Raw genomic sequence first — 56,745 nt, forward strand, 5'->3', positions numbered from 1 at the left:
TTCTCCAGCTCGGGCCGTCCGGCGCGCACCGCGGCCTCGCCACTGACCGGGTCGAGCTCCCAGAAGACACAGGATCGGCAACGCTTGGGGATGTCCGGAAGATTGTCCAGCGTGAGCGGTACGAGCCGACGCCCCATTGCAGCCAGTTCCTTACTCTCTCACCAGCCGCGCTGTCGGTGGCTGATGCGCCATACCTGATCGCATGGTAGCCCCGCGGACATTGCGCCGATACCGCCATAGAGCAAAGAGAGCGGGTCATGGCCGGTACCGCACCGGCCATGACCCGCTCAAGACAATCGCAGCGGCTACCCGGCGGCGACGTCGCCGCTGGCTCCGTCAGCCGTGTCCTCCGACTCCTCGGACAGCTGCTCATCCAGGACACGCCCCTCACCGGGGGCCAGAGTGCCGAGGATGCGCTCAAGATCCTCTATCGAGGCGAACTCGACGACGATCTTTCCCTTCTTCTGCCCCAGGTCGACCTTCACCCGGGTCTCGAAACGGTCCGAGAGCCGGGAGGCCAGATGGGTGAGGGCGGGAGACACCCGGGTCCCGGCCCGAGGCCCCCTGGCCTTCGGGGAGCTGCTCGGCCGCGAGCCCATCAGGGTCACGATCTCTTCCACCGCACGGACCGAAAGCCCTTCGGCGACAATCCGATGAGCCAGCCGGTCCTGCTCCTCGGCATCGTCGACCGAGAGCAGCGCCCGGGCGTGGCCCGCCGAGAGCACTCCGGCCGCCACCCGGCGCTGCACCGAAGGGGAGAGCTTCAGCAGCCGCAGGGTGTTGGACACCTGGGGGCGCGAGCGGCCGATGCGGTCGGCGAGCTCGTCATGGGTGCAGTTGAAGTCCTTCAGCAGCTGGTCATAGGCGGCTGCCTCTTCCAGCGGGTTCAGCTGGGCCCGGTGCAGGTTCTCCAGCAGCGCGTCGAGCAGGAGCTTCTCGTCGTCCGTGGCTCGGATGATCGCGGGGATCTTCTCCAGGCCGGCCTCGCGGCAGGCTCGCCACCGGCGCTCACCCATGATGAGCTCGAAGCGCTCCGGCGCCAACTGCCGCACGACGACGGGCTGGAGAAGGCCGACCTCCTGGATCGAGGTGACCAGCTCGGCCAGTGCGTCCTCGTCGAAGACCTCACGCGGCTGTCGCGGGTTGGGGGTGATGGAGTCCAGCGGCAGCTCCGCGAAGTGCGCACCGGCAGCCACTTCCGCGACCGGTGTGGCGGCAGGCGTCTCCACCTCACTCGGCGCGGGCTCCGTTTCACGTGAAACATCGGCGCTGGGGCGTGGTGCCAGCTTGGTCGCCACCGTCCCGCGGTCCGGAGTGAGCAGCGGCACCGCCGTCGGCGAGACCGTCGCCGAGCCGATGGTGGGCGGGGGGCTGTCCCCGGCCTTGGGAGCCGGCGGGATCAGCGCACCGAGCCCACGGCCCAGCCCTCTGCGTCGCTCGCTCACTGGATCCCCTCCTGCATGCTGTGCTGATTGTTCTGCGGCAGCACATGGGCGTGCCGACCGTCGTACTGCACCCCGACCCCCCGCAGTGCGATCTCACGGGCCGCCTCCAGGTAGGAGAGCGAACCACTGGAGCCCGGGTCATAGGTGAGGACCGTCTGACCGTAGCTGGGCGCCTCGGAGATCCGGACCGACCTGGGGATGCTGGTCCGCAGCACCTCGTTGCCGAAGTGACTGCGCACCTCCTCCGCCACCTGCGAGGCAAGCCGGGTCCGCCCGTCGTACATCGTCAGCAGGATGGTGGAGACATGGAGCTTGGGATTGAGGTGGCCCCGCACCAGGTCGACATTGCGCAGCAGCTGGCCGAGGCCCTCCAGGGCGTAGTACTCGCACTGGATGGGGATGAGCACCTCGGCACCGGCGACAAGGGCGTTCACCGTCAGCAGGCCGAGCGAGGGCGGGCAGTCGATCAGGATGTAGTCCAGCGGCTGCTCGTACGCCTGGATGGCGCGCTGCAGCCGGCTCTCCCGGGCCACCAGCGAGACCAGCTCGATCTCGGCACCGGCGAGGTCGATGGTGGCCGGGGCGCAGAACAGTCCCTCCACGTCCTGGACCGGCTGCACGACGTCGGAGAGTGGCTTGCTGTCGACCAGCACGTCATAGATCGAGGGGACCTCCGCGTGGTGGTCGATGCCCAACGCGGTGGAGGCGTTCCCCTGCGGGTCGAGGTCGATGACCAGCACTCGGCCACCGTGCAAGGCCAGTGAGGCGGCCAGGTTGACCGTGGTGGTGGTCTTGCCGACGCCGCCCTTCTGGTTGGCGACGACCATCACCCGGGTCTGCTCGGGCCGGGGCAGTCCCGCGCCCGCACGGCCCATCGCCTCGACAGCGAGCTGGGCGGCTCTCCCGATGGGAGTGTCATCCGCCGGGGGCGGAGTCTCCGCGCCTCCCTGACCATAGGAAGGCAGGGCGGCGACGCCCTCCTGCGTGTAGGAGGGCGACCCACCCTCCCCCGGCGATTCGGTGCGGGGGCCGGGGACCGGATCGGTCATCGGCCCCGCGATATTGGCGTCGGACCGCAAGGATTCACTCTCCTCGACATCAGGCTCGCGATGGACAGAGCCTGCCATGCTTTGGGGGTCGTGAACCAGCGAGGCCCGTTCTCCTGTGGATGAATCCACGTCCGGACGGGGCTTGGGATCGCGCGGAGCTGCGGCCGCACGACCGCGACTGATGATTCCATGCAGCAGCGAACGGCGTTTCACGTGAAACACGATGCACGCGGGGAACCTTCAACCCGTTGCGACACTCCGAAATGCGTAGTTTTGGCAGCTTGTATGGAGCACCACGACAGAGGCTCCGCCCGGTGAGCGGGAGCCCACCGGGCGGAGCCTGCCACGAGAACAGCGAGGTCAGCGGCGGCGCCGCGTGCCCTTGCGCGCCGCCTTGGCCCGCTTGGCCGCGAATCGCACACCGCCGGGGCTCTCTCCGACCTCCACCCGGACCACGGTCGAAAGCGGATCCACGATCCCCTCGCCCACATGGAGGACGGAGGTATCCACAACACCGAGCTTGCTCAGCGCGGCCCGCGCCTGCTTGAGCTCTTCCTCCGCCGTGTCGCCCTTGAGCGCGAGCATCTCGCCGTACGGGCGCAACAGCGGGACGCCCCAGCCCGCCAGCCGGTCCAGCGGGGCCACCGCGCGGGCGGTCACCACGTGCACCGGCGGCAGCTTGTCCAGCACCTCCTCGGCCCGTCCGCGCACCACCGTCACATGGTCGAGCCCCAGCAGCTCCACCATCTCCTGGAGGAAATTGGTGCGCCGGAGCAGCGGCTCCAGCAGGGTGATCCGCAGATCCGGGCGGCTCAGCGCCAGCGGGATGCCGGGAAGCCCCGCACCGGAGCCCACGTCGCACACCGTGACGCCCTCCGGAACCACCTCGGAGAGCACCGCGCAGTTCAGCAGATGCCGCTCCCACAGCCGCGGCACCTCGCGCGGCCCGATGAGGCCGCGGGTGACGCCCACATCGGCGAGCAGCTCGGCGTACCGAACGGCTTCCGGGAAGCGCTCACCAAATACATCCCGCGCCACCTCCGGCGCCGGGGGGAGCTCCGCTGCTTCCGTCACGGGAACCGTCCTTCCGTACAAGCACTCTGTAGACCGCTGATGTCAGGCTGACAAGATACGGCCCCGTCTGCGAGCAGACGGGGCCGTCGGTGAATCGAAGCCGAGCCGTTTCAGGCCGGGCGGGGCCGGGGGTCAGGCCGGGAGCACGACCACACAGCGCTGCGGCTCCTCGCCCTCGGACTCGCTGCTCAGTCCGGCGGCCGCGACCGCGTCATGGACGACCTTGCGCTCGAAGGGCGACATCGGCTTGAGCTTCACGGGCTGACCGCTGCTCTTGGCCTCGTCCGCGGCCTTGGCGCCCAGCTCGGTCAGCTCCTCGCGCTTCCGGGCACGGAAGCCGGCGATGTCCAGCATCAGCCGGCTGCGGTCGCCGGTCTCCCGGTGCACCGCGAGCCGGGTCAGCTCCTGGAGAGCCTCCAGCACCTCACCATCGCGACCCACGAGCTTCTGCAGGTCACGGCTGGTCGAGTCGCTGATGATCGACACTGCGGCTCGGTCGGCCTCGACATCCATGTCGATGTCGCCGTCGAGGTCCGCGATGTCCAGCAGCCCCTCCAGGTAGTCGGCCGCGATCTCCCCCTCCTGCTCAAGGCGGGTGAGGGTGTCGCTCCCCTCGGCAGCTGACGTGGTGCCTTCCGTCACGGCTGGACTCCTTCTTACTTCTTGGACGGGTGCTTGGGCCGCTGCTGGCCCTTGCGCTGCCCGGACTTGGCGTTACGGGAGCCGGAAGCGGAGCCGCCGGCCGGCTTGCCGCCCTGGGCGCCCTTCTTCTTCGAGGTCTTCTCCAGCGACGGCGCGTCACCGGTCTTCTCGACACTGGTGGAGCCGGACTGTGCCCGGGCCCGGGTGCCCTCCGGCTGGGCGCCACCGGACTCGGCCCGCGCCCGGGTCCCCGGCTGCTGGGTGCCGCCGGACTGCCGCTGGGACTTGCTCTGACGCTTGGGCTGCTGCCGCGCGGCACGGGCCGCGTCGGCGGCCTTCTTCGCCTCGACCTCGGCCGGCTCTTCCTTCAGCTTGCCCTGGGCGCGCAGCCGCTCCTGGCGGTTCTGGTAGGCGAGGCTGCCCGGGGTGGGGTTCCGGCGGATGACGAACATCTGCTGGCCCATGGTCCACACGTTGGTGGTCAGCCAGTAGACGAGGACACCGACGGGGAAGTTGATGCCGAAGATGGCGAACATGACCGGGAAGATGTACATCAGCATCTTCTGCTGGGTCATGAACGGGGTCTTCGCCGACAGGTCGACGTTCTTCGTCATCAGCTGGCGCTGGGTGAAGAACTGCGAGGCCGACATCATCACGATCATGACGACCGTGACGACCCGCACATCGGTGAGCGTCGCGTCGAGACTCGCGAGCTTCTCCGCGCTGGAGGTGAACTTGGCCGCCAGCGGGGCACCGAAGATGTGCGCGTTCTGGGCGCTCTCCAGCAGCTCCTTGTTGTCGATGAAGCCGACCTGGTGGCCGTTCGCGATCTTGTTGAGGACCTGGTAGAGCGCGAGGAAGAACGGCGCCTGGGCAAGAATCGGGAGACAGCTCGAGAGCGGGTTGGTACCCGTCTCCTTGTAGAGCTTCATCATCTCTTCTTGCTGGCGCTGCCTGTCGCTCTTGTAGCGCTCCTGGATCGCCTTCATCTTCGGCTGGAGCGCCTGCATGTTCCGCGTCGCCTTGATCTGCTTCACGAAGAGCGGGATCAGGCAGATACGGATCAGGACCACCAGCGAGACGATGGACAGACCCCACGCCCAGCCACTGTCCTCGGGGAACATGAGGCTGTAGAACGAGTGGAACTGGACGATGATCCAGGAAACTGCGTCATAAAGGGGACCGAGGACCGTGTCCACGAATCAGGCTCCTTGGGCATTGGGCTGAGTCTCGGGCTGTGCGGCAGGCGGGACAGCGGCATGCCCGCCGAAGCGGCTCCTCAGCCGCTGGTGCCAGACCGGACGCTTCCGGGGAGGGACATGGTCGACGCCACCTTGTGACCAGGGGTTGCAGCGCAGAATGCGCCAGGCGGTCAGCGCCGTCCCTTTCACCGCGCCGTGCACGTCGATGGCGGTGTAGCCATAGCGCGAGCACGACGGGTAGTACTTGCAGACCGGGCCCAGCAGGGGGCTGATGGTCCACTGGTACAGCTTGATCAGCCAGAGCAGTGGGTACTTCATCGCGGCACCCTCCCCTTGCCTTCGCCAGGGGCACTCAGCAGACGCTGCAGCGCGGTGTCCAGATCACGGGCCAGCTGGTCGTGGTCCGCCTCACCGGCACCAGGCAGCGCCCTTACGACCACCAGGCTACCCGCGGGCAGGCCATCGAGGCGGTCGCGCATCAGGTGGCGGAGCCTGCGCTTCACCCGGTTACGGATGACAGCGCCGCCTACCGCCTTGCTGACGACGAAACCCGCACGCACTGGGGAAGCACTTCCCCCAGGTACGTGCGGGTCCGTTGCACCGCTACGAAGATGGACGACGAGGAGCGGGCGCCCGGCCCTGCGTCCTCGGCGTACCGCGGTCGCAAAGTCCTCGCGCCGCCTCAGCCGATGCTCGGTAGGCAGCACGTCATGACCTGATGCGATCAGGCGGACAGGCGCGCGCGACCCTTGCCACGGCGGGCCGCGAGAATCGCGCGGCCGGCACGGGTGCGCATCCGCAGCCGGAAGCCGTGGGTCTTAGCGCGGCGGCGGTTGTTCGGCTGGAAGGTGCGCTTGCTCACTCGGGGGCTCCAGAAATGAATCGTTGGTGGCGGGACATCGCCTGGCTGTCACCGTGCGCCCACGAGTAGCTCGCAATACGCCCGAGTGCACCGCTTCATGACCACACAAGGTGGTCGTTGCCCATCGGAGGCAGGCGGCAGCAGCCATCGACAACTCGACCTGGTTACGGTACGCGCGGCTACGCCATCCGGTCAAACCGGCATCGCTGCGCGCCCTACCCGGCCATGCGTCACCGGGCCAGTCGAACACCCGGCGACATCGCATGGCACATTTGTACACACCCTGTGGACAACGACTTGAACCGCATAGCTCGGCCTGACTACCGTGGCTGGGCTCCGATTCCTTCCCGCCCGTCCCGAGAACCACACATTCGTGGGACCTGTCGGCGTCCCCCACCCCGTGAGTGAGAGAGCGTGCCCTGTGGCTGACGTACCTGCCGATCTTGCCGCAGTGTGGCCGCGCGTGCTCGAGCAGCTGCTCGGCGAGGGGAGAGGCCACGGCGTCGAGGCGAAGGACGAGCACTGGATCAAGCGGTGCCAGCCGCTCGCCCTGGTCGCCGACACGGCCCTGCTCGCGGTGCCCAACGAATTCGCCAAGGGCGTACTGGAGGGCCGGCTCGCTCCGCTGATCAGCGAGACGCTGAGCCGGGAGTGCGGCCGTCCGATCCGGATCGCGATCACCGTCGACGACTCCGCCGGCGAACCGCCCGCCCCGCCGCAGCACCGCCAGCCGCAGCAGCCCCAGTCCCGGTACGAGGAGCCGCAGCGCGACGCCTACGACGGGCGCGAGGCGCGCGAGGGATACGAGCGGGACGGCTTCGAGGGCTATGGGCGGCAGTCCGACGACCTGCCCACGGCGCGCCCCGCGTACCCCGACTACTCCGCGTCCCGGCCCGAGCCCGGCGCCTGGCCCCGGCCGCAGGAGGACTACGGCTGGCAGCAGCAGCGCCTGGGCGGTTTCCCGGAGGGCGACCCCTACGCTTCCCAGCACGGCCGGCACCCGTACGAGCAGCAGCGACGTGAGCTGCCCGAGCCGCTGGACCGGCCGCGCGGCGGCTCCGGTGGTCCCGGTGGAGGCCGCACCGCGGGACCCGCGGGAGGCCCGGGCGCGCACACCGGCCACACCGGCCCCGGCGGTCCGGGCAGCCACGGCGGACCCGGTGCTTCCGGCGCGTCCGGGGGGCCGAGCGCGCCCACCGGGGCGCCCGGCCCGCTCGCCGCGCAGCCCGCCCCCGCTTCGGGCCCGGGCGAGCCCACCGCCCGGCTCAACCCCAAGTACCTCTTCGACACCTTTGTGATCGGGGCGTCCAACCGGTTCGCGCACGCCGCCGCGGTCGCGGTCGCCGAGGCGCCGGCGAAGGCGTACAACCCCCTGTTCATCTACGGGGAGTCCGGGCTGGGGAAGACCCACCTGCTGCACGCCATCGGGCATTACGCGCGCAGCCTCTACCCCGGCACCCGGGTGCGCTACGTGAGCTCGGAGGAGTTCACCAACGAGTTCATCAACTCCATCCGCGACGGCAAGGCGGACGCGTTCCGCAAGCGCTACCGCGACATGGACATCCTGCTGGTCGACGACATCCAGTTCCTGGCGAGCAAGGAGTCCACGCAGGAGGAGTTCTTCCACACCTTCAACACCCTGCACAACGCCAACAAGCAGATCGTGCTCTCCTCGGACCGGCCGCCCAAGCAGCTGGTGACCCTGGAGGACCGGCTCCGCAACCGCTTCGAGTGGGGCCTGATCACCGACGTCCAGCCGCCGGAGCTGGAGACCCGGATCGCGATCCTGCGGAAGAAGGCGGTTCAGGAGCAGCTGAACGCCCCGCCGGAGGTGCTGGAGTTCATCGCGTCCCGGATCTCGCGCAACATCCGCGAGCTGGAGGGGGCGCTGATCCGGGTCACGGCTTTCGCCAGCCTCAACCGGCAGCCGGTGGACCTGGGCCTGACCGAGATCGTCCTGAAGGACCTGATCCCGGGCGGGGAGGACACCGCTCCGGAGATCACCGCCACCGCGATCATGGCCGCGACGGCGGACTACTTCGGGCACACGGTGGACGACCTGTGCGGCGCCTCGCGCAGCCGGGTGCTGGTGACCGCGCGGCAGATCGCCATGTACCTCTGCCGTGAGCTCACCGACCTGTCGCTGCCGAAGATCGGGGCCCAGTTCGGCGGCCGCGACCACACGACCGTGATGCACGCGGACCGCAAGATCCGTGCGCTGATGGCCGAGCGGCGCTCCATCTACAACCAGGTGACGGAGCTGACGAACCGCATCAAGAACGGCTGACCGGCCGACGGCCCGCACCCGTCCGCACGCCGTCCACACCGCGTCCAGGGGCGCTCCGGAGGACCTCTCCGGAGCGCCCTTCGGCGTCTCCGGACGGTCCAGAGAGCCCTCGACAGAAGCCTCCACGGAGCCCCTGCGCACCCGCGATGAGCCCTCTCAGGGCCGCCCCGGGGGCTTCTCGAACCGCTCGCGGCCACCGAACAGATCGACGGGCCTGTTCGATTACGTCTCGGGGCGGCCAGTTCTCCACAGATTCGCGGGTTTTCCACCGTCCACACCCTGGGGAAGGCAGGGTTGTCCCGATCTTGTCCACAAGCTCGCCGGGTGGAATATCGTCCTGCGAGGTCAGAGGGTTGTGGAATTGTGGCTAACCGCCTTCCACAGGCTGTGGACAGATCATCTGTCCACAGCGGGCCATCCGGGTTGTCCACGGCCCACCCACAGCATGAGGCCGGTTGCCCACAGCTTTTCCCCACCCTTGTCCACTGTTCGGCAACAGAACACCCGCCATCGCTGGCGAGAGTGAAAGGCGTCACACCAACAAGCCGGGTTGGGCTGTGGGGAACCTGGGTAAAGCTGGGGACGGCGCTGGGGAGAACCGGGGCCTCCCTGTGCATGGGCTGTGTGTAACTTCGCGCCATCCACAGAACCCCTCGGTTATCCACTGCGGCCACCCACAGGGGCAGTGGACAAAAAAGCTGCTCTGACCTGCGCAAACGGAGTTTTCCACGGTTTCCACAGGCCCTACTACTACGACCACGTAGAGAGAGCGAGGAAATCGTTTGAAAGCGGGGCCTGTGCACAACTCGCCTCCGAGCCGCTTCCCGGCTCTCCCCACGACTTGACCCCGAGCCGCTCCGTCTGTCCGTGGCGTACGTCAGACTGGTCTCCGGCACTCAGCCGACGACGAAGGCCAGCAGGGCGAGCCAGCAACAGCAGGAGGCGGTTCCGGTGAAGATCCGGGTGGAGCGCGATGTACTCGCGGAGGCAGTGGCCTGGGCGGCCCGCAGCCTTCCGGCCCGTCCGCCGGTGCCGGTCCTCGCAGGCTTGCTGCTGAAGGCCGAGGAAGGCGCGCTCAGCCTCTCCGGCTTCGACTACGAGGTCTCGGCCCGCGTCTCGGTCGAGGCGGACATCGACGAGGAGGGCACCGTCCTCGTCTCCGGCCGGCTGCTCGCCGACATCTGCCGCGCTCTCCCCAACCGCCCGGTGGAGATCTCCACAGACGGTGTACGAGTGACCGTCCTCTGTGGCTCCTCGCGATTCACACTCCACACCCTGCCTGTGGAGGAATACCCGGCCCTGCCCCAGATGCCGACCGCCACCGGCACCGTGCCCGGCGAGGTCTTCGCCGCCGCTGCCGCCCAGGTCGCCATCGCCGCCGGCCGGGACGACACCCTCCCGGTGCTCACCGGTGTGCGGATCGAGATCGAGGGCGACACGGTCACGCTGGCCTCCACCGACCGGTACCGCTTCGCGGTCCGCGAGTTCCTGTGGAAGCCGGAGACCCCGGACATCTCCGCCGTCGCGCTGGTGCCCGCCAAGACGCTCCTGGACACAGCCAAGTCGCTGACCAGCGGTGACACCGTCGCCCTGGCGCTGTCCGGCTCGGGCGCGGGCGAGGGCCTGATCGGCTTCGAGGGCGCCGGGCGCCGCACCACCACCCGGCTGCTCGAGGGTGACCTGCCGAAGTACCGGACGCTCTTCCCGACCGAGTTCAACTCCATCGCGGTGATCGAGACCGCGCCCTTCGTCGAGGCGGTCAAGCGTGTGGCGCTGGTCGCCGAGCGCAACACCCCGGTGCGGCTGAGCTTCGAGCAGGGCGTGCTCATCCTGGAAGCCGGTTCGAGCGACGACGCACAGGCTGTGGAGCGGGTGGACGCCCAGCTCGACGGCGACGACATCTCGATCGCCTTCAACCCCACCTTCCTGCTGGACGGCCTGAGCGCGATCGACTCCCCGGTGGCGCAGCTGTCGTTCACCACGTCCACCAAGCCGGCGCTGCTCAGCGGCAAGCCCGCGATGGACGCCGAGGCGGACGACGCCTACAAGTACCTGATCATGCCGGTGCGGCTCTCGGGCTGAACCAGGCTCCGGCTGGGCCCGCGCGAGGCGTTGCCGGCCTCGGCTGAGCGGCCGAGCCCACGGATGTGCGCGGGCACCCGGGCGTAGGCTCGGACCGGAGTACGAAGCGCACGCCAGCGCAACCACCACGGCACAAAGGATCACTGATGGAGCTCGGTCTCGTCGGCCTCGGCAAGATGGGCGGCAACATGCGCGAGCGCATCCGCCGCGCAGGCCACACCGTCATCGGATACGACCGCAACCCGGACCTGGCCGATGTGGACAGCCTTCAGGAGCTGGTCGGCCGGCTGGAGGCCCCGCGGGTGGTGTGGGTCATGGTCCCCGCCGGCGCGGCCACCCAGTCCACCATCGACGAGCTCGGCGAGCTGCTGTCCCCCGGTGACATCGTGGTGGACGGCGGCAACTCCCGCTGGACCGATGACGAGAAGCACGCCGAGCAGCTGGCCGCCAAGGGCATCGGCTTCGTCGACTGCGGCGTCTCCGGTGGCGTGTGGGGCCTGGAGAACGGCTACGCCCTGATGTACGGCGGTGACGCCGACCATGTCGCGAAGGTGCAGCCGGTCTTCGACGCCCTCAAGCCCGAGGGCGAGTTCGGCGCTGTGCACGCCGGCAAGGTCGGCGCGGGCCACTTCGCCAAGATGGTCCACAACGGCATCGAGTACGCGATGATGCAGGCGTTCGCCGAGGGCTGGGAGCTGCTGGAGGCGGTGGACTCGGTCACCGACGTCCGCGAGGTCTTCCGCTCCTGGCAGGAGGGCACCGTCATCCGCTCCTGGCTGCTCGACCTGGCGGTGCGCGCCCTCGACGACGACGAGCACCTGGAGAAGCTGCGGGGCTACGCCGCCGACTCCGGCGAGGGACGGTGGACGGTGGAGGCCGCGATCGACAACGCGGTGCCGCTGCCCGCGATCACCGCCTCGCTCTTCGCGCGCTTCGCGTCCCGCCAGGACGACTCCCCGCAGATGAAGATGATCGCCGCGCTGCGCAACCAGTTCGGCGGCCACGCGGTCGAGAGCAAGTAGCCGGCGACCGGCAACCCAGTAACACCAGCACCACAGCAGCCAGGGGAGGTCGGCGGACGTGCACATCACCCATCTGTCGCTCGCCGACTTCCGCTCCTACGCCCGGGCCGAGGTCTCGCTCGACCCGGGCGTCACTGCCTTCGTAGGGCCCAACGGCCAGGGCAAGACCAACCTCGTCGAGGCGGTCGGCTATCTCGCCACCCTGGGCAGCCACCGGGTCTCCTCGGACGCCCCGCTGGTGCGGATGGGCGCGGACCGCGCCGTCATACGGGCCGCGGTGGAGCAGGGTGAGCGCCGGCAGCTGATCGAGCTCGAACTCAACCCGGGCAAGGCGAACCGGGCCCGTATCAACCGGTCGACGCAGGTCAAACCCCGTGACGTGCTGGGCATCGTGCGGACCGTGCTGTTCGCGCCGGAGGATCTGGCACTGGTCAAGGGCGACCCGGGGGAGCGCCGCCGCTTCCTCGACGAGCTGATCACCGCGCGCGCTCCGCGCATGGCGGGCGTGCGCTCCGACTACGAGCGGGTGCTCAAGCAGCGCAACACCCTGCTGAAGTCCGCGGCGATGGCCCGCCGCCACGGCGGGCGCTCCATGGACATGTCCACCCTGGATGTCTGGGACCAGCATCTGGCCCGGGCCGGCGCCGAGCTGCTGGCCCGCCGCCTCGACCTGATCGCCACCCTCCAGCCGCTGGCCGACAAGGCGTACGAGCAGCTGGCCCCGGGCGGCGGTCCGATCAGCCTGGACTACCGGTCCTCGGCCGGGGAGGCGCAGGCGGACGCGAGCACCCGCGAGGAGCTGTACGAGGTCCTGGTCACCGCCCTCGGCCAGGCCCGCAAGCAGGAGATCGAGCGCGGCGTCACGCTGGTCGGCCCGCATCGCGACGATCTGGTGCTGCGCCTGGGGCAGCTGCCCGCCAAGGGGTACGCCAGCCACGGCGAGTCGTGGAGCTACGCGCTGGCGCTGCGGCTGGGCAGCTATGAGCTGCTGTGCGCGGAGAGCCCGACCGGGCCCGACGGGCGCCGGGTGGGCGAGCCGGTGCTGGTCCTGGACGACGTCTTCGCGGAGCTGGACGCGCGGCGCCGGGAGCGGCTGGCGGAGCTGGTGGCGCCCGGCGAGCAGGTGCTCGTGACGGCCGCGGTGGACGAGGACGTTCCCGGCGTGCTCAGCGGCGCCCGGTTCGCGGTCGCGGAAGGCGCGGTGACGCGCGTATGACCGAGCAGTACCCGGACCGGCCGCCACTGCCGCACTCCGCGACGCCCCCGGCCTCGGCCGCCGAGCCCTCCGGGGTGGATCTGGCGCGGGTGGCGCTGCGCGCGGCCAAGGAGCAGGCCCGGGCGCGGGGCGCCGCCGCGCAGGCGAAGAAGCAGGCGCGCCGCGGCGGCCTGCGCTCCGGGGCGCGCGCCGACGGGCGCGATCCGCTGCCGCTGGGCGCGGCGATCAACCGGCTGATCACCGAGCGGGGCTGGGAGACGCCCGCCGCTGTCGGCGGGGTGATGGGCCGGTGGCCGGAGCTGGTCGGGCCGGAGGTGGCGCAGCACTGCGCGCCGCAGCGGTACGACGAGGACGCCCGGGTGCTGACGGTGAGCTGCGACTCCACGGTGTGGGCGACGCAGCTGCGGCTGCTGGCGCCGACCCTGGTGGCCCGGCTCAACCGCGATCTGGGGCAGGGCACGGTCAAGCTGATCAAGGTGCTGGGGCCGGGCGGCCCGGCGCGGCGGTACGGACCGCTGCGCGCCCCGGGCAGCACCGGCCCCGGCGACACCTACGGATGAGCCCCCACCGGGTGGGATACCCGCGGGTAAGCGCTTTCGGGCAGCGGGTGTGCGGTGGCCGGATCGGGTGGTGCCGGGTGGCCCGGTGGGGCCTGGCCCGCGAGGCTTGATTGTCGGTAGCCGGGGGTTGACAGTCCGAAGCGCTGAGTGCCGGTGTGAGCCTCTTGGAGCCCGTACCCAGATATGGGGAGTCGGCGGCTCCCGGTTCAGGGCGGCACATGCGTACTCAGGCGCCCGCAAACCCCCATTCATGTCGTCGCTACCGGTAGACTGGTGGTAATCCCGCCCGTTTGCGGGAACGTCGACCAACAGTGAACGACGCAGCCGCTCCCGCCTGCCCCGGAGCCGGCTCGTGCTGTGCCAGAAAGGGCGCTTCGTGGCCGATTCCGGCAACCCCAACGAGAACATTCCGTCCGACGACGACAGGGGGGCCCAGACGCCACCCCCGTCGTACGACGCCAGCGCGATCACCGTCCTGGAGGGTCTGGACGCGGTCCGTAAGCGCCCTGGCATGTACATCGGCTCGACCGGTGAGCGTGGTCTGCACCACCTCGTCTACGAGGTCGTCGACAACTCCGTCGACGAGGCCCTGGCCGGGCACGCGGACACCATCGACGTCACGATCCTGGCCGACGGTGGCGTCCGGGTCGTCGACAACGGCCGTGGCATCCCGGTGGGCATCGTGCCGTCCGAGGGCAAGCCGGCCGTCGAGGTCGTGCTGACCGTCCTGCACGCGGGCGGCAAGTTCGGCGGCGGCGGCTACGCGGTCTCCGGCGGTCTGCACGGCGTCGGCGTCTCCGTGGTGAACGCCCTGTCGACGAAGGTCGCCGTCGAGGTCAAGACCGACGGCCACCGCTGGACGCAGGACTACAAGCTGGGTGTCCCGACCGCGCCGCTCGCCAAGAACGAGGCGGTCACCGAGACCGGTACCACGGTCACCTTCTGGGCCGACCCGGACATCTTCGAGACCACCGAGTACTCCTTCGAGACGCTGTCGCGGCGCTTCCAGGAGATGGCGTTCCTCAACAAGGGCCTGACCATCTCGCTGACCGACCTGCGCGAGGCGCACGTCGACGAGGAGGGCAAGCCGCTCTCCGTCCGGTACCTCTACGAGGGCGGCATCGTCGACTTCGTGAAGTACCTCAACTCCCGCAAGGGCGAGCTGGTCCACCCCACGGTCATCGGCTTCGAGGCCGAGGACAAGGAGCGGATGCTCTCCCTCGAGCTGGCGATGCAGTGGAACAGCCAGTACAGCGAGGGTGTCTACAGCTTCGCGAACACCATCCACACCCATGAGGGCGGTACCCACGAAGAGGGCTTCCGCGCCGCGCTGACGACGCTGATCAACCAGTACGCGCGCGACAAGAAGCTGCTCCGGGAGAAGGACGACAACCTCACCGGTGAGGACATCCGCGAGGGTCTGACCGCGATCATCTCGGTGAAGCTGGGCGAGCCGCAGTTCGAGGGCCAGACCAAGACCAAGCTGGGCAACACCGAGGCCAAGACCTTCGTCCAGAAGATCGTCCGCGAGCACCTCACCGACTGGCTGGACCGCAACCCCAACGAGGCCGCGGACATCATCCGCAAGTCCATCCAGGCCGCGACGGCCCGGGTGGCGGCCCGCAAGGCCCGTGACCTGACCCGCCGCAAGGGCCTGCTGGAGAGCGCGTCGCTGCCGGGCAAGCTGAGCGACTGCCAGTCCAACGACCCGACCAAGTGCGAGATCTTCATCGTCGAGGGTGACTCGGCCGGTGGTTCGGCCAAGTCCGGCCGGAACCCGCTGTACCAGGCGATCCTTCCGATCCGAGGCAAGATCCTCAACGTCGAGAAGGCCCGGGTCGACAAGATCCTGCAGAACAACGAGGTCCAGGCGCTGATCTCGGCGTTCGGCACCGGTGTGCACGACGACTTCGACATCGCGAAGCTCCGCTATCACAAGATCATTCTCATGGCGGACGCCGACGTCGACGGTCAGCACATCAACACCCTGCTGCTGACCTTCCTCTTCCGCTTCATGCGGCCGCTGGTCGAGGCCGGCCACGTCTTCCTCTCCCGCCCCCCGCTCTACAAGATCAAGTGGGGCCGGGACGACTTCGAGTACGCCTACTCCGACCGCGAGCGGGACGTGCTCATCCAGGCGGGCCGCGAGGCGGGCAAGCGCATCAAGGACGACTCGGTCCAGCGCTTCAAGGGTCTGGGCGAGATGAACGCCGAGGAGCTGCGGGTGACCACGATGGACATCGAGCACCGCGTGCTCGGCCAGGTCACCCTCGACGACGCCGCCCAGGCGGACGACCTGTTCTCGGTGCTGATGGGCGAGGACGTCGAGGCGCGGCGCTCCTTCATCCAGCGCAACGCCAAGGACGTCCGCTTCCTCGACATCTGAGTCGGCCCCTCCAGCCCGGCCGCTTCGAAAGGAATCACTGACCAGCAATGGCCGACGACGAGAACACCCCCACGCACCCCGCTGACGCCCCCACGCCCGCCGAGGCGTCCGCCGCTGCCGCCGCCGACGGAGCCGCGATGCGCATCGAGACGGTCGGACTCGAGACGGAGATGCAGCGCTCCTACCTCGACTACGCGATGAGCGTGATCGTGAGCCGCGCGCTGCCCGACGTGCGGGACGGCCTCAAGCCGGTGCACCGCCGTGTGCTCTACGCGATGTACGACGGCGGGTACCGCCCGGAGAAGGGCTTCTACAAGTGCGCCCGTGTCGTGGGCGACGTCATGGGTACCTACCACCCGCACGGCGACGCCTCGATCTACGACGCGCTGGTGCGGCTCGCGCAGCACTGGTCGATGCGCATGCCGCTGGTCGACTCCAACGGCAACTTCGGCTCCCCGGGCAACGACCCGGCCGCCGCCATGCGGTACACCGAGTGCAAGATGATGCCGCTGGCCATGGAGATGCTCCGGGACATCGACGAGGAGACCGTCGATTTCCAGGACAACTACGACGGCCGCAACCAGGAGCCGACGGTCCTGCCGGCGCGCTTCCCGAACCTGCTGGTCAACGGCTCCGCGGGCATCGCGGTCGGCATGGCGACCAACATCCCGCCGCACAACCTGCGCGAGGTCGCCGAGGGCGCCCAGTGGTTCCTGGCCAACCCCGAGGCGAGCCACGAGGAGCTGCTGGACGCGCTGATCGAGCGCATCAAGGGCCCGGACTTCCCCACCGGCGCGCTGGTGGTGGGCCGCAAGGGCATCGAGGAGGCGTACCGGACCGGCCGTGGCTCGATCACGATGCGCGCGGTCGTCGAGGTCGAGGAGATCCAGGGCCGTCAGTGCCTGGTGGTCACCGAGCTGCCCTACCAGGTCAACCCGGACAACCTCGCCCAGAAGATCGCCGACCTGGTGAAGGACGGCAGGGTCGGCGGCATCGCGGACGTCCGCGACGAGACCTCCTCGCGCACCGGCCAGCGGCTGGTCATCGTGCTCAAGCGGGACGCGGTCGCCAAGGTCGTGCTCAACAACCTCTACAAGCACACCGACCTGCAGACCAACTTCGGCGCCAACATGCTCGCGCTGGTCGACGGGGTGCCGCGCACCCTCTCGCTGGACGCGTTCATCCGCAACTGGGTGACCCACCAGATCGAGGTCATCGTCCGGCGCACCCGCTTCCGGCTGCGCAAGGCCGAGGAGCGGGCGCACATCCTGCGCGGCCTGCTCAAGGCGCTGGACGCGATCGACGAGGTCATCGCGCTGATCCGGCGCAGCGAGACGGTCGAGGTGGCGCGCGAGGGCCTGATGGGCCTGCTGACCATCGACGAGATCCAGGCCAACGCGATCCTGGAGATGCAGCTGCGCCGGCTCGCGGCCCTGGAGCGGCAGAAGATCATCCAGGAGCACGACGAGCTCCAGGCGAAGATCAACGAGTACAACGCGATCCTCGCCTCGCCGGAGCGGCAGCGGCAGATCATCAGCGAGGAGCTGACCACGATCGTCGAGAAGTTCGGCGACGACCGGCGCTCCCAGCTGGTGCCCTTCGACGGCGACATGTCCATCGAGGACCTGATCGCCGAGGAGGACATCGTCGTCACCATCACCCGTGGCGGCTATGTGAAGCGGACGAAGACCGACGACTACCGCTCGCAGAAGCGCGGCGGCAAGGGCGTGCGCGGCACCAAGCTGCGCGAGGACGACATCGTCGACCACTTCTTCGTCTCCACCACCCACCACTGGCTGCTCTTCTTTACCAACAAGGGCCGGGTGTACCGGGCCAAGGCGTACGAGCTGCCGGACGCCGGGCGGGACGCGCGCGGCCAGCACGTGGCGAACCTGCTGGCCTTCCAGCCGGACGAGCAGATCGCCCAGATCCTGGCGATCCGCGACTACGAGGCGGCGCCGTACCTGGTGCTGGCCACCAAGTCGGGTCTGGTGAAGAAGACGCCGCTGAAGGACTACGACTCGCCCCGCTCCGGCGGTGTCATCGCCGTCAACCTCCGGGAGACCGAGGACGGCGGCGAGGACGAGCTGATCGGTGCCGAGCTGGTGTCGGCCGAGGACGACCTGCTGCTGATCAGCAAGAAGGCGCAGTCGATCCGGTTCACCGCGACGGACGACGCGCTGCGCCCGATGGGGCGTGCCACCTCGGGCGTGAAGGGCATGAGCTTCCGGGAAGGCGACGAGCTGCTCTCGATGAATGTCGTCCGGCCCGGTACGTTCGTCTTCACCGCAACCGACGGCGGCTACGCCAAGCGCACCCCCGTGGACGAGTACCGCGTCCAGGGTCGCGGCGGCCTGGGCATCAAGGCCGCCAAGATCGTGGAGGACCGGGGCTCGCTGGTCGGCGCGCTGGTCGTGGAGGAGAACGACGAGATCCTCGCGATCACCCTCGGGGGCGGTGTGATCCGTACGCGGGTCAACGAGGTCAGGGAGACGGGCCGTGACACCATGGGCGTCCAGCTGATCAACCTGGGCAAGCGCGATGCCGTGGTCGGCATCGCCCGCAACGCCGAGGCGGGCAGTGAGGCCGAAGAGGTCGAGGGGACCGAGCCGGAGGCGCCGGCCGAGGGCAACTGAGTCCGCGGCCGAAGAGACCGAGGAGTAAGTCGTGAGTGGAGCCACGGGCGCCGCGACGGGCGGTGGCGGTTCGGATGCCGAGGGGAATCCCGGTACCGGAGCCAAGACCGCGTCGGACGGCGCCCGTGGCGCTGCCGCCGACTCCCAAGGGGGAACGCGAACCGTGACGGACGCCGCAGGGCCGCAGTACGAGCCGTTCTCGGCCGGTCCGCTCCCCGGTGAGCGGCCTGCCCGGCAGCAGCCCGCGCAGCCCTACCACCCGCCGCAGGCGTACGCCCCGCCGGCGGACGGGGCCGGCTCCGCCCCCGCCGGGGCCAAGGGCGGCAAGGCGACCGCCCGGCGGCCTCGTGAGGCCGCCCCGGCGGCGCGCACGGTGCCGCGCACCCGCAAGGCCCGGCTGCGGGTCGCCAAGGTCGATCCCTGGTCCGTGATGAAGGTCAGCTTCCTGCTGGCGATCGCGCTGGGCATCTGCACCGTCGTCGCCTCCGCGGTGCTGTGGATGGTCATGGACTCGATGGGCGTCTTCAGCACCGTCGGCGGGACGATCAGCGAGGCGACCGAGAGCAAGAAGGACAGCGGCTTCGACCTGGAGTCCTTCCTGTCGCTGCCGCGGGTGCTGGGGTTCACCTCGATCATCGCGGTGATCAACGTGGTGCTGGCGACCGCGCTGGCCACGCTCGGGGCCTTCATCTACAACCTCTCGGCGGGCTTCGTCGGCGGTGTGGAGCTGACGCTCGCCGAGGACGAGTAGGGCCCGGCGGTCACCGATTTTGGGACATGGCCTGTGGTGCGCTAATCTTTCGGTGCAGCGAACGCGCGGGTATAGCTCAGACGGTTAGAGCGCATCCCTGATAAGGATGAGGCCCCAGGTTCAAGTCCTGGTACCCGCACCGTGCGAGACCGAAAGGTCTCAGACGCCCGGCACCTCCTCGGAGGGCCGGGCGTCTCGCATATGTCCTCGCGGTTTCTCCGTGACAGGTTCTCGCAGGCCGGAGCAGGGTGCGCGGTTGCCGCCGTTCAGGACTGGGTATAGGTCACCGATTGATATCGAACGGTGTGTATCATCGGGCGCCAGAGGTCCCCTACGTCAAGGAAAGACGAGGTCGCGCGGTGAAGAAGCTGCTCCTGGTCGCACTGGCCGCCATCGGCGGGCTCCTCGTGTACCGCCAGATCCAGGCGGATCGCGCCGAGCAGGATCTGTGGACGGAGGCGACCGACTCCGTGCCCGCAGGTTCGGGTAACTGAGACACCAAGTCCTGTACGGGGCCCTGATCGCGATGGCGATCGGGGCCCCGTTGACGTCCGCCCCGAACAGTGGGTTCACTGCCGCGAACGACGAGCTCCGTGATCGCGCAGCGCCTTGAGTCCTCGGCTGGAGCGGTGCGGGCGTACAGGGCGAGGAGGGGGTGCGGACAGATGACGAACGACCGCCGCGGGGGCTGCGGAGGGGAGCGGCTTCCACACCGCCTCCAGGGCCGCCACGGGCGCGCCGTGGGCCTCGCCGCGGCGCTGGCGGTGGCGCTGGCGGTGGGGGCGCTGGCCGGCTTTCCGGGAACGGTGCTCGCCGCTCCGGCGGACGGGCCCCAGGAGCCGCGCGACATCGCCTCCTACCAACCGCAGGGCCGGCAGACGGCCGGCACCCCGGCGACGCGGGGCGCGCCGCGATTGCAGGCGCTGGGCACCTATGTGGACAGCATCGCGGCCGGGGAGACCCGGCACTACAGCGTGCGGCTGGACGCCGAGTCCGCCGCCTACCTCTCGGCGGTGGCGGTGCCGCGGCCCGGTTCGCACATCGCCGCGTACGCCGACGGCATCACGCTCTCCCTGGTCGACTCCGACGGCAAGGTCTGTGACCGGACGCAGTTGGCCGCCGACGCGGTCAACCTGGCCCATCCGCTCGCCGGTTACGCGGCCCGGCTGAAGCGGTCCGGGTCGGCGGCGACCTGCCAGCGAGCCGGCCGGTATGACTTCGTCATCGAGCGCACCGGCGACGGCGGCGACGAACCCGAGCGCTGGCCGCTGGAGTTGAAGTTCAGCCAGGAGGCCCCGGTGGAAAGCGGCCCGACCACGCCGCCCTCGCCCGGAAGTTGGTCCACCACCCCGCCGAAGGTGCCCGGCGAGAAACCACGGGAGCGCCTCGGAGGCATCGGATTCCGTGATGCCGGATTGTTGTCCACAGGGGTGTGGACGACGTCGGTGGCGCCCGGCGAGACCCGCTTCTACCGGATCCCGCTCAAGTGGGGCCAGCAGATCTACGCCGAGGCCGAACTGCCCGACGCCCAGGGCGGAGGGCGCGAGGTGCTGGGCAACGCGGTCGGGGTGAGCCTGTACAACCCGTGGCGCGGCCAGGTGCAGCGGGGCGAATACGCCCCGTACAGGGGGGAGCGGACCAAGGACACGCTGGAGCTGACCGCGCCGGTGGCGTACGGCAACCGCTACACCCGCGCCAAGCCGGCCGTCGAGGCGATGAGCACGGCCGGGGACTACTACCTGGCGGTCACCCTCCACCCGGACGCCCGGCGGTACTTCGGGGAGTCGGCGGCCGTGACGCTGCGCGTGGCCGTACAGGGCGAGGCGCACCCGGGCCCGCGGTACGTGAAGGGCGGGAGCGGGCCCGGCCTGGGGCTCGATGAGGGCGGTCAGGGCGCGGCGGCGGGGAACTCGGCGGCCGAGGGCGACGGCGGCGACGGGCCGCCGCGGGCCGTGGCGTACGCCGGTTTCGGCGCGGGGACGCTGCTGCTGCTCTGGCTCGGGGTGTGGACGATGATCGCCCGCCGGCGCGGGGCCGCCTCGGGGTGACGCGGGCGGTGCGGGGGCTGTCTCCGGGGCGGGTGCGGAGAGCGCGGCGCGCGCCCCGGGCCGGGCGGGCACCGACCGAGGGTCAGCCCGAGGCGACGAGGGCCCAGATGCCGATGGCGAAGCACAGCGCGGCGAGGAGCAGCACCGGGACGACCACCTTGGCGGGCGGCCCCGGCTCGCGGCGGGACCCGGTCCCGGGCGACCTCCCGCCGGGGAGAGCCCCGTACGGCGCGGAACCGAGGCCGGGCGCAGAACCCGGGATGGGCGCCGAACCAGGGCCGGGTCCCGAACCAGGGCCGGGCGCCGGAAAGTCCTGACCGGGGACCGTCCCCGGCGGCGTGGCGTCGTAGGCCGCGTGCGGGGTCGGTGCGCCGGGGGCGGCCAGGGGGTGCGGCCCGGCCATCGCTCCCGATGCCGGGGAGGCGGGCGGCGGTGAGTACCGGGAGACGGCCTGCGAGGGCGTGTGGGCCCGGGGATCCGCCACGGGCTGCGCGCCGGGCCTCGGCTGCGGGCCGGGCGGGGTGTAGGGCCGGGTCGGTGCGTTCCCGTGTCCGGAGGCCGGCGTGCGCGGGGGCGTCCCCAGCGGCGTGCCCGGCGGCGTCCCGGCCGGGGAGCCGGACTCCGGAGTGCCGGTCGGCCAGGCGGCCGCCGCGCCCGCTGCCGGCGGCGGTGTGGACGGCGGCGGTGTGTTCGGGGGCACCGGGGTGTGCGGGGGCATGGGCACGGGGGTGCCGGCGCTGTCGCCCGGCCGGGCGGCGGCGTGGTCGGGCTGCCCGAAACGGCCCGGCGGCATCGGCGTGCCGTACGGGGCGGCGTGGGGCCCGGACCCCGGCGTCCCGGGCTGCGGCGTCGTCGGCTGCGGCACCTCCGGCCGGGCCACCTCCGGGCGGGCCACCGGTGGTTGCGGCAGGCCGTACTGCGGCGAGCCGGGGTGCGCGGCACCTGGCTGTGCCGCGTCGGGTTGCGGCTGACCGTGGTGCGCCGCGCCGGGCTGCGGCTGGCCCGTGCCGGGCACGCCCGGCTGGAGACGGCCCGGGTCGGGTCGGCCCGGCTGCGCCGCGCCCGCGCCCGGCGTGCCCGGCTGCGGCGTGCCTGGTGGCGTCGTACCCGGCTGAGGTTGGTCGAGCCGAGGTTGGCCGGGTTGCTGTCCCGGGTGTGCGGTCTGCGGCGGGGGGAGCGGGAAGCTGCCGGTGTCCGAGACGGTTGGCGGCACCGGCGAGACCGTGGTCGCCTCCGCTGAGCTGGGTGGTTTGCGATGCGAACGCGAGCCTTTGCGCTCCGGGCCGTCCGGCCCGTATCCGGCCGGGAGCGGGCCGAGTTGGTCGAATACCTCGATGACCTCGTCGTCGAGATCCGGCTCGGGCAGCAGCTCGAGCGCCGAACCGAGCGCCTTGCGGGCGCCGTTGGCGGTACGGAACCGGGCCTCCGGATCCGGCTGGAGCAGGTTGGCGACGACCTGCCAGAGCGGTTCCGGGATGGCGTCCGGGGCGTTCGGAATGCCCAGTTCCTCGAAGCGCCGGACGAGCGCCTCCGCGTCCGGCTTCCGCCCGGTGATCAGATACAGCGCGACCAGCCCGACCGCGAAGAGGTCCGCGGGGAAGTCCGGATCGGCGCCCCGCATCTGCTCCGGCGCGAAGTAGCCGGGCGTGCCCATCACGAAGTCCGCTTCGGTGAGCCGGGGTTCGCCCTTGGTCAGCGCGATGCCGAAGTCGGACAGCCGGACGTGCGGCCGCCGGACGCCGGTCGCCTCCAGCAGGATGTTCGCGGGCTTGATGTCGCGGTGGACCACTCCCTCGGCGTGCACCGCCGCGAGTCCGGAGAGCAGCTGGTCCAGCAGGACGCACACATAACGCGGCGGCAGCGGGCCGTAGTCGCCGATGAGATGCGCGAACGAGCCGCCGCCCACCAGGTCCATGGTGAACAGGACCTTGTCGTCATCGGCCGCCCAGCTCGCGGGGGCCAGCACGTGCGGGTGGTCGATGCGCAGCGCCTGCTCGCGTACGAACCGCAGCAGGGTGTGCGCGTCGCTCTGCTGGAGGACCTTGGCCGCGACATAGCGCCGTCGCCGCTGGTCCCAGGCGCGCCACACGGCTCCGACACCGCCGCGGCCGATCGGGTCCACCAGCTCGTACCGACCCGCGAAGACCTCGCCCATCGCCCCGCCCCGCTCCGCGCCTGTCCGTTCGTCCGTCCGTACCCGCTCGTCGAGTCAGCCGCCCGGTACCCCGGTGAGCCGCCCGGTGGCCCGGTGAGCCGCCCGGTCAGCTCTGGTGCGCCTCGTAGTGGGCGACCGCGTCGGCGGTCCGGCCGGCGCCGTACACCCGGAGAAACTCTGCCAGTTCCGGATGGGTGGGAGCGAGCGAGTCCGCGGCGTCGATGATGTCCCCGGCCGCGGAGACCGACCGCAGCAGCGACTGGATCTCGCGCACCACGCGGCGCACCGTCGGAGCCCCGGTGCTGGCGGTGGCCTGGGTGTTGAGGACGGACCCGCCGGCGGTCTTCTTGATCTCCTCCATGCGTTCGGCGGCTTCCGCGGCGCTCACCCGGCCGTCCGCGACCTGGCTGGAGAGCTCCTGGAGCGCCTGCACCCGCTGCACCACCGCCGGGTTGCCGATCTTGGCCCGCTGACCGCTCATGAGCTGGGACAACATGGGGGCGGAGAGGCCCAGGACGGACGCCAGCCGGGCCTGGTTGAGGCCGAGATCGTCGATCAGACGGCGGAAGAGTGCCCCCAGCGGTTCCCCGTACCAGCTGCGCTGCAGCTCCCGTGCGCGGGCGGTGGCATCCTGCTGTGCTGCGTCCATCTCGCTCTCTCCCCTTCGCTTCGCTGCCGCGAATCTCGCGTGGCATCCTACGGACGGTGGCACGCACGAGCGATACCCGGTCGGGAAAGGGGACCGGTACCGGGTATCCTGATCGGCGACGGGGCCTTAGCTCAGTTGGTAGAGCGCCGTCTTTGCATGGCGGATGTCAGGAGTTCGACTCTCCTAGGCTCCACGCACGTCAAGGAAGTGAGCCGGGGTGCCCGATGGGGCACCCCGGCTCACTTCGTTTCCGGCGTCGTCTCCGGCCTGGTCTGTCGAATACTCGTTCTCCGGTGTCGTCTGGGGACTCGTTCCGGATCAGTCGCCGCTCTTCTTCTTCTGTTCGTTCTCGGCGGCGGCGTCCCCCGCCTCCGCCGGCTTCGGCGGGGCCTCGCCGCCCTGCCCGGCAGGGCCGCTGCCGTCCACCGAGGCCAGGGTGGCGCGGTCGTCGAGCTCGGTGGCGGCGGGCGGCTCCACGAGCCAGTCCGGGTGAGCCTGCTTGTCCCACCACTTCCAGGCCGCCAGCGCGCCGCCGGCCATCAGCCCCACCACCGTCACCCGCTTGACCGCGCGGCGCCCGCGGGCCCGGCGGGCACGCTGCTTGGTGAGCCTGGTGATGTCGGCGGCGGAGACCTGGCCGCGCAGGGCGGCCATGGCGGCGGCGCCGCGGGCGGCCGCCTCCTCGCGGCCGGGCAGTGCCGCTCGGGTGGTGGCCATGGCGTGTTCGACGCGCGGTGTGGTGTAGTCCGCGGCGTGCCGGGCGGCCTCGCGGGTGCGGGCCGCCGCCTTGCAGGCGACGGCGTCGACCCGGGGCGGCAGCGCGCCGCGGGCGTGCTCGACCTGGCGGGCGACCGGGCCGTGGTAGAAGGCGGCGGTGGCGTCCTGGGCGCGGTGCGCGGCATGCGACACCTTCGGGCCCAGCCGGACGCGGGCCTGATGGGCGTAGTGCGCGGCGTTCTCCTTGGCCGCGCCGGCGTACGGCCCCACCATCTCCGCGGCGTGCCGGACGCTCTCCTTCGCGGTGCCGGTCGCGGCGCGCACGGTGTCTGTGCGGGTCACGGGATCATCCTCCTCGGTGGCGTGCTCCGGGGTGCGGGCGTCCGGGGGAGCTGTGCCCCGATACGCGTTTTGTCGTCTTTCCACCCATTGGGAGATCATGCCTGCCGCCGGGCCCGGGCGGCATGCGGGACCGGGCATCCGGGTCATGCGCCCCACGCTCTCGCCGCGCGCCGGTCGCGTGGTTACTCCCCGCCGCGAGGTCCGTGCGAGGATCGGGAGACGTCAGTGGAAACGATGGAAGGTAGATCGTGGCCGAGCAGCTCTACGCCACCCTGAAGACCAACCAAGGCGACATCGAGATCCGGCTGCTGCCGGACCACGCCCCGAAGACGGTCAGGAACTTCGTCGAGCTCGCCCAGGGCGCTCGCGAGTGGGTCAACCCGGAGACGGGCGCCAAGACGACGGACAAGCTGTACGACGGCACGATCTTCCACCGTGTCATCGAGGGCTTCATGATCCAGGGCGGTGACCCCCTGGGCAACGGGACCGGCGGCCCGGGCTACAAGTTCGCGGACGAGTTCCACCCGGACCTGGCCTTCACCAAGCCGTACCTGCTCGCCATGGCCAACGCCGGCCCGGGCACCAACGGCTCGCAGTTCTTCATCACCGTCTCGCCGACCACCTGGCTGACCGGCAAGCACACCATCTTCGGTGAGGTCGCCAACGACGCGAGCAAGAAGGTCGTCGACGCCATCGCGAGCACCCAGACCAACCCGCGCACCGACCGTCCGGTCAACGACGTGCGCATCGAGTCGGTCGTGGTGGAGACCCGCCAGGGCTGACCCCGGCGGTTCCGCACGGGAACCTCACGCCCCGCCCGTCCGTCTTGAGGGCAGGCGGGGCGGTTCGCGTGCGTGCGGCCGGTTTCGCGCGGACGAGCAAGGCAGGGCAAGGGGAGACATGGAAGACCAGGCGGTCTGCTGCTACCGGCACCCGGACCGGGAGACCGGCATCAGCTGCACCCGCTGCGAGCGGCCGATCTGCCCTGCCTGCATGATCAGCGCTTCGGTGGGTTTCCAGTGCCCCGAGTGCGTCAGCGGCCCCGCCGGTGCCTCCGCCGTCCCCGGCGGCCGCCGGCTGGCGGCGGACGCCCGGCCGCGGAACCTCGGGGGCGGGGTGATCGCCGCCGATCCGCGGCTGATCACCAAGATCCTGCTGAGCGTCAACCTCGGCCTGTGGATCGCCGTGCTGGCCGTCGGCGACCGGCTGACGGACGACCTGCTGCTGGTCGGCAGCGCCCGGGAGCCGGGCTCACTCGATCTGGTGGGTGTCGCCGAGGGCGACTGGTACCGCCTGCTTACCGCCGTCTTCCTCCATGAGCAGCCGCTGCACATCGCGTTCAACATGCTGTCCCTGTGGTGGCTGGGGCCGCCGCTGGAGGCCGCGCTGGGCCGGGCCCGCTTCCTCGCGCTGTATCTGCTGTCGGGTCTGGGCGGCAGCGCGCTGAGCTTTCTCCTCGACGACCCGGCCCAGGGCTCGCTGGGCGCCTCCGGGGCGATCTTCGGCCTGCTGGGTGCCACCGCGGTGCTGATGCGCCGCCTCAACTACGACATGCGGCCGGTCCTCGTCCTGCTCGCGATCAACCTGACCTTCACCTTCTACCTGAGCGACATCGCCTGGCAGGCGCATATCGGCGGCCTGCTCACCGGCACGGCGGTGGCGTTCGGGCTGGTGCACGCGCCGCGCCGGCACCGGGATCTGGTCCAGTGGGGGACCTGCGCGCTGATGCTGCTCGTGATCGTGGTGACGGTCTTCGCGCGAACGGTTCAGATCACCGGCTGACCGGCGTCGACCGGGGTTGTCCACAGTGGGCGCCCGATCTGCGCGCATCCTGTGGAGAACATCTGACGGAGCCCGCGCTCATCTGTGGCTTTTGGTGTTTCCCCAGGACAACGCGCGTTGACCTGGGGAAGGGCCGCAGGGTGCGGAACGGGCTCACCAGTCTGACCGGCGTCAACCTCGCAGAGGTTATCCACAGATCTTCTGAGTTTTTCCCCTGCTGTGGATAACTCTGTGGACACCCGGGTGGACACGCTCAGGGAACGAGAGTTACTTCCACTGGGTGGAGACGACGAACCCGGCCGCGATGAAGCCGAATCCGACCACGATGTTCCAGTTGCCGAACGCCTCGATCGGCAACTGCGTATCGGTCACGTAGAAGAGCACGATCCAGGCGAGGCCGATCACGAACAGCGCCAGCATCAGCGGTGCCACCCAGCTACGCCCGGTGTTCAGGTTGATGGCGGTCGCCTGCTTGGCCGGCGGCGGCGTGTAATCGTCCTTCTTGCGGATCCGTGACTTCGGCACGAGGAACTCTCCTGTCGATGCGCTGCGTGACCGCGCGGGAATCTGTACGGTTTCGGCGCCGGGGCCGGACGTCGACGGGACAGCACTTCCTTCCCCCGGGCGTCCGTTAGCGTAGTGCTTCCGCGGCGTCGTAAGGAGTAAGGGTACGTTGAGCAATTCTGCTGACTCCCCCACCCCGGCCCCGCGGCGCCCCGCCTTCCGCCCGGTGCGGCTGCTGACCGCCGCCATTTTCGCACTCGCCGGACTCATCTTCTGGATGAGCTTCAACACCGCCAAGGGCACCGATCTGCGTAGCGACGAATCGATGCTGCGCCTGTCCGACCTCATCCAGGAGCGCAGCCGCAAGAACGCCAAGCTGGAGGAGAGCACCGCGCACGCGCGCTCCGAGGTCGACCGGCTGGTCCGCCGGGACGACGGCAGCACCGACGCCGAGGACGCCCGGCTCGCCGCGCTGGAGAAGGCCGCCGGCACCAGCGCCGTGCGCGGCCCCGGCCTGACCGTCACCCTGGACGACGCACCCTCGGACGCCACCGCGCTGGTCCCCGGCGTGCCCGAGCCGCAGCCCAACGACCTCGTCATCCACCAGCAGGATCTGCAGGCCGTGGTCAACGCGCTGTGGGCGGGCGGCGCCCGGGGCATCCGGGTCATGGACCAGCGGCTGATCTCCACCAGCGCGGTCCGCTGCGTGGGCAACAGCCTGATCCTCCAGGGCCGGCTCTACTCCCCGCCGTACAAGATCACCGCCGTCGGCGACCGGAGCGCGCTGCGCCGCGCGCTGGCCGCCTCGCCCGCCATCCGGAACTACCAGGGGTATGTGGAGGCGTACGGGCTCGGCTGGAAAGTCGACAGCCACGACTCGGTGACTCTTCCCGGCTACTCGGGCACAGTGGATCTGCGGCAGGCGCAGCCCCTGCCATAGCCGTAAGCCGGCCGGAGTTTCGGCCAGGGGCGCGGCCGGAGCACAGCCAGGGCACAGCCGGGAGCAGCTCCAGCGGAGGAGCCGATGAAGGTGCGGTGGGCAGTCCGGGCGCTCAGCGAGTTATGTGTCACCGTCGGCACCCTGATCGTGCTCTTCGTGGTCTACGTCCTGTACTGGACCGGGGTGCAGGCCGACCGCGCGATGGACCGGGAGATCGACCGGCTCCAGGACCGCTGGTCGACCGGCCCGGTGACGACGGGGTCGGCGGACGGGACGGGGCCCGATCCCACCGGGGCCGACGGGGCCGGTCCGGATTCCGGACCGGCGGGCTCCCAGGGTGCGCAGGGCTCGCGGGGCGCCGCCGGGTCCGGCGCGTACCAGCGGGGCCGGTCCTTCGCCATCATGTACATCCCTCGCTTCGGGCGTGACTGGGCCAAGCCCGTGCTGCACGGCACCTCCACCGGCACCCTGAAGAAGGGCCTGGGCCACTACGCGCGCACCGCCCCGCTCGGCCGCCTGGGCAACTTCGCGGTCGCCGGCCACCGCCGCACCTACGGCGACCCGTTCAAGGACTTCCCCGAGCTGCGCCCCGGCGACGCCGTGGTGCTCACCGACGGCAGCGCCTGGTACACCTACCGGGTCGACAACCGGCCCTACCGCACCCTGCCCTCGGACACCGGGGTCATCGACCCGGTGCCAAAGAAGTCGGGCTACCGCCGCCCCGGGCACTACCTCACCCTCACCACCTGCGATCCGGAGTGGGGACACAGTCACCGACTGATCGTCTGGGCGCATCTGGAGGACACTCTCCCCGCCGAACAGGGCAAGCCCGAAGCTTTGCCCAGCTGAGCCTCCGGGCCCGCCTCCCGCCCCTTACTCTGGTGCTGCACCTGACGGGAAGGGACGGCATGTACGGCTGGATCTGGCGGCATCTGCCGGGCAACGCGTGGGTTCGGGCATTCATTTCGCTGGTGCTCGTACTGGCGATCGTCTTCGTGCTCTTCCAGTACGTCTTCCCCTGGGCCGAGCCGCTGCTGCCGTTCAACGACGTGACGGTCGACGAGGGCATGGCAGGCACCCGATGAGCGCGCGCGTCCTCGTCGTCGACAACTACGACAGCTTCGTCTTCAACCTCGTCCAGTACCTCTACCAGCTCGGCGCCGAGTGCGAGGTGCTGCGCAACGACGAGGTGGAGCTGCGCCACGCCCAGGACGGCTTCGACGGCGTGCTGCTCTCCCCCGGTCCCGGCGCCCCGGAGCAGGCCGGCGTCTGCATCGACATGGTGCGGCACTGCGCGGAGACCGAGGTCCCGGTCTTCGGCGTCTGCCTGGGCATGCAGTCCATGGCGGTGGCGTACGGCGGGGTGGTCGACCGCGCCCCCGAGCTGCTGCACGGCAAGACCTCGCTGGTCACCCACGAGGGTGCCGGCGTCTTCGAGGGCCTGCCGTCGCCGTTCACCGCCACCCGCTACCACTCCCTCGCCGTCGAACGGGACACCCTCCCGCCCGAATTGGAGATCACTGCCTGGACGGAGTCCGGGCTGGCCATGGGGGTGCGCCACCGGACCCGGCCGGTGGAGGGCGTGCAGTTCCACCCCGAGTCGGTGCTCACCGAATGGGGCCACCGGATGCTCGCCAACTGGCTGGTCAGATGCGGCGACACGGACGCGGTGCGACGCTCGGAAGGCCTGGCACCGGTGGTCGGTACGGTCGGCAGGGTCGGCGGCAAGGCCTAAGAGTGACCGCACTCCGCCCCGAGCGTGAGGGCGCGCCTCAGGGCGCCCGGCAGCCCGCCCCGTACGGCCAGGACGTGTACGGGCACGGCGGCGCGCACGAGCGGAGCGAGGAGACCATGGCGCTGCGCGCGCCCGCGGTGGCCGGTCACGACGAGACCATGACGCTGCGCGCGCCGGTGGCGGTCGGCGACGACGAGACGGTCGCGCTGCGCCGGGCGGAACTCCCCGCCGAGGCAGCGCACCCTGCAGCCGCCGAGGGCCGTGCCGGGGCCGCCGGCGGCGTAGGACAGCCGCCCGTGACCGGAGGGCGCGCGGCGCGGCGCCGAGCCGCGCAGCAGGCCGCCAGACGCGGTGGCAGACGCGCCCGCCGCGCGCCCGTCCCGGGCGCCACCGGCACGTCGGACACCGCCCGGAGGCCGTCCGCCGGCGGGCCGTCCGCCGCCCGGCCGCTGACCCGGGCGGAAGCCCGACGCGCCGCCCGCGCCCGCAAGGCCGGCCCCGGGGTGATGGTGAGCCGGATGATCGGCGAGCTGTTCATCACCATCGGCGTGCTGATGCTGCTCTTCGTCACCTATCAGCTCTGGTGGTCCAACTACATCGCCCATCAGATCGCCGACCGCGAGGCGAGGAAGCTCCAGAAGCAGTGGGCCGAGCACCAGGACGAGCGCGCCCCGGGCGCCTTCTCGCCCGGCAAGGGCTTCGCCATCCTGTACATCCCCAAGCTGGACGTGAAGGTTCCGGTGGCCGAGGGGGTCAGCAAGCACAAGGTGCTGGACCGCGGCATGGTCGGCCACTACGGGCAGGGCGCGCTCAAGACCGGGATGCCCTGGGACAAGAAGGGCAACTTCGCCCTAGCCGGGCACCGCAACACCCATGGCGAGCCGTTCCGTTACATCAACCGCCTCCGCCCCGGCGACAAAATCATCGTGGAGACGCAGAACGCGTACTTCACCTACGAGATGGCCCGCATCCTGCCGCAGACCCCGCCTTCGAACACGGGAGTCATCGGTCCGGTGCCGCCCGGCTCGGGTTTCAAAGAACCGGGCCGGTACATCACACTGACCACCTGCACGCCCGAGTTCACCAGTACGTACCGAATGATCGTCTGGGGCAAGATGGTCGACGAACGGCCGCGGAGCGAGGGCAAGCCGGACGCGCTGGTCGGCTGAGCGAGAACGGAGTACGACGCGGTGGCACGGACCGAGCAGGACGAAAGACAAGACGGGACGACGCCCGCCGCCACGCCCCCGCCCGCGCGGCGCCGCTCCCGCGGCAGGGTCGCCATGGTGGTCAGCGTCTTCGGAGAGCTGCTGATCACCGTCGGACTCATCCTCGCGCTGTTTGTCGTGTACTCCCTTTGGTGGACGAACGTGCTCGCCAATCGTGAGGCGAAGCGGCAGAGCAACCATGTGCGCGACGTCTGGGCGGGAGGCCCGGGGAAGCTGGACACCAAGGACGGCATCGGCTTCCTGCACGTACCGGCGATGGGCAACGGCGAGGTGCTGGTCAAGCGCTCCACCTCGACCAGCGTCCTCAACGACGGGGTCGCGGGCTTCTACACCAAGCCGGTCAAGTCCGCGATGCCCTGGGATAAGAAGGGCAACTTCAGCCTCGCCGCGCACCGGGACGGCCACGGCGCCAAGTTCCACAACATCGACAAGCTGGACGAGGGTGACGCGATGGTCTTCGAGACCCGCGACACCTGGTACGTCTACAAGGTCTTCGCCAAGCTCAGCGAGACCTCCAAGTACAACGTGGACGTGATCAAGCCGGTGCCGAAGGGATCGGGCCGCACCAAGGCGGGTCGCTACATCACGCTGTCGACCTGCACGCCCGTCTACACCTCGCGATACCGCTACGTGGTGTGGGGCGAGCTGGTCCGCACCCAGAAGGTCGACCAGGACCGCACCCCGCCCAAGGAGCTCCAGGAGGACTGACGGCCCGGGGGCCGAAGCCGGCCTGAGCCGCCGGCGGCGTGCAGGCGGTGTGGACGGCGCCGAAGCCGCGAAGAAGCCCCGGCATCCGGAACGTTCCGGATGCCGGGGCTTCTTCGTTCAGTGCTCGGACTCAGCGCTCAGCGCTCGGTGCCGCTCGCCGGGCTAGCCGCCGACGCCGCCGAACCAGCCGTTGCCGCCGTCGTCACCGCCATTGCCGCCGTCACCGCCGTTGCCGCCGTTGGCGTTCCCACCGCCGCCCGGCACGGTGGTCAGCTCCACCGAGCTGTTGGCCGGCACCTGGGTGCCCGCGCCCGGGTTGCTGCCCATCACCCAGGCGTCGTCCTCCTGCGCCCCGTTGACGGTGACCGTCAGACCCAGACCCTCCAGGGTCTTCCGGGCGTCCTTGAGCTTGGAGCCGGTCAGCGAGGGGATCGTGACGGTCTGCGGGGTGGCCGGGGCCTTGGCGACATAGATGGTGACCCCAGAGTTCGGGTTGACCTCCTGGCCGCCCTTGGGGTTCTGGTCGACGACCGTGCCCGGCGCGGAGTCCGCGGTCTCGCGCTCCTCCTTGGTGACCGTGAGCCCCTTGTTCTGCAGCTTGGTGGTGGCTTCGGCCGCGGACTTGCCGATCACATCGGGGACGACGACCGTGTCCGGCGCCTTGGCGACGGTGAGCTTGATCGTCGAGCCCTTCCTGGCCATCGAGCCGCCGCTCGGGTTCTGCTCCAGGACCGTGTTGGCGGGCTGGCTGGACTCGGTGTACTCCGGGTCGACCGTGAAGCCCTTCTCCTCCAGCGCGGCCTTGGCGTCCGCGTACGGCTGGTCGGTGACGTCGGGGACCTCGACCTTCGCGGCGGGCTTGGGGCCCTTGGACATGGTCAGCTTGACCGTGCCGTACCGCTCGATCTGCGAACCCTCGCCACCCTCGGGGGTCTGCTCGCAGACGGTTTTCTTCTTCTGCTCGCAGAATTCCGAGCCGGCCACGGTGACCTTGAAGTCGCCGTTCCGGCCGAGATCCCGGGCTTCCTCGAGCGTCCTGCCCTTCAGCACCGGCACGTCGACCATGTCGCCGTTCTTGCCGCCGCTGAAGATCGACTTACCGATGAAGATCGCGCCGACCAGCACCAGGATGGCGGCCAGCGCCAGCAGGACCGTCGAGGTGTTGCTCTTCTTGCCGTCACCGCCACCACGGCGGCGGTCGGGCCGCTCGTCGTAGCCGAAGCCGCCGTCGTCATCGCGCACCGGCGGCAGCATGGAGGTCGCGGCGCCGCCGTCCTGCGCCCGCAGCATGGTCGTCGGCTGGTCCTCGGGGTAGCCCGCGGCGGCCATCGCCTGCGTCGCGGCGACCGGCTGGCCCTCCAGCGCCGCCTCGATGTCGGCGCGCATCTCGTCCGCCGACTGGTAGCGGTAGTCCGGGTCCTTGACCAGCGCCCGCAGGACGATGGCGTCCATCTCCGGGGTGATCTCGGGGTCGTAGGAGCTCGGCGGCTGCGGCTCCTCGCGCACATGCTGGTAGGCCACCGCGACCGGGGAGTCGCCCACGAAGGGCGGCCGGACGGTCAGCAGCTCGTACAGCAGGCAGCCGGTGGAGTAGAGGTCGGAACGCGCGTCGACCTGCTCACCCTTGGCCTGCTCGGGCGAGAGGTACTGGGCGGTGCCGATCACCGCGGCGGTCTGCGTCATGGTCATGCCGGCGTCGCCCATCGCGCGGGCGATACCGAAGTCCATGACCTTGACCTGGCCGGTGCGGGTGAGCATCACGTTCGCGGGCTTGATGTCGCGGTGCACGATGCCGTTGCGGTGGGAGTACTCCAGCGCCTGGAGGATGCCGGTGGTCATCTCCAGCGAGCGCTCGGGCAGCAGCTTTCTCCCGGAGTGCAGCAGCTCGCGGAGGGTGGACCCGTCGACGTACTCCATCACGATGTACGGGATCGAGACACCGTCGACGTAGTCCTCGCCGGTGTCGTAGACCGCGACGATCGCGGGATGGTTGAGCGAGGCCGCAGACTGGGCCTCTCGGCGGAACCGGGCCTGGAAGGACGGATCGCGGGCGAGGTCCACCCGCAGCGTCTTCACGGCGACGGTGCGGCCGAGCCGGGTGTCATGCGCGAGGTAGACCTCCGCCATGCCACCGCGCCCGAGCACCGAGCCCAGTTCGTACCGGCCGCCGAGGCGACGCGGCTCTTCCATAGCTACTCCAGCCCTCTTCCGTCATTCCCGACCGCACCGGTGTGGGGCCCGGCGATGTGCTGCTCGGGCATACGCTACCCGGCAGGCCGTGCGAGGCCCGGCCATGGCCGATACCTGATACCCGACCGGTACAGGGACGTGCGGAATCGATATCGGGGTGTGTCCGGCGTCACTCCTGGCCGCGCCGGGGTCACCTCGCGGCGCGCCCGGCGTCACTTCTCGCTGTCGAGTACCGCCTTCATCACGTTGCGTGCGATGGGCGCCGCGAGCTTCCCACCCGCGATGTCGTCGCGCATGGTGTCCGAGCCCTCGATCACCACGGCGACCGCCACCGGGGACGAGCCGTCCTTGTCCTTGGCGTACGAGATGAACCAGGCGTAGGGGTTCTTGCTGTTCGCCACGCCGTGCTGGGCGGTGCCGGTCTTGCCGCCGACCTCATAGCCGGGGATCTGGGCCCGCGTGCCGGTGCCGGACTGCACCACCGTCTTCATCATGTCCTGGAGGGCGTGGGCGGTGTCCGGCGAGACGGCCTCGCTCAGCTGCTTGGGGGTGTGCCGCTCGATGTCGTTGAGGTTCGGGGCGCGCAGCTTGTCGACCATGTACGGCTCCATGAGCTTGCCGTCATTGGCGATCGCGGCGGCGACCATCGCCATCTGCAGCGGGGTGGCCCGGGTGTCGTACTGGCCGATCGCCGACATGGCGTTGGAGGGGCGGTCCATCTCCTTGGGGTAGACGCTGGCGACGGCGCGGACCGGCGTGAAGATCTCTTCGTTGAAGCCGAACCTCTCGGCCTGCTCGCGCATCTTCTCCTTGCCCAGATCGTCTCCGAGCTTGCCGAAGACGGTGTTGCAGGAGATCCGCAGGGCTTCCCGGAGGGAGACGTTCTCGCAGGCGATGCGGCCCTCGTTCTCCAGGTTCCGGCTGGACAGCGGCAGTCGCCACGGCTGCGGCGAGTTCGTCTTCTCGTCGACGCTTCGGTACTTGCCGTTCTCCAGGGCCGCCGCCGCGGTGATGACCTTGAAGGTGGAGCCCGGGGGGTAGGTCTGGCGCAGCGCCCGGTTGAGCATCGGGTCGTCCGGGTTGTTCTTCGGGTCGAGCGCCTTCCACGCCTTCTCGTCGCTGTTTCCGGCGATGGTCGACGGGTCGTAGCTGGGGGTGCTGGCGAGCGCGAGGATCCGGCCGGTCTTGGGGTCGATCGCGGCGACCGCGCCCCTCTTGTCGCCCAGGCCCTTGAAGGCGGCCCGCTGCGCCTTGGCGTTGAGCGTGGTGATCACGTCACCGCCCTTGCGCTCCTTGCCGGTCAGCATGTCGATCGTCCGGTTGAAGAACAGCCGGTCGTCGTCGCCGGTGAGGATCCCGTCCTCCAGCTTCTCCAGCTGGTTGGCGCCGTAGACCTGGGAGGCGTAGCCGGTGACCGGCGCCCACATCTCCCCGTCCTTGTACGTGCGCTTGTACTTGAAGTCCGGGTTGTCCTTGGTCTCGACCGAGCCGGTGATCGACTTGCCGTCGACGATGATGTTGCCGCGCGGCTGGCTGTAGCGCGCGATCAGCACCCGGCGGTTGTTCTTGTGGTCCTTGAGCTCGTCGGCCTTGACGTACTGGAGCCAGTTGTCCCGCAGTAGCAGGGCGAAGATCAGCAGACCACAGAAGATCGCGATTCGGCGCAGCGGCTTGTTCACGGGCGGACCACCTGGGTCATCTCGGCGTCTGGTGAGGGCGCGGGAGCCGGCGCGGGGCGGCGCGCGGTGTCGCTGATCCTGATCAGGACCGCGATCAGGGCCCAGTTCGCGATCACCGAGGATCCGCCGTACGCCATGAACGGCATGGTCATACCGGTCAGCGGGATCAGGCCCATCACACCGCCGGCGACGACGAAGACCTGGATCGCGAAGGCCGCGGACAGGCCGATGGCGAGCATCTTGCCGAACGGGTCGCGGGCGGCCAGCGCGGTCCGGGCGCCGCGCTCCACGATCAACGCGTAGATCAGCAGGATCGCCATGGTGCCGCCGAGCCCCAGCTCCTCGCCGACGGTGGCCAGGATGAAGTCGGAGTTGGCGGCGAAGCCGATCAGATCGGAGTTGCCCTGGCCCCAGCCGGCGCCCACGGTGCCGCCCGAGCCGAACGCCATGATCGCCTGGGCGATCTGGTCGGTGGTGGCCCACTTCGGGGGCGGGTTGTCATAGACGGCGAACGGGTGCAGCCAGGTGTTGACGCGCAGCTTCACATGGGGTTCGACGGAGCCGACGACCGCCGCACCGCCCGCGGACATCAGCAGACCGAAGACGATCCAGCTGGTGCGCTCGGTGGCGACGTACAGCATCACCACGAACATGCCGAAGAAGAGCAGCGAGGTCCCCAGGTCGGTCTCGAAGACCAGGATGAGGATGCTGATGGCCCACACGGTGAGGATGGGGAACAGGTCCCGGCCGCGGGGCAGGTACAGGCCCATGAAGCGGCGGCTGGCCAGCGCCAGCGCGTCCCGCTTGACCATGAGGTAGCCGGAGAAGAAGATCGCGATGACGATCTTCGCGAACTCGGCCGGCTGGATGGAGAAGCCCGCGACGCTGATCCAGATCCTGGCGCCGAAGACGTTCATGCCCAACCCCGGCACGAGCGGCAGCAGCAGCAGGACCAGTGCCCCGAACATCGAGATGTAGGTGTAGCGCTGGAGCTTGCGGTGGTCCTTGAGCAGGAGCAGCACCGCGACGAACAGGGCTATGCCGATCGCGGAGTACATCAGCTGCTTGGGCGCCGCGGCGATCAGCTCACCACCGGTCGACTTGGCCCGCGCCGCCAGCCGCTTGGACTGGTCCAGCCGCCAGATCAGCACCAGTCCCAGCCCGTTGAGCAGGGTGGCCAGCGGGATCAGCAGCGGGTCGGCGTACGGCGCGAACTTGCGCACCACCAGATGGGCGACCCCGGCCATGAAACCCAGGCCCAGGCCGTAGCTGAGCAGGCCGGACGGCAGCTCGTCGCTGAGCGCCAGGCCCACGTTGGCGTACGCGAAGACCGGGATCATCACCGCGAAGGCGAGCATGGCCAGCTCGGTGTTGCGCCTGCTGGGCGGCCCGACCGTACTGATCGTGGTCGTGTTGGTGCTACTGCTCATTGCTCGATGGCCCCCTACGGCTTCACTGCTGGGCGCTGCTGCACTGCACGGCCACCTTCTGCTCCTCCGCCGAGAGGGTGGGGCCAGGCTTCGGAGTGGGGGCCGGGTCGCCCATGGCGGTGCGTTCTTCCAACTGTGCCTCGCCGGCCCGGGCCGCAGCATCGACCGGGTTGTTGGGGTCCGTGGGCGTCACGGTGGCGGGCTTGCCGGTGGCGCCGCCGGAGGGGTCGGTGCCGGTGGCCTTGTCCTTGTCGCCCTTCCGGGCCTGCTCCTCGGCCTTCTTCCGGTCCGCCTCGGCCTTCTTGCGGGCCTCGTCGGCCTCCTTGCGCTGCTCCACCTTGTGGCAGGCGCTGGCGAGGGTGCGCAGGTCCCGGGTCTTGTTCTGGGCCTGGCTCAGGCTGCTGAACGCGATGGTGTCCATCACGCGTTCGCGCTGGTCCACCGGGAGGTACTTGAGTTCGATCTCGTCGTGGTCCTCATGGACCTCGTTCAGGCTGATCCAGGCGAAGTCCTGGTCGATGCCCTGGTAGATCGCGACGTGGTCGCCGTTGGCGCCGACGTAGTACTGCTGCTGCGTCCAGCGGTACCCGCCGTAGAGCCCGCCGCCGATCACGGCGAGGCCAAGCGCGATGTACAGCGAGCGCTTGAGCCACCTGCCGCGGCCGGGGCTCTTGGTGAAGTCCTCGTCGGCGTACTTGCCGAAGCCGCCGGCCGGCAGCCCGCCGAGCGCCGGGTCACCGCTGCCGGGCGGCCCGAAGGCGCCCGGGGCGTCGCCCTGCGACGGCACCGACCGGCCCAGCTCGGCGGCGCGGCCGGCCGGGGTCTGCGCGGCCCGGCCGTCGCCCAGCGGGATCTGGTTCTCGGCGACCGCGCCCACGATGACCGGGGTGTCGCTGAGCTGGGCTGCCATGGCGTCGTTGCCGTCGACGTCCAGCACGTCGGCGACGATGCAGGTGATGTTGTCCGGGCCGCCGCCGCGCAGCGCGAGCTGGATCAGCTCCTGCACCGTCTCGTGGGGGCCCTGGTAGCTGGCGAGGGTGTCCTCCAGGGTCTGGTGGCTGACCACCCCGGACAGGCCGTCCGAGCAGATCAGATACCGGTCCCCGGCCCGCACCTCGCGGATCGACAGATCGGGCTCGACATGATCGCCGCTGCCCAGCGCGCGCATCAGCAGGGAGCGCTGCGGGTGGGTGGTGGCCTCTTCCTCGGTGATCCGGCCCTCGTCGACCAGGCGCTGCACCCAGGTGTGGTCCTGGGTGATCTGGGTGAGCTGGCCGTCCCGCAGCAGATAGGCGCGGGAGTCGCCGACGTGCACCAGGCCCAGCCGCTGCCCGGTCCACAGCAGCGCGGTGAGCGTGGTGCCCATGCCCTCCAGCTGCGGGTCCTCCTCGACCATGACGCGCAGCTGGTCGTTGGCCCGCTGCACGGCGGTGCCGAGCGAGGTGAGGATGTCGGAGCCGGGGACGTCGTCGTCGAGCTGGACGAGGGTGGAGATCACCTCGGAGCTGGCGACCTCACCGGCGGCCTGACCGCCCATGCCGTCGGCGATGGCGAGCAGCCGGGGACCGGCATAGCCGGAGTCCTCGTTGCCCTCCCGGATCATGCCCTTGTGCGATCCGGCGGCGAAACGCAGCGACAGACTCATGCGCACCTCACCCGTCGGCTCGGGGTACATCCGCACGGTGCCCACCCTCCGGTCGTCATGGTCGTACTACTTCCGCAGCTCGATGACGGTCTTGCCGATGCGGATCGGCGCGCCCAGCGGAATCGGTGTCGGTGTGGTGAGTCGGGTCCGGTCGAGGTACGTGCCGTTGGTGGACCCGAGGTCCTCGACGATCCACTGCCCGTCACGATTGCGGTCCGGGTAGATCCTGGCATGCCGGCTGGACGCGTAGTCGTCGTCGAGCACGATCGTGGAGTCGTGGGCCCGGCCCAGGGTGATGGTCTGCCCCTGGAGGGCGACGGTGGTGCCGGTCAGCGAGCCCTCGGAAACCACCAGCTTGGTCGGCGCGCCGCGGCGGCCGCGACCGCCGCCGCCCTGCTGGCGCTGCTGCTGCCGCTGGGGCGGGGGAGCGGCGGCCTGCCGCTGCTGCGCCCGGTCGGGACCCCCACGGCGGGCGGACGCGCGCTGCGTCACCCGGGTGCCGAACAGATCGCTGCGGATGACCTGGACGGCCACGATGACGAACAGCCACAGTACGGCGAGGAAACCCAACCGCATGACCGTGAGGGTCAGCTCTGACATTGCCCCCGCTTCACCCTTCGGCTTGCCGGTAAACGATGGTGGTGCTGCCCACGACGATGCGTGAGCCGTCGCGGAGCGTAGCGCGCGTGGTGTGCTGTCCGTCCACCACGATCCCGTTCGTCGAGCCGAGATCCTGGATGGTCGGGGGTGTTCCGACCCGGATCTCGCAGTGCCGGCGGGAGACTCCGGGATCGTCGATGCGGACGTCCGCGTCCGTGCTGCGGCCCAGCACCAGGGTGGGCCGCGAGATCTGATGGCGGGTGCCGTTGATCTCGATCCAGCGGCGGGTCTGGCCGTATCCGTGGCCGCCGGGCGCGCTGGGACGCGCTCCCGCGCGCGCGCCGCCGGGCGGCGGCGCGGCGGGCATCGGCGGCGCCCCGGAGGGCTGGGCCGGGTAGCCGGCCGGGCCGCCCTGCGTGGCGCCGGGCCGGGAGGACGGCGGCTGCCCGGGCTGCTGCGGGTGGGGTGCCTGCGGGTTCTGCGACTCGCTGGCGGCCAGGGTGCGGCTGCGTACGCGGTACAGACCGGTGTCGAGATCGTCCGCCTTCTGCAGGTGCACCTTGATGGCGCCCATGAAGGTGTAGCGCTGCTGCTTGGCGTAGTCGCGGACCATGCCGGACAGCTCATCGCCGAGCTGGCCGGAGTACGGGCTGAGCCGCTCGTAGTCCGGAGCGCTCAGCTCCACGATGAAGTCGTTGGGGACGACGGTCCGGTCACGGTTCCAGATGGTGGCGTTGTTGTCACACTCACGCTGGAGCGCGCCCGCGATCTCGACCGGTTGCACCTCGGACTTGAACACCTTGGCGAAGGTGCCGTTCACGAGGCCCTCGAGACGCTGCTCGAAGCGCTTGAGTACTCCCACGGGGCACCTCCTTCCTCAGTCTTCCTCAGTGTCGTCCTGATACTGCTTACTGATCGTATCCACGCGTCGGGAAATCGGGTGGTTCCCCTTCCTGGCCCTGTGGAGGAGTGTGTCCTCTCACAGGGGATCGTAGAGGCGCCATCAAGACAGTGTCCCGCAACCGGGGAGGTCTCCGGACGGCCGGGGCGCTCGCCGGGACCGGGCGGTGCCGCACGCCGGACCCGGGCGGTCTCGCACGCTGGTCGCGACCGGCACCGCGCGCCCGCCGAGGGCGGGGCCGAGCGACGGTCGGGGGCGGGGCGTCCGCAGGTCGCCGCGGGTGGTGCCGCGGTGACGGGGCCGCGGGTCCGGTCACGTCGCCGGCCTGGGGTTCCGGCCGGTCGCGGGCCGGGGCACCACGGAAACCTGTGTGAAGGCACCCGCCACAGCGTGCTAATGTTCTCGATGTCGGAAGGCGCTCACGAGCCCACCGGGACGGATCAAACCGATCAGGCCGGTGAGTAAGCGAGAATCGAACGGCAACACCCATGCGCGGGTGGCGGAATAGGCAGACGCGCTGGATTCAGGTTCCAGTGCCCGAAAGGGCGTGGGGGTTCAACTCCCCCCTCGCGCACAGATGAAAGACCCCAGCTCAGCTGGGGTCTTTCTGTTTTCCCGGTGGGGTCTTTCCTTTTCCCGGGCGTCCGTCCCGGCCGCACCCTGGTGTGACCGGAATCATGGCGGCCGCCACGGCGGATGGAGCCGCCGCTCAATCCGGCCGTGCGTTCCGGGAGATCCGCCGGCGCACCCCGTACGAGAGCGCCCCGACGGTCAGTACGGCGGCGCCGCTGAGCACCGAGGCGGGCGGCAGGCTGAACGCCAGCAGCAGGCAGCCGGCCAGGCCGGTCGCGGCCACCACCCGGTGCGGCCGGAGCGCGGCGGGGAGGGCACGAGCACGGCCGCCCTCCGTCGCGATCTCCTCCGCCGCTCTCTCCTCTCTCGCGACTTCTTCCGGGCGCAGCGTCCAGGCGGAGGCGTTGGCGATGGCGTAGTACACCAGGACGCCGAAGGAGGAGAAGCCGATCGCGCCGCGCAGGTCGACGGTCGCGGCGAGCAGGGCCACCACCGCGCCGACCACGATCTCGGCCCGGCGCGGCACCTCGTGGCGCGGATCGACGGCGGCCAGCGCGGTCGGCAGATGGCGGTCGCGCGCCATGGCGAGGGTGGTGCGGGAGACCCCGAGGATCAGCGCGAGCAGTGCGCCGAGCGCCGCCACGGCGGCCCCGGCCCGGACGATGGGGACGAGCTCGGGCACGCCGGCGGCCCGGACCGTCCTGGCCAGCGGCGCGCCGGCGTCGGCCAGGCCGGCCGGACCGAGCACCGCGAGCGCGGCGGTGGCCACGGCGGCGTAGACGAGCAGCGTGATGCCGAGCGCCAGGGAGATGGCGCGCGGAATGGTGCGCGCGGGATCGCGGACCTCCTCGCCCAGGGTGGCGACGCGGGCGTACCCGGCGAAGGCGAAGAAGAGCAGCCCGGCCGCCTCCAGCACCCCGCCCCAGTCTGCGTCGGCACCCGGGTCCAGTCGGTCGGTGTCGGCCTGGCCGCTGGTCAGACCCGCGATGACGACGGCGATCAGTACGGCGAGGACGGTCACCACGATGACGCGGGTGAGCCAGGCGGACTTCTGGACCCCGAAGCAGTTGAGGGCGGTCAGCGCCAGCACGGCGGCGACGGCGACCGGGCGTTCCTGGCCGGGCCAGACGTACGCGCCGACGGTCAGCGCCATCGCCGCGCAGGAGGCGGTCTTGCCGACCACGAATCCCCAGCCGGCGAGATGGCCCCAGAACGGACCCAGGCGCTCGCGGCCGTAGACGTAGGTGCCACCGGAGGCCGGATAGCGGGCAGCCAGCCGGGCGGAGGAGGCGGCGTTGCAGTAGGCCACCAGCGCCGCCAGCGCCAGGCCGATGAGGAGTCCGGATCCCGCCGCGCGGGCCGCCGGGGTGAACGAGGCGAAGATGCCCGCGCCGATCATCGCGCCGAGGCCGATGGCCACGGCGTCGGTAAGGCCGAGCCGGCGGCGCAGTGCCGACGGCTCGGGGGCGGCGGTGTTCATGCCCGGGGCCTCCCCGATTCGGTCCGCTGGGGGTCGTGCGGCGGCGGTCGCTCGCACACCCTACGGGCCGGGGAGGCGCCCGGGAATCGGCTTCAGGAGGTGAAGCGGGCGGCCAGCTCCTTGGCCTTGGCGACGGCTTCCTCGAAGGCCTTGGCCTTGGAGGCGTCCGCCAGGTCGACGAGGTTGGCCATCGCCGGGTTGGTACGGGCCAGGGTCAGCTCCGGGACGATGAAGTCGACGTCCAGGTTGAGCCCGCCGCCGAGCACCTTGGTCAGGTAGGGGATGACGAAGTCCCACTCCTGCTTCGGGGTGCCCGGGCCGTAGCCGCCGCCGCGGCTGGTGACGACGACCGTGGGGGTGCCCGAGGCGGTGGTCTCCCCGGCGCCCGCGGTGCGGCCGAGGACGATCACGTGGTCGAGCCACGCCTTGAGGGTGGAGGGAATCGAGTAGTTGTACATCGGCGCCCCGATCAGCACCACGTCGGCCTGCTCCAGCTCGGCGGCGAGCTGGTCGCGGAGCGCGAAGGCGGCCTGCTGCTCGGCGGAGCGCTGCTCGGCATCGACGAATCCCGCCGTGTAGGGGCCTTCGGTGATGTGCGGCAGCGGATCCGCGGCGAGGTCCCGGTATATGACCGTGCCGTTCGGGTGCTGGGCCTCCCACTCCTTGCGGAAGGCTTCGGTGACCGGGCGGGAGGCGGAACCCTCGGCGGGGTACAGGGACGAGTCGATGTGCAGCAGCGTGGCCATGACGTGACTCCGTTCTGGGGATGGCTCTGGGATTTCGCGGCTCCGGCGAGCCGAGACTTCGTACGTAGCTATTGATAACACAGTAGCTTACTTTTTTAAAGCACCGCACGGGAGCGCAGTACCCTGGGAGGTATGACGGACCGCAGCGAGCGCGATGAGCAGGCGTGCAAGAAGGTCGACGAGGGCATGGAGCGCGTCTTCGAGCTCTTCGGGAAGCGGTGGACCGGCTTGATCGTCGCAGTTCTGCTGGCCCAGAGTGCGTATTTTGCTGATCTTCGTCGGGCGATCCCCGGCATCAGCGAGCGCATGCTGTCCGACCGGCTCGCGGAGCTGGCGGCGGCCGGGCTGGTCGTGCGGGAGGTTGACTCCGGGCCTCCGCTCCGGGTCAGCTACCGCCTGACGGAGGCCGGCCGGGCTCTGGAACCGGCCCTCAAGGCGCTCGCGGTCTGGGCGGAGACCTATCTGCCGGACGGCGGGGGATGTCCGCAGCGCTTCCGCACCTGAGCGGGCGGGATGTCGCGGGCGGGGTGTCGCCGCTGTCGCATGTGGGGGGTCGCGGGCGGGCTGGGCGCGGAGTCGCGGGCGGAGGTTTTCCACAGGCCGGGCGGGTGCACGTCCGGGTTGTCCACAGGCACTGACGGCTTCTCGCGGGCGGGGGTACGGTCGGTCGTGCTGGACTGAGAGAGACGGGGGTCCTGGCATGACCGATGTGCGGGTCGGTAGCGGTGTGGAGGTCGGTAGCGGCGTGGAGGTCGGTAGCGGCGCGGATGCCGGAGGCGGCCTGGAGGCCGCCACCGGCGGGGAGGCCGGCGCCGCCGCTGCGGTGGCAGTCGCGGACCGGGCGCGAGAGGCGAGCCGGCGGTTGCCCCACGTACCGGGATTCGCACGAAAGCGGGACGGCGGAGCCCCCAAGCAGCACGGCAAGGCCCTGCGGGCGCGGGTTCCGCGGGCCGCCCACCGCGAGCTGGAGATACGCCCCGAGCGGCCGGACATGGTGACGGCGGTCGCCGTGTCCAACGCCGGACGGCTGCCGGAGCTGACGCCGATACGGGTCGGGCGGATGGCCGCGACACCCTTCGCCTTTCTGCGCGGCTCCGCCGGACTCATGGCGTACGACCTGGTGGGGACACCGGTCACGGGCGTGGCCGCCCAGATCTGCGGGGACGCGCACGCCGCCAACTTCGGGCTCTACGGCGACGCGCGCGGCGGGCTGATCATCGATCTCAACGACTTCGACGAGACCCTGAGCGGGCCGTGGGAGTGGGACGTGAAGCGGCTGGCGACCTCGCTGGTGCTGGCGGGCCGGGAGGTGGGCGCGGACGAGGACACCTGCCGGGCGGCGGCGAGGGACGCGGTCGGCGCCTACCGCCGCACCCTGCGACTGCTCGCCAAGCTGCCCGCCGCGGAGGCCTGGCATGCCGTCGCCGATGAGGAACTGGTCTCACACGCCGATGCCAAAGACCTCCTCGGCACTCTGGAGCGCGTCGCGGACAAGGCCCGGCGGAACACCAGCGCACGTTTCGCGGCCCGGTCCACCGAGGCGACGGCCGACGGCGGGCGGCGCTTCGTCGACGCGCCTCCGGTGCTGCGCCGGGTGCCGGACGACGAGGCCGTCGCCGTGGCCGCTTCGCTGGGCGGCTATCTGGAGACGCTGCCGACGGACCGGTTGCCGCTGCTGGAGCGGTACGCCATCCAGGACGTGGCGTTCCGGCTGGTGGGGACGGGCAGCGTGGGGACCCGCTCCTATGTGGTGCTCCTCCTCGATCACCGGGGCGAACCGCTGGTGCTCCAGGTGAAGGAGGCCAGGCCCTCGGTGCTGATGCCGTATGTGGCCGCGGCCGGCTTCGAGGTGCCGGTGGTCGGCCACGAGGGGCAGCGGGTGGTGCTGGGACAGAAGCGGATGCAGGTCGTCAGCGACATCCTGCTCGGCTGGACGACGGTGGCCGGGCGGCCGTACCAGGTGCGGCAGTTCCGGAACCGCAAGGGCAGCGTGGACCCGGCGGCGCTCGCCCCCGATCAGGTCGACGACTACGCCCGGATGACCGGAGCCCTGCTGGCACGGGCGCACGCGCACAGCGTGGATCCCCGGCTGCTGGCCGGGTACTGCGGCAAGACGGAGGAGCTGGACGAGGCGGTGGCCGCCTTCGCGGTGGCGTACGCCGACCGGACCGAAGCGGACCATGCCGACCTGGTCAGCGCGGTCCGGGCCGGCCGGATAGCCGCCGAACCGGGCGTCTGACCACCGGTGGCGATCATGTCGGCCGGAGCCGCCGGGGACGATCAGCCCACGACGACGCGCCGGGCGAGCGGGCACCGTAGGCTGGGCGGGTGACGAACCCGGAAGCGCAGCACGCACAGCAGTCGGCGGCGGAAGCGGAGCCGCGGTCGGCCGCGGAGGAGGCGGCCACGCAGCGGCTGGAGCGGGCCGTGCGCGCGGCGGAGCAGGCGCTGATCGAGTTCGAGATCGCGGTGGAGACCTTCCGGGTCGAGGTGGAGAACTTCTCCCGGCTGCACCACCAGCGGCTCGGCCCGATGTACTCGCGCCTCGATGAGCTCGACGCGCAGATAGCGGAGGCCATCGCGGCCCGCACCGGCGACCCGGAGGACCTCCGGCGGGCCCAGCAGGCGCGCGGCATGGTCATGCCGATGCCGGACGTGGAGGAGCTGTTCTTCGGCTGGATCGACTCCGAGGGCCTGTCCCCGGAAGCGACCGCCATGCTCACCGAACGGCCGGTGCAGCCGCCGCCGCGGGTGCGGCCGAGCGAGGAGGCCCGGCGGCTCTACCGGGAGCTGGCCCGCAGTGCTCACCCCGACCTGGCGGAGGACGAGGCCGAGCGGGAGCGGCGCGGCGACTTCATCGTGCGGGTCAACGCCGCCTATGCGGCGGGGGACGAGGCGCGGCTGCGGGAGCTGGCGGAGGAGTGGGCGGCCGGCCCGAGCCTGCCCGAGCGGCGGGCGAGCCGCAGCGAGGAGCTGTACGCCCGGCTGGAGTGGCTGGCCGAGCGCAAGGAGCGGCTCGCCGCGACGGCGGCCGAGCTGGAGGCCAGCGCGATAGGTGCCATGATCAAGATGGCGCCGGAGGACCCGGACAAGCTGCTGGAAGAGATCGCCGAGCAGCTTCTGGCCCAGCTGGCGGAGAAGGAAGCCCGGCTGACCGAGCTGATGAACTAGGGGATACCCCTTCAGGCCCAGGAGCCCGAGTCGGCTCAGGGGTCGAGTAGCCCCAGGAGCCCGAGAAGGCCCAGGAAGCCGAGCCCGGGGACCGGGTCGGCAGGAGAGAGGTTCGATTCATGCGATTTGGCGCGCTTCCCGAGGTGCAGGCCGCGGCGGTGCCGTCCGACGGCTTTCTGCTCGACGTCCGGGAGGACAACGAGTGGGTGGCCGGACACGCCGAGGGCGCGCTGCACATCCCGATGGGTCAGGTCGTCGCGCGCTTCGGTGAGCTCACCGAAGCGGCCGCCGACGGCCGCCGGGTGCATGTGGTGTGCAGGGTCGGTGGCCGCTCGGCGCAGGTGGCCCAGTACCTGATCGCCCAGGGCCTGGACGCGGTGAACGTCGACGGCGGCATGCTCGCCTGGGAGGCGGCCGGCCGGCCGCTGGTCAGCGGGCAGGGCGAGGCGGCCGCCGCCTACGTGCTCTGACCAGCGGCCCTGCTCATCCGCCCGTCCTGCTCATCGGCCGTTCTCGCTTCGGCCGGCCTGAGCCCGGTCGCCCGGGGCCGGTCCCGTCCGCGGATCGGGCGGGGTCAGGCGAGGGTGTGGGCGGCGAGCAGGTCGCCGAGAGCCTCCTCGTGCGCGGCGGCGGAGCCCAGCGACAGCTCCAACTGCTTGGCCCAGGCGTGGTAGCGGTGCAGCGGGTAGTCGGTGACGGCGCCGAAACCGCCGTGCAGATGCTGCGCGGTCTGCACCGTGCGGCGGACGCCCTCGGCCGCCCAGATCTTGGCCACAGCGACGTCCGCCGCCTCCGGCAGTCCGCCGCCCCCGGCCGCCGTACCGCGATCCGCGATGCTCAGCCGCCAGGCGGCCTGCCACAAGGTCGCCTCCATCGCGCGCTGGTCGATGAAGCGGTCGGCGGCCTGCATCGCGACCGCCTGGAAGGTCGCCAGCGGGAAGCCGAACTGCTCGCGCTTGCTGGTGTAGGCGCCGCACATGTCGAGTACCCGGGAGGCGAGCCCCAGAGCCAGCGCGCAGGTGCCGGTGGTGAGCAGGTGGCGCAGCCGCTCCCAGGCGCCCTCCGCGGTGATCACTTCCCGCTCGGCGACTCGCACGTCGTCCAGGCGGATCTCGGCGCACCGCTCGCCGCTCGTGGACACCTGGTCGAGGAGCGTCACCCCCGGATGCGCCCGTGGCACGAGGGCCAGGACGGTGTGGCCGGTGCCTGTCTGGGCGGGCACCAGCACCCGGTCGGCGTTCTGGGCCCAGGGGACGGCGGTCTGCACACCGTCCAGGACCCAGATGCCCGCCCGGCTGCGCGCCTGGACGGCCAGCTCGGCCGCGTCATGCCCGGTGCGGCCGCTGCAGGCGACGGTCAGTACCAGCTCCCCGCGTGTGACCGGGGGCAGCACCGCCTCGCTCAGGGCCGCGTCCGCATAGGTCTGCACGGTGAGGGCGGCCGCGCTGGTCTCCAGCAGCGGCACGCGAGCCAGTACCTTCCCGGCCTCCCGCAGCACCAGGCACAGGGCGATGGGGTCGAGCCCGGCTCCCCCGTACCGCTCGTGCAGTGTCAGGCCGATCAGGTCGGCCGCGGCCAGCTTCCGCCACAACGCCCGGTCGATGTCGTCGGCGACCGCGCCGGCGGTCAGCGCCGGGCTGGGCACCTCGTCCGGCCGCACCCCGGAGAAGACCGCTCGTGCCGCCTCCGTGGCCGCCTGCTGCTCTTCGGTGAAGGTGAAGTCCACGTCTCGCCGCCCCTCCGTACACCGGGCCTGATCTGACGGAGCGTCAAGATAGAACAGGTTCCAGTAGAAGGGAACGGTCGTCGCCGACTCTCCCGGTTCGGCCGCTCGCCGCCTCCCCGACCGGCGCGGTGGCCGGGGACGCGCTGGTCGCCCGCCGTCAGCGGTCGAAGTCCAGCTCCACCGCCTCCCCGAGGGGGTGGGACTGGCAGGCCAGCACATAGCCCGCTTCCAACTCCTCCGGCTCCAAGGCGAAGTTCCGGTCCATCCGCACCTCACCGGAGATCAGGAACGCCCGGCAGGTGCCGCACACTCCGCCCTTGCAGGCGTAGGGCGCGTCGGGGCGGTTCCGCAGGACGGTCTCCAGCAGCGTCTCGCCGTCCCTCAGAGGCCAGCTGCCCGACCGCCCGTCCAAGGTGGCGGTCACGGTGCTGTGCGCGGGGGCGGTGGTGGGAGGGGCGACCGTGGGGGCGTCGCCGTCGTCCACATGGAAGATCTCGTGGCGGACCTGGCGCCGGGGGACCCCGAGCGCGGCCAGCGCCCGCTCAGCGCTCTCGACCAGGCCGTGCGGTCCGCAGGTGAACCAGCCGTCGATCGCTTCCACCGGCAGCAGACGGGGGAGCAGCTCCATCAGCCGTTCCTCGTCCAGTCGTCCGGACCCCAGCCCGGCCTGCTGTTCTTCCCGCGACAGCACGCTGACCAGCTGGAACCGGTCGGGGTAGCAGTCTTTCAGGTCGGCGACCTCCTCCAGGAACATCGTGGAGGCGGCGGTGCGGTCGCTGCGGATCAGACAGAAGCGGGTGTCGGTGCGCTGGGCCAGCAGCGTCCTGGCTATCGACAGCACCGGGGTGATGCCGCTGCCGCCGACGATCGCCGCGAAGCTCCCGGCGCGCGGCTCCAGCACGAACCGCCCGGCCGGCGGCAGCACCTCCACCACATCGCCGGGCGCCAGCTCCTTGAAGGCGTAGGTGGAGAACTCGCCGCCGTCGACCAGCCGCACGCCGACCTGGAGGGAGTCAGGGCCTGCGGCCCCGGCCGGTGCCGGGGTGCAGATCGAGTACGTGCGCCGGATCTCGCTCCCGTCCACGAACCGCCGCAGCGTGAGGTGCTGGCCGGGGAGGTAGCGGTAGGTGTCGCGCAGCTCGGACGGCACGGCGAAGGTGATGGCGACCGAGTCGTCGGTGAGGCGGTCGACCGCCGCCACCCGCAGCGGGTGAAATGCGCCGTGGTGCACCGCGGCGGGCGACGGTCGGGTCATCACAACTCCTTGAAGTGGTCGAACGGTTCGCGGCAGGACTCGCACCGGCGCAGCGCCTTGCAGGCGGTGGAGGAGAAGCGGCTGAGCAAGGTGGTGTCTATGGAGCCGCAGTGCGGGCAGCGAATGGCCAGCGTCAGCGGCACCGGTCCGGGGGCCGGGGCGGTGGGCCGGGGCGGCGCGATGCCGGATTCCGCCAGCTTGCGGCGCCCTTCCTCGGTGATCGCGTCGGTGGTCCAGGGCGGGGAGAGCACGGTGCGGACCTCGACCTCGGCCATGCCGTGGTCGCGCAGCACCCGCTCGATGTCCGCGGCCATGGACTCGACCGCCGGGCAGCCGGTGTAGGTCGGGGTCAGCTGGACCTCGACCCGGCCTGGGGCCACGAGCTGCAGACCGCGGAGCACGCCGAGCTCGGCGAGCGTGAGGAACGGGAGCTCCGGGTCGGGCACCGCACCCGCCAGCTCGGTGAGCTCCGCCTCAAGCGGAGTGAGCGTCACCATGTCGCTCCCGGGTGGCTGCGATGCAGATGCTGCATCTCGGCGAGCATCCGGCCGAAGGACTCGGTGTGGACGCCCTGCCGGCCACCGCCGGCGGTCCACGCGTCGCGACGCGGCCCGTCGGGGAGTGTCAGCGTGGCGCGGTCCAGGACGGAGGTTATGCGGGCGAGCCAGCGCTCGTGCAGCACGGGCCAGTCGGCCTCGCACCCCTCGACGGGCTCGAACAACTCACCGGTGAACCGCCACAGGGCGTCCAGCCCGCGCTGCATCCGCTGATGGCTCTCATCCGTGCCGTCGCCGAGGCGCAGCGTCCAGTTCTCGGCGTGGTCGCGGTGGTAGGCGACCTCCTTGACCGCCTTCGCCGCCAGCGGGGCGAACTCGCCGCTCCCGCTCGCCAGCTGCTCGAACAGCAGCTCCTGGTAGGTGGAGAAGTACAGCTGGCGGGCGATGGTCTGGGCGAAGTCGCCGTTCGGCTGCTCGACGAGCTGCACATTGCGGAAGGCCCGCTCCTCGCGGAGGTAGGCCAGCTCGTCCTCGTCCCCGGCCATCGACAGCAGGACCCGGGCCTGTCCGAGGAGGTCCAGCGCGATGTTGGCGAGCGCGACCTCCTCCTCCAGCACGGGGGCATGGCCCGCCCACTCCCCCAGTCGCTGGGAGAGCACCAGGGCGTCGTCGCCCAGAGCGATCGCGGCGGTCACAGGTGCCGCACCCCTTCCGGGATCTCGTAGAACGTGGGATGGCGGTAGGGCTTGTCGGCGGCCGGCTCGAAGAACGGGTCCTTCTCGTCCGGCGAGGACGCGGTGATCGCGGCGGAGGGTACGACCCATATCGAGACGCCCTCGGAACGGCGGGTGTAGAGATCGCGCGCGTTGCGGAGGGCCATCTCGGCGTCCGGGGCGTGCAGGCTGCCGGCGTGGGTGTGGCTCAGCCCGCGCTTGCTGCGGACGAAGACCTCCCACAGCGGCCAGTCGGCCCCGACGGTGTCCGTGCTCATGACCGTGCCTTTCCGTGCTTCGCGGCATAGGCCGCGGCCGCTTCGCGCACCCAGGCGCCTTCTTCGTGTGCCCGGCGCCGCTGGGAGATCCGCTGGGCGTTGCACGGGCCGTTCCCGCGCAGCACCTCCTGGAACTCGGTCCAGTCGATCGGCCCGAAGTCGTAGTGGCCACGGGCCTCGTTCCACCGCAGATCCGGGTCGGGGAGGGTGAGGCCCAGGCTTTCCGCCTGCGGGACACAGATGTCGACGAAGCGCTGACGGAGCTCGTCGTTCGAATGGCGCTTGATCTTCCACGCCATGGACTGCGCGGAGTGCGCCGACTCGTCGTCCGGCGGGCCGAACATCATCAGCGACGGCCACCACCAGCGGTTCACCGCGTCCTGCGCCATGGCGTGCTGGGCCTCGGTGCCCTGGCTGAGCGCCAGCAGTGCCTCGTATCCCTGGCGCTGGTGGAAGGACTCCTCCTTGCAGATGCGGACCATCGCCCGGGCGTAGGGGCCGTAGGAGCAGCGGCACAGCGGGACCTGGTTGGTGATCGCGGCGCCGTCCACCAGCCAGCCGATGGCGCCGACATCCGCCCAGGTCAGCGTGGGGTAGTTGAAGATGGAGGAGTACTTCTGGCGGCCGGTGTGGAGCTTGTCCAGCAGCTCGTCGCGGCCGGTGCCCAGGGTCTCCGCGGCGCTGTAGAGGTAGAGGCCGTGGCCCGCCTCGTCCTGCACCTTGGCCATCAGGATCGCCTTGCGCCGCAGGGAGGGTGCGCGGGTGATCCAGTTCGCCTCGGGCTGCATGCCGATGATCTCGGAGTGCGCGTGCTGCGCTATCTGCCGGACGAGTGTGGCGCGGTACTTGTCGGGCATCCAGTCGCGTGGCTCGATGCGCTCATCCGCGGCCAGGGCGGCGTCGAACACCGCCTCATACGCTCCCGCGTCCGCCGCCATGGTGGTCATGCCAGGCCCCCTAGCTCTCGCTGCCGGGCGATCGGCCGACCTACCGACCGATCGTTCGGTTCAATGGTGTGCCGAGGGAACGTAGGGTGTCAACCCTGTGGATAACCGAGCGGACCGCTGTGCCTGATGGGTCCGCGTAGGTACCGTTCCGGGGCGGGGCCCTCGGGCCGCGTGCCGAGTGGCAGGGGCAGCAGCACGGGGATCGGGGCGCGAATGGAGCCGGAACACCACAAGGCGGGCGGGGCCGGTGGTCTCTCGCTGCCCGCCCAGTTGGTCATCGCGGTGGTGGCAGCGGCCGTGGCGGTGGCGGCCGCCGTGCACCTGACGATGGTGTTCCTGCACGTCGCCCCGGCCAACACGGTCAGCAAGCAGCACGGGGAGACGGTCGACGACTACGTCTATCCGGAGTTCGAACAGAACTGGAAGCTCTTCGCCCCCAACCCGCTCCAGCAGAACGTCGCCGTCCAGGTGCGCGCCGAGATCCGCAAGCCCCAGGGCGGTGCGGCGGTCACCGGGTGGCGGAACCTGACCGCCCAGGATGGCGCGGCGATCCGGCACAACCTGCTGCCCAGCCACACCCAGCAGAACGAACTCCGCCGGGCCTGGGACTTCTACACCGGCTCGCACGACGCGCAGAACCAGCCGATCGGCCGGCGCGGAGTGCTGTTCGAGCAGTATCTCCGGCGCATCGTGATGCTCCGGATCGGCACGCAGGAGGACGGCGGCACGGTGCAGCGGGTGCAGATACGGTCGGCGACCCAACCGGTCGCCCCGCCGCCGTGGAGTGACGAGAAGATCGACACCAAGACCGTCTACCGGGAGTTGCCCTGGTGGACGGTGACCGAGGCCGACCTGCCGGAAGGGACGAGCAGGTGACGGATTCCATCGCGCCTCCCCCTGAGTCGGAGCCCGTCGCCGAGCCGGAGCCCGTCGCCCCCTCGACCGGCCTGCCGCCGCGGCCGCCGACCGCCCCGATACCCCAGGCGCCCCCCGCGCCCCCCGTGACCGCGGCACCCCCGGTGCCTCCCGTGCCCTCGGTGCCCCCGCAGCCCTCCGGCCCGCCGCCTGTCACCGCCCCCGTCACCACTCCGGCCGCGCCTGCGCCGCCCGGAGCCGGGCCCGTCCGCGCCGGGGCCCTCGCCCGCGCGGAGGCCGCCTTCACCCGGGGCTACAACCGTGTCACGACCGCCGCTCTCGGCCCCTACCAGACGGCCGTGGTCCGCATCGGCTTCGCGTTCACCTGGATGGTCTTCCTGCTGCGCGAGTGGCCTCACCGCCGCGAGCTGTACGGCCCCCATGGCCCGTTCAACTGGGAGATGGCGCGCCAGCTGACCGACGACAATCACGCTTTCACCGTGCTGATGTGGTCGGACAGCACCGCCTGGTTCGAGATCGTCTACGCCCTCGCGATCATCTCCAGCGCGCTGCTCATGCTCGGCTGGCGCACCCGCACCATGTCGGTGCTGTTCATGATCGGCGTGCTCTCGCTGCAGAACCGCAGCATCTTCCTCGGCGACGGCGGCGACAACGTCATCCATCTGATGGCGACGTATCTGGTGCTCACCCGGTGCGGTCAGGTGTGGTCCCTGGACGCCCGCCGCGCCGCCCGCCGGCCGGACCGTCCGGCGAGCGACATGACCGGCATCGTGCTCTGGCTGGCGGCCGGTGCCGGGCTGGCCATCGCGCAGTTCTCCGTCGAGGACCGGCTGCGGCTGACCGCCGACGGCCCGGTGCCCGGGCTGGGCTGGGGAGCGGTCCTGTGGGGCCTGTGGCTGCTGCAGGGGCTGTGGTGGCTGGTGCGGGAGTACGCGCCCGGTGAGCCGCGGACCGTACTGGACCTGCTGGCCAACCTGGTGCACAACGGCGCGCTGCTGGTGATCATGGCTGAGGTCTGTCTGATCTACGCCACCGCCGGCTGGTACAAGATCCAGGGATCGCGCTGGCAGGACGGCACCGCGCTCTACTACCCGCTGCACCTGGACTACTTCTCACCCTGGCCCGCCCTGGCCGACCTGTTGGTCGGCAGCGGGGTGCTGGTGATGGTGCTGAGCTACGGCACCGTGATCGTGCAGGTCGCCTTCCCTTTCACCGTCTTCAACCGGCGGATCAAGAACGTGCTGCTCGGCGCGATGATGCTGGAGCACATCGGCATCGCGATCCTGCTGGGACTGCCGTTCTTCTCGCTAGCCATGATCGCGGCGGACGCGGTCTTCCTGCCGACCGTCTTCCTGGTGTGGCTGGGCACGCGAGCGCGGCGCGCCCGGATGCGGCTGCTGCCGTCCCTCCGGCGCGACCCGGCACCCGCCCAGGGCGTTATGGCGGCGGCCGAGCCGGGAGCGGAGGGCTGGGCGGCTCCGCACGACGGCTCCGCTGGACCTACTCTCTTCAGGTGACCAGCGAGACCCGTCCCGAAGCACCGACGCCGATCCAGTACGACGAGGGGCACGGCCCCGAGGTGGGCGTCGGCCCGCACCCGGAGCCCTGGCCGGCGGGTGACCGCTTCGACCCGGAGCTGCTCGCGCACGGCGACCGCCGCAATGTCGTCGACCGCTACCGCTACTGGACGCGGGAGGCGATCGTCGCCGATCTCGACACCCGGCGCCACGACTTCCATGTGGCCGTGGAGAACTGGAGCCACGACTTCAACATCGGCAGTGTGGTCCGTACGGCCAATGCCTTCCTGGCCAAGGAGGTCCACATCGTCGGACGGCGGCGCTGGAACCGGCGCGGCGCCATGGTCACCGACCGTTACCAGCATGTCCGGCATCACCCGGACACCGCCGCGCTCACGGCATGGGCGGCCGCCGAGGGCATCCCGGTGATCGGCATCGACAACCTGCCGGGCGCGGTGCCACTGGAGACCACCGCGCTGCCGCGCCGCTGCGTCCTGCTCTTCGGCCAGGAGGGGCCCGGGCTGACCGAGGAGGCGCGCGCCCACGCCACGATGGTCTGCTCGATCGCGCAGTTCGGCTCGACCCGGTCGATCAACGCGGGCGCCGCGGCTGCCATCGCCATGCACTCCTGGGTACGGCTGCACGCCGAAACCGGCTGACGCCCGGACCCGCTGACCGCTCAGATCGGCCGACGCCCGAGCGCGGCTGATGCCGAGCACGGCCGATGCCCGGGCCGGGCGACGGCCGTGCTCGGGCGGGCGCCAGGGATGCCGAGCGCCCGCCCGCCGCCGTGCCGGACGGCTACGCCTGCCGGCGCACCTCGACCATCCGGAAGCGGTTGGCCACGAATGCCCCGTCGCACAGCGCGGCGTTGGCCGCCGGGTTGCCGCCGGAGCCGTGGAAGTCGGAGAACGCCGCGGTCTGGTTGACGTACACCCCGCCGGTGAGGTTCAGCGAGAGCTGCGCGCACTCCTCCAGGCATGCCTCCTCGATCAGCCGCTCGACCTCGGAGGAGACCGTGTAGGCCCCGACCGTCATGGCGCCCTTCTCCCGGATGGTGCGGCGCAGCAGAGCGACCGCGTCATCCGTGGAGTCGACGGCGACCGCGAAGGAGACCGGCCCGAAGCACTCGGCCAGATAAGCGGCGTCGGCGTCCGGGGTGTCCCACTGCTTGCGGGCGCCGTCCTGCTTGACGATCGCCGGGGTGCGCACCGTGGCCTCGGGGAAGTCGGGGTGGGCGACGGTACGGGAGGCGAGGGCGACCTCGCCGAGCCCCGGCGCCGCGTCGATGCGCTCGCCGACCTGCGGGTTGACGATGGCACCCAGCAGGGCGTTCGCCCGGGCGTCGTCGCCCAGCAGGCCGTCGACCGACGCGGCGAGGTCGGAGACCACCTCGTCGAACGCCTTCGGGCCGACGTCGGTGCTGATGCCGTCACGCGGGATGAGGAGGTTCTGCGGGGTGGTGCACATCTGGCCGCTGTAGAGCGAGAGGGAGAAGGCCAGGTTGCCGAGCATGCCCTTGTAGTCGTCGGTGGAGTCGATGACGACGGTGTTGACGCCGGCCTTCTCGGTGTAGACCTGGGCCTGGCGGGCGTGGGTCTCCAGCCAGTCGCCGAAGGCGGTCGAGCCGGTGTAGTCGATGATCCGGATCTCGGGGCGGGTGGCGAGCGTCTTGGCCAGCCCCTCCTCGGGCCGCTCGGCGGCCAGCGCGACGAGGTTCGGGTCGAAGCCCGCGTCGCTCAGCGCCTGGCGCGCCACCTGGACGGTGAGCGCCAGCGGCAGCACGGCCCGCGGGTGCGGCTTGACCAGGACCGGGTTGCCGGTGGCCAGGGAGGCGAACAGCCCGGGGTAGCCGTTCCAGGTGGGGAAGGTGTTGCAGCCGATCAGCAGCGCGATGCCGCGGGGGACGGCGATGAACTCCTTGCGCAGCTCCAGCGGGTCCCGCTTGCCCTGGGGCTTGGACCAGTCGGCGGTCCGCGGGGTGCGGGTCTGCTCGGCGTAGGCGTAGGCCACCGCCTCCAGGCCGCGGTCCTGCGCGTGCGGGCCGCCCGCCTGGAAGGCCATCATGAACGCCTGGCCGCTGGTGTGCATGACGGCGTGCGCGAACTCATGGGTGCGGGCGCTGATCCGGGCGAGGATCTCCAGACAGACCGCCGCGCGGGCCTCGGGCCCGGCGTCCCGCCAGGCCCCCGTCGCCGCCTGCATCGCCGGCAGCAGTTCCTCGATGTCCGGGCGCGGGTATTCCACTCCCAAGTCGATGCCGTAGGGGGAGACTTCGCCGCCCACCCAGCCGTCCCCGCCGGGCTGCCCCAGGTCGAGCCGGCTGCCGCGGAGCGCGTCGAAGGCCGCCTGGCCCTCGGCGGCGCTCAGGCTGCCGCCCTCGCCGTACGCCTTGGGATGCTCGGGATGGGGGGACCAGTACGCGCGGGTGCGGATCGCGTCCAGGGCTTGGTCGAGGGTGGGGCGGTGCTTCTCGATCAACTGCGCTGTGGTGAATC

The 56,745-nt window shown here is 70.9% G+C and carries 53 protein-coding genes and 3 tRNA genes (2 of these 56 running past the window's edge); 28 read left to right on the forward strand and 28 right to left on the reverse strand.

Translation table 11 applies throughout. The features are described from left to right. The 9 genes from AC4BDD_RS14515 to rpmH form a co-directional block, all read right to left on the reverse strand. Window positions 1–137, reverse strand: partial view of a GNAT family N-acetyltransferase gene (locus AC4BDD_RS14515; protein ID WP_135337401.1) — the start only. It extends 481 nt beyond the left edge of the window; only the first 137 of its 618 coding nucleotides appear in the window; it begins with the start codon at window positions 135–137; the stop codon falls past the left edge of the window. Between the two features lie 168 nt (window positions 138–305). Further along, window positions 306–1,445 (reverse strand): ParB/RepB/Spo0J family partition protein, encoded by a 1,140-nt coding sequence (locus AC4BDD_RS14520; RefSeq protein WP_490691419.1) that lies wholly within the window; start codon window positions 1,443–1,445, stop codon window positions 306–308. Then, entirely contained in the window at window positions 1,442–2,572 is a 1,131-nt protein-coding gene (locus AC4BDD_RS14525; protein WP_490691420.1) for a ParA family protein, read from the reverse strand. Before AC4BDD_RS14525 ends, AC4BDD_RS14520 begins: the two co-directional genes overlap by 4 nt. Window positions 2,573–2,854: 282 nt before the next feature. Further along, window positions 2,855–3,568, reverse strand: coding sequence for a 16S rRNA (guanine(527)-N(7))-methyltransferase RsmG (gene rsmG / locus AC4BDD_RS14530; RefSeq protein ID WP_490691421.1), 714 nt, complete (start codon window positions 3,566–3,568; stop codon window positions 2,855–2,857). Window positions 3,569–3,700: 132 nt separating this feature from the next. After that, window positions 3,701–4,210 carry a Jag family protein gene (locus tag AC4BDD_RS14535; RefSeq protein WP_490691422.1) on the reverse strand — a complete coding sequence of 170 codons (510 nt, stop codon included), beginning with the start codon at window positions 4,208–4,210 and terminating at the stop codon, window positions 3,701–3,703. A gap of 14 nt (window positions 4,211–4,224) precedes the next feature. Continuing rightward, window positions 4,225–5,409 carry a membrane protein insertase YidC gene (yidC, locus tag AC4BDD_RS14540; RefSeq protein WP_490691423.1) on the reverse strand — a complete coding sequence of 395 codons (1,185 nt, stop codon included), beginning with the start codon at window positions 5,407–5,409 and terminating at the stop codon, window positions 4,225–4,227. 3 nt (window positions 5,410–5,412) lie between these two features. Continuing rightward, a complete protein-coding gene (yidD, locus tag AC4BDD_RS14545) occupies window positions 5,413–5,730 on the reverse strand; it encodes a membrane protein insertion efficiency factor YidD (protein WP_490691424.1) in 318 nt (105 codons plus the stop codon). Beyond that, window positions 5,727–6,119: a ribonuclease P protein component gene (gene rnpA / locus AC4BDD_RS14550; protein WP_490691425.1), complete on the reverse strand. Its 393-nt coding sequence runs from the start codon at window positions 6,117–6,119 to the stop codon at window positions 5,727–5,729. The genes yidD and rnpA overlap by 4 nt, the downstream gene beginning before the upstream one ends. Before the next feature lie 17 nt (window positions 6,120–6,136). After that, window positions 6,137–6,274 (reverse strand): 50S ribosomal protein L34, encoded by a 138-nt coding sequence (gene rpmH / locus AC4BDD_RS14555; RefSeq protein WP_125638610.1) that lies wholly within the window; start codon window positions 6,272–6,274, stop codon window positions 6,137–6,139. A gap of 421 nt (window positions 6,275–6,695) precedes the next feature. On the opposite strand from rpmH, the gene dnaA reads away from it, so the two are divergent. The 11 genes from dnaA (at window position 6,696) to AC4BDD_RS14610 (ending at window position 21,262) form a co-directional block, all read left to right on the forward strand. Next, on the forward strand, window positions 6,696–8,561 hold the full coding sequence (gene dnaA, locus AC4BDD_RS14560) for a chromosomal replication initiator protein DnaA (protein WP_490691426.1): 1,866 nt from the start codon (window positions 6,696–6,698) through the stop codon (window positions 8,559–8,561). A gap of 951 nt (window positions 8,562–9,512) precedes the next feature. Next, complete coding sequence (gene dnaN, locus AC4BDD_RS14565) at window positions 9,513–10,643, forward strand: DNA polymerase III subunit beta (protein WP_490691780.1); 1,131 nt, start codon at window positions 9,513–9,515, stop codon at window positions 10,641–10,643. A 146-nt stretch (window positions 10,644–10,789) separates the two neighbouring features. Then, the gene (gene gnd / locus AC4BDD_RS14570) at window positions 10,790–11,665 is read left to right on the forward strand and encodes a phosphogluconate dehydrogenase (NAD(+)-dependent, decarboxylating) (RefSeq protein ID WP_490691427.1); all 876 of its coding nucleotides are present in this window, start codon (window positions 10,790–10,792) and stop codon (window positions 11,663–11,665) included. Window positions 11,666–11,723: 58 nt separating this feature from the next. After that, on the forward strand, window positions 11,724–12,881 hold the full coding sequence (recF, locus tag AC4BDD_RS14575) for a DNA replication/repair protein RecF (RefSeq protein ID WP_490691428.1): 1,158 nt from the start codon (window positions 11,724–11,726) through the stop codon (window positions 12,879–12,881). Then, complete coding sequence (locus AC4BDD_RS14580; protein WP_490691429.1) at window positions 12,878–13,441, forward strand: DciA family protein; 564 nt, start codon at window positions 12,878–12,880, stop codon at window positions 13,439–13,441. Before recF ends, AC4BDD_RS14580 begins: the two co-directional genes overlap by 4 nt. A gap of 352 nt (window positions 13,442–13,793) precedes the next feature. Continuing rightward, window positions 13,794–15,827: a DNA topoisomerase (ATP-hydrolyzing) subunit B gene (gene gyrB, locus AC4BDD_RS14585; RefSeq protein WP_490691430.1), complete on the forward strand. Its 2,034-nt coding sequence runs from the start codon at window positions 13,794–13,796 to the stop codon at window positions 15,825–15,827. A 47-nt stretch (window positions 15,828–15,874) separates the two neighbouring features. Beyond that, complete coding sequence (gene gyrA / locus AC4BDD_RS14590; protein WP_490691431.1) at window positions 15,875–18,463, forward strand: DNA gyrase subunit A; 2,589 nt, start codon at window positions 15,875–15,877, stop codon at window positions 18,461–18,463. Window positions 18,464–18,494: 31 nt separating this feature from the next. Beyond that, window positions 18,495–19,214, forward strand: coding sequence for a DUF3566 domain-containing protein (locus tag AC4BDD_RS14595; protein ID WP_490691432.1), 720 nt, complete (start codon window positions 18,495–18,497; stop codon window positions 19,212–19,214). A gap of 65 nt (window positions 19,215–19,279) precedes the next feature. Beyond that, a tRNA-Ile gene (locus tag AC4BDD_RS14600) sits at window positions 19,280–19,353 on the forward strand. Between the two features lie 220 nt (window positions 19,354–19,573). Next, window positions 19,574–19,708, forward strand: coding sequence for a DLW-39 family protein (locus AC4BDD_RS14605; protein ID WP_490691433.1), 135 nt, complete (start codon window positions 19,574–19,576; stop codon window positions 19,706–19,708). A 171-nt stretch (window positions 19,709–19,879) separates the two neighbouring features. Continuing rightward, window positions 19,880–21,262, forward strand: a complete 1,383-nt coding sequence (locus tag AC4BDD_RS14610) for a hypothetical protein (RefSeq protein WP_490691434.1) — start codon at window positions 19,880–19,882, stop codon at window positions 21,260–21,262. A gap of 82 nt (window positions 21,263–21,344) precedes the next feature. On the opposite strand, the gene AC4BDD_RS14615 is transcribed toward AC4BDD_RS14610, so the two are convergent. Beyond that, window positions 21,345–23,417 carry a serine/threonine-protein kinase gene (locus tag AC4BDD_RS14615; RefSeq protein ID WP_490691435.1) on the reverse strand — a complete coding sequence of 691 codons (2,073 nt, stop codon included), beginning with the start codon at window positions 23,415–23,417 and terminating at the stop codon, window positions 21,345–21,347. Window positions 23,418–23,523: 106 nt separating this feature from the next. After that, entirely contained in the window at window positions 23,524–24,066 is a 543-nt protein-coding gene (locus AC4BDD_RS14620) for a helix-turn-helix domain-containing protein (protein ID WP_490691436.1), read from the reverse strand. A gap of 120 nt (window positions 24,067–24,186) precedes the next feature. On the opposite strand from AC4BDD_RS14620, the gene AC4BDD_RS14625 reads away from it, so the two are divergent. Further along, window positions 24,187–24,259 (forward strand) — tRNA-Ala (locus AC4BDD_RS14625). A gap of 125 nt (window positions 24,260–24,384) precedes the next feature. Here AC4BDD_RS14625 and AC4BDD_RS14630 read toward each other — a convergent pair. Then, on the reverse strand, window positions 24,385–25,125 hold the full coding sequence (locus tag AC4BDD_RS14630; protein WP_490691437.1) for a DUF5324 family protein: 741 nt from the start codon (window positions 25,123–25,125) through the stop codon (window positions 24,385–24,387). A gap of 248 nt (window positions 25,126–25,373) precedes the next feature. Here AC4BDD_RS14630 and AC4BDD_RS14635 point away from each other — a divergent pair, with 248 nt between their 5' ends. Continuing rightward, a complete protein-coding gene (locus AC4BDD_RS14635) occupies window positions 25,374–25,907 on the forward strand; it encodes a peptidylprolyl isomerase (protein ID WP_490691438.1) in 534 nt (177 codons plus the stop codon). Between the two features lie 118 nt (window positions 25,908–26,025). After that, complete coding sequence (locus tag AC4BDD_RS14640) at window positions 26,026–26,907, forward strand: rhomboid family intramembrane serine protease (protein WP_490691439.1); 882 nt, start codon at window positions 26,026–26,028, stop codon at window positions 26,905–26,907. Window positions 26,908–27,174: 267 nt separating this feature from the next. Here AC4BDD_RS14640 and crgA read toward each other — a convergent pair whose 3' ends face one another. Next, on the reverse strand, window positions 27,175–27,432 hold the full coding sequence (gene crgA / locus AC4BDD_RS14645; protein WP_490691440.1) for a cell division protein CrgA: 258 nt from the start codon (window positions 27,430–27,432) through the stop codon (window positions 27,175–27,177). A gap of 148 nt (window positions 27,433–27,580) precedes the next feature. Between crgA and AC4BDD_RS14650 the strand changes: the two genes are divergently transcribed. From AC4BDD_RS14650 to AC4BDD_RS14675, 6 genes are all read left to right on the forward strand, one after another. Further along, a complete protein-coding gene (locus tag AC4BDD_RS14650; RefSeq protein WP_490691441.1) occupies window positions 27,581–28,351 on the forward strand; it encodes a DUF881 domain-containing protein in 771 nt (256 codons plus the stop codon). Window positions 28,352–28,435: 84 nt separating this feature from the next. Beyond that, complete coding sequence (locus AC4BDD_RS14655) at window positions 28,436–29,200, forward strand: class E sortase (protein ID WP_490691442.1); 765 nt, start codon at window positions 28,436–28,438, stop codon at window positions 29,198–29,200. Between the two features lie 32 nt (window positions 29,201–29,232). Then, window positions 29,233–29,436, forward strand: a complete 204-nt coding sequence (locus AC4BDD_RS14660) for a hypothetical protein (RefSeq protein WP_490692016.1) — start codon at window positions 29,233–29,235, stop codon at window positions 29,434–29,436. Next, window positions 29,433–30,086: an aminodeoxychorismate/anthranilate synthase component II gene (locus AC4BDD_RS14665; RefSeq protein ID WP_490691443.1), complete on the forward strand. Its 654-nt coding sequence runs from the start codon at window positions 29,433–29,435 to the stop codon at window positions 30,084–30,086. Before AC4BDD_RS14660 ends, AC4BDD_RS14665 begins: the two co-directional genes overlap by 4 nt. A 2-nt stretch (window positions 30,087–30,088) precedes the next feature. Continuing rightward, window positions 30,089–31,255, forward strand: a complete 1,167-nt coding sequence (locus AC4BDD_RS14670; protein WP_490691444.1) for a class E sortase — start codon at window positions 30,089–30,091, stop codon at window positions 31,253–31,255. Window positions 31,256–31,276: 21 nt separating this feature from the next. After that, window positions 31,277–32,023, forward strand: a complete 747-nt coding sequence (locus AC4BDD_RS14675) for a class E sortase (RefSeq protein WP_490691445.1) — start codon at window positions 31,277–31,279, stop codon at window positions 32,021–32,023. A 162-nt stretch (window positions 32,024–32,185) separates the two neighbouring features. Here the strand turns inward: AC4BDD_RS14675 and pknB are convergent, their stop codons facing one another. The 6 genes from pknB to AC4BDD_RS14705 all read right to left on the reverse strand — a co-directional run bounded on the left by pknB (window position 32,186) and on the right by AC4BDD_RS14705 (window position 40,429). After that, window positions 32,186–34,213, reverse strand: coding sequence for a Stk1 family PASTA domain-containing Ser/Thr kinase (gene pknB / locus AC4BDD_RS14680; RefSeq protein WP_490691446.1), 2,028 nt, complete (start codon window positions 34,211–34,213; stop codon window positions 32,186–32,188). 212 nt (window positions 34,214–34,425) lie between these two features. Continuing rightward, window positions 34,426–35,892, reverse strand: coding sequence for a peptidoglycan D,D-transpeptidase FtsI family protein (locus AC4BDD_RS14685; protein ID WP_490691447.1), 1,467 nt, complete (start codon window positions 35,890–35,892; stop codon window positions 34,426–34,428). Beyond that, the gene (locus tag AC4BDD_RS14690) at window positions 35,889–37,322 is read right to left on the reverse strand and encodes an FtsW/RodA/SpoVE family cell cycle protein (protein WP_490691448.1); all 1,434 of its coding nucleotides are present in this window, start codon (window positions 37,320–37,322) and stop codon (window positions 35,889–35,891) included. The genes AC4BDD_RS14685 and AC4BDD_RS14690 overlap by 4 nt, the downstream gene beginning before the upstream one ends. A 22-nt stretch (window positions 37,323–37,344) precedes the next feature. Then, window positions 37,345–38,997 (reverse strand): Stp1/IreP family PP2C-type Ser/Thr phosphatase, encoded by a 1,653-nt coding sequence (locus AC4BDD_RS14695; RefSeq protein ID WP_490691781.1) that lies wholly within the window; start codon window positions 38,995–38,997, stop codon window positions 37,345–37,347. A gap of 36 nt (window positions 38,998–39,033) precedes the next feature. Next, the gene (locus AC4BDD_RS14700; RefSeq protein WP_490691449.1) at window positions 39,034–39,567 is read right to left on the reverse strand and encodes an FHA domain-containing protein FhaB/FipA; all 534 of its coding nucleotides are present in this window, start codon (window positions 39,565–39,567) and stop codon (window positions 39,034–39,036) included. 10 nt (window positions 39,568–39,577) lie between these two features. Continuing rightward, window positions 39,578–40,429 carry an FHA domain-containing protein gene (locus AC4BDD_RS14705; RefSeq protein WP_490691450.1) on the reverse strand — a complete coding sequence of 284 codons (852 nt, stop codon included), beginning with the start codon at window positions 40,427–40,429 and terminating at the stop codon, window positions 39,578–39,580. A gap of 529 nt (window positions 40,430–40,958) precedes the next feature. Between AC4BDD_RS14705 and AC4BDD_RS14710 the strand changes: the two genes are divergently transcribed. Next, a tRNA-Leu gene (locus AC4BDD_RS14710) sits at window positions 40,959–41,042 on the forward strand. Window positions 41,043–41,177: 135 nt separating this feature from the next. Here AC4BDD_RS14710 and AC4BDD_RS14715 read toward each other — a convergent pair. Both AC4BDD_RS14715 and AC4BDD_RS14720 read right to left on the reverse strand, forming a co-directional pair. Continuing rightward, entirely contained in the window at window positions 41,178–42,521 is a 1,344-nt protein-coding gene (locus tag AC4BDD_RS14715) for an APC family permease (protein ID WP_490691451.1), read from the reverse strand. A 92-nt stretch (window positions 42,522–42,613) separates the two neighbouring features. Further along, a complete protein-coding gene (locus AC4BDD_RS14720) occupies window positions 42,614–43,267 on the reverse strand; it encodes an FMN-dependent NADH-azoreductase (protein WP_490691452.1) in 654 nt (217 codons plus the stop codon). Window positions 43,268–43,399: 132 nt separating this feature from the next. On the opposite strand from AC4BDD_RS14720, the gene AC4BDD_RS14725 reads away from it, so the two are divergent. The 4 genes from AC4BDD_RS14725 to AC4BDD_RS14740 all read left to right on the forward strand — a co-directional run bounded on the left by AC4BDD_RS14725 (window position 43,400) and on the right by AC4BDD_RS14740 (window position 46,908). Continuing rightward, complete coding sequence (locus AC4BDD_RS14725) at window positions 43,400–43,771, forward strand: winged helix-turn-helix transcriptional regulator (RefSeq protein ID WP_490691453.1); 372 nt, start codon at window positions 43,400–43,402, stop codon at window positions 43,769–43,771. Between the two features lie 196 nt (window positions 43,772–43,967). Then, complete coding sequence (locus AC4BDD_RS14730; RefSeq protein WP_490691454.1) at window positions 43,968–45,506, forward strand: DUF2252 domain-containing protein; 1,539 nt, start codon at window positions 43,968–43,970, stop codon at window positions 45,504–45,506. 89 nt (window positions 45,507–45,595) lie between these two features. Then, window positions 45,596–46,438, forward strand: a complete 843-nt coding sequence (locus tag AC4BDD_RS14735; protein ID WP_490691455.1) for a hypothetical protein — start codon at window positions 45,596–45,598, stop codon at window positions 46,436–46,438. A 119-nt stretch (window positions 46,439–46,557) separates the two neighbouring features. Further along, window positions 46,558–46,908, forward strand: a complete 351-nt coding sequence (locus AC4BDD_RS14740) for a rhodanese-like domain-containing protein (protein ID WP_490691456.1) — start codon at window positions 46,558–46,560, stop codon at window positions 46,906–46,908. A gap of 104 nt (window positions 46,909–47,012) precedes the next feature. On the opposite strand, the gene AC4BDD_RS14745 is transcribed toward AC4BDD_RS14740, so the two are convergent. From AC4BDD_RS14745 to paaA, 6 genes are all read right to left on the reverse strand, one after another. Next, window positions 47,013–48,164, reverse strand: a complete 1,152-nt coding sequence (locus tag AC4BDD_RS14745; protein ID WP_490691457.1) for an acyl-CoA dehydrogenase family protein — start codon at window positions 48,162–48,164, stop codon at window positions 47,013–47,015. Between the two features lie 157 nt (window positions 48,165–48,321). Beyond that, entirely contained in the window at window positions 48,322–49,419 is a 1,098-nt protein-coding gene (locus tag AC4BDD_RS14750) for a 2Fe-2S iron-sulfur cluster-binding protein (RefSeq protein ID WP_490691458.1), read from the reverse strand. After that, window positions 49,419–49,916 carry a 1,2-phenylacetyl-CoA epoxidase subunit PaaD gene (gene paaD / locus AC4BDD_RS14755; protein WP_490691459.1) on the reverse strand — a complete coding sequence of 166 codons (498 nt, stop codon included), beginning with the start codon at window positions 49,914–49,916 and terminating at the stop codon, window positions 49,419–49,421. The genes AC4BDD_RS14750 and paaD overlap by 1 nt, the downstream gene beginning before the upstream one ends. Continuing rightward, on the reverse strand, window positions 49,910–50,611 hold the full coding sequence (gene paaC / locus AC4BDD_RS14760; RefSeq protein ID WP_490691460.1) for a 1,2-phenylacetyl-CoA epoxidase subunit PaaC: 702 nt from the start codon (window positions 50,609–50,611) through the stop codon (window positions 49,910–49,912). The genes paaD and paaC overlap by 7 nt, the downstream gene beginning before the upstream one ends. Continuing rightward, on the reverse strand, window positions 50,608–50,907 hold the full coding sequence (gene paaB, locus AC4BDD_RS14765) for a 1,2-phenylacetyl-CoA epoxidase subunit PaaB (protein ID WP_490691461.1): 300 nt from the start codon (window positions 50,905–50,907) through the stop codon (window positions 50,608–50,610). The genes paaC and paaB overlap by 4 nt, the downstream gene beginning before the upstream one ends. After that, complete coding sequence (gene paaA, locus AC4BDD_RS14770) at window positions 50,904–51,854, reverse strand: 1,2-phenylacetyl-CoA epoxidase subunit PaaA (RefSeq protein WP_490691462.1); 951 nt, start codon at window positions 51,852–51,854, stop codon at window positions 50,904–50,906. The genes paaB and paaA overlap by 4 nt, the downstream gene beginning before the upstream one ends. A 213-nt stretch (window positions 51,855–52,067) precedes the next feature. Here paaA and AC4BDD_RS14775 point away from each other — a divergent pair, with 213 nt between their 5' ends. The 3 genes from AC4BDD_RS14775 to AC4BDD_RS14785 all read left to right on the forward strand — a co-directional run bounded on the left by AC4BDD_RS14775 (window position 52,068) and on the right by AC4BDD_RS14785 (window position 54,906). Next, window positions 52,068–52,730 (forward strand): DUF5819 family protein, encoded by a 663-nt coding sequence (locus AC4BDD_RS14775; RefSeq protein WP_490691463.1) that lies wholly within the window; start codon window positions 52,068–52,070, stop codon window positions 52,728–52,730. Between the two features lie 152 nt (window positions 52,731–52,882). Continuing rightward, window positions 52,883–54,247, forward strand: a complete 1,365-nt coding sequence (locus AC4BDD_RS14780; protein ID WP_490691782.1) for an HTTM domain-containing protein — start codon at window positions 52,883–52,885, stop codon at window positions 54,245–54,247. After that, window positions 54,244–54,906 carry a TrmH family RNA methyltransferase gene (locus tag AC4BDD_RS14785; protein WP_490691464.1) on the forward strand — a complete coding sequence of 221 codons (663 nt, stop codon included), beginning with the start codon at window positions 54,244–54,246 and terminating at the stop codon, window positions 54,904–54,906. The genes AC4BDD_RS14780 and AC4BDD_RS14785 overlap by 4 nt, the downstream gene beginning before the upstream one ends. Window positions 54,907–55,048: 142 nt before the next feature. Here the strand turns inward: AC4BDD_RS14785 and paaN are convergent, their stop codons facing one another. Continuing rightward, window positions 55,049–56,745, reverse strand: partial view of a phenylacetic acid degradation protein PaaN gene (paaN, locus tag AC4BDD_RS14790; protein ID WP_490691465.1) — the 3' portion only. 10 nt of this gene lie beyond the right edge of the window; 1,697 of the gene's 1,707 nt are visible here — the last part of the coding sequence; its start codon lies beyond the right edge, outside the window; its stop codon occupies window positions 55,049–55,051.

Source organism: Streptomyces sp. JLBT605 (assembly GCF_058215555.1).

Bases quoted from the DNA above. Each gene is read 5' to 3' on its own strand.
- AC4BDD_RS14655 (WP_490691442.1), top strand. From the start codon at position 28,436: ATGAAGGTGCGGTGGGCAGTCCGGGCGCTCAGCGAGTTATGTGTCACC.
- pknB (WP_490691446.1), bottom strand. From the start codon at position 34,213: ATGGAAGAGCCGCGTCGCCTCGGCGGCCGGTACGAACTGGGCTCGGTG.
- AC4BDD_RS14690 (WP_490691448.1), bottom strand. From the start codon at position 37,322: ATGAGCAGTAGCACCAACACGACCACGATCAGTACGGTCGGGCCGCCC.
- AC4BDD_RS14615 (WP_490691435.1), bottom strand. From the start codon at position 23,417: ATGGGCGAGGTCTTCGCGGGTCGGTACGAGCTGGTGGACCCGATCGGC.
- AC4BDD_RS14725 (WP_490691453.1), top strand. From the start codon at position 43,400: ATGACGGACCGCAGCGAGCGCGATGAGCAGGCGTGCAAGAAGGTCGAC.
- paaD (WP_490691459.1), bottom strand. From the start codon at position 49,916: ATGGTGACGCTCACTCCGCTTGAGGCGGAGCTCACCGAGCTGGCGGGT.
- AC4BDD_RS14775 (WP_490691463.1), top strand. From the start codon at position 52,068: ATGGAGCCGGAACACCACAAGGCGGGCGGGGCCGGTGGTCTCTCGCTG.
- AC4BDD_RS14665 (WP_490691443.1), top strand. From the start codon at position 29,433: ATGAGCGCGCGCGTCCTCGTCGTCGACAACTACGACAGCTTCGTCTTC.
- AC4BDD_RS14620 (WP_490691436.1), bottom strand. From the start codon at position 24,066: ATGGACGCAGCACAGCAGGATGCCACCGCCCGCGCACGGGAGCTGCAG.
- yidD (WP_490691424.1), bottom strand. From the start codon at position 5,730: ATGAAGTACCCACTGCTCTGGCTGATCAAGCTGTACCAGTGGACCATC.
- AC4BDD_RS14750 (WP_490691458.1), bottom strand. From the start codon at position 49,419: ATGACCCGACCGTCGCCCGCCGCGGTGCACCACGGCGCATTTCACCCG.
- paaA (WP_490691462.1), bottom strand. From the start codon at position 51,854: ATGACCACCATGGCGGCGGACGCGGGAGCGTATGAGGCGGTGTTCGAC.
- AC4BDD_RS14695 (WP_490691781.1), bottom strand. From the start codon at position 38,997: ATGTACCCCGAGCCGACGGGTGAGGTGCGCATGAGTCTGTCGCTGCGT.
- AC4BDD_RS14740 (WP_490691456.1), top strand. From the start codon at position 46,558: ATGCGATTTGGCGCGCTTCCCGAGGTGCAGGCCGCGGCGGTGCCGTCC.
- AC4BDD_RS14720 (WP_490691452.1), bottom strand. From the start codon at position 43,267: ATGGCCACGCTGCTGCACATCGACTCGTCCCTGTACCCCGCCGAGGGT.
- AC4BDD_RS14730 (WP_490691454.1), top strand. From the start codon at position 43,968: ATGACCGATGTGCGGGTCGGTAGCGGTGTGGAGGTCGGTAGCGGCGTG.
- AC4BDD_RS14525 (WP_490691420.1), bottom strand. From the start codon at position 2,572: ATGGCAGGCTCTGTCCATCGCGAGCCTGATGTCGAGGAGAGTGAATCC.
- AC4BDD_RS14640 (WP_490691439.1), top strand. From the start codon at position 26,026: ATGGAAGACCAGGCGGTCTGCTGCTACCGGCACCCGGACCGGGAGACC.
- AC4BDD_RS14715 (WP_490691451.1), bottom strand. From the start codon at position 42,521: ATGAACACCGCCGCCCCCGAGCCGTCGGCACTGCGCCGCCGGCTCGGC.
- gnd (WP_490691427.1), top strand. From the start codon at position 10,790: ATGGAGCTCGGTCTCGTCGGCCTCGGCAAGATGGGCGGCAACATGCGC.
- AC4BDD_RS14610 (WP_490691434.1), top strand. From the start codon at position 19,880: ATGACGAACGACCGCCGCGGGGGCTGCGGAGGGGAGCGGCTTCCACAC.
- gyrA (WP_490691431.1), top strand. From the start codon at position 15,875: ATGGCCGACGACGAGAACACCCCCACGCACCCCGCTGACGCCCCCACG.
- AC4BDD_RS14580 (WP_490691429.1), top strand. From the start codon at position 12,878: ATGACCGAGCAGTACCCGGACCGGCCGCCACTGCCGCACTCCGCGACG.
- AC4BDD_RS14700 (WP_490691449.1), bottom strand. From the start codon at position 39,567: ATGTCAGAGCTGACCCTCACGGTCATGCGGTTGGGTTTCCTCGCCGTA.
- paaB (WP_490691461.1), bottom strand. From the start codon at position 50,907: ATGAGCACGGACACCGTCGGGGCCGACTGGCCGCTGTGGGAGGTCTTC.